This is a genomic window from Kitasatospora sp. NPDC042419 (genome assembly GCF_056437345.1).
The window spans coordinates 283,566-339,119 of sequence record NZ_JBWKAW010000002.1 but is presented as its reverse complement, the minus strand read 5'-3'; the positions used below and the strand labels follow the sequence as shown (position 1 = coordinate 339,119).

57 protein-coding genes (2 of these 57 running past the window's edge) are annotated in these 55,554 nt (G+C 72.3%); 25 read left to right on the top strand and 32 right to left on the bottom strand.

The features are described 5' to 3' along the window. A protein-coding gene (locus tag AC067J_RS05275) for an endonuclease domain-containing protein (protein WP_478296623.1) crosses the window boundary here: on the top strand, positions 1–610 show its 3' portion. It extends 404 nt beyond the left edge of the window; only the last 610 of its 1,014 coding nucleotides appear in the window; its start codon lies beyond the left edge, outside the window; its stop codon occupies positions 608–610. A gap of 119 nt (positions 611–729) precedes the next feature. Here the strand turns inward: AC067J_RS05275 and AC067J_RS05270 are convergent, their stop codons facing one another. The 3 genes from AC067J_RS05270 to AC067J_RS05260 form a co-directional block, all read right to left on the bottom strand. Further along, positions 730–1,935: a Shedu anti-phage system protein SduA domain-containing protein gene (locus tag AC067J_RS05270; protein WP_478296622.1), complete on the bottom strand. Its 1,206-nt coding sequence runs from the start codon at positions 1,933–1,935 to the stop codon at positions 730–732. A 136-nt stretch (positions 1,936–2,071) separates the two neighbouring features. After that, positions 2,072–3,250, bottom strand: a complete 1,179-nt coding sequence (locus AC067J_RS05265; protein ID WP_402722428.1) for a helix-turn-helix domain-containing protein — start codon at positions 3,248–3,250, stop codon at positions 2,072–2,074. Then, on the bottom strand, positions 3,237–4,058 hold the full coding sequence (locus AC067J_RS05260; RefSeq protein ID WP_402722429.1) for a hypothetical protein: 822 nt from the start codon (positions 4,056–4,058) through the stop codon (positions 3,237–3,239). The genes AC067J_RS05265 and AC067J_RS05260 overlap by 14 nt, the downstream gene beginning before the upstream one ends. A 334-nt stretch (positions 4,059–4,392) precedes the next feature. Here AC067J_RS05260 and AC067J_RS05255 point away from each other — a divergent pair, with 334 nt between their 5' ends. Then, positions 4,393–5,355 (top strand): hypothetical protein, encoded by a 963-nt coding sequence (locus AC067J_RS05255; RefSeq protein ID WP_478296621.1) that lies wholly within the window; start codon positions 4,393–4,395, stop codon positions 5,353–5,355. 31 nt (positions 5,356–5,386) lie between these two features. Here the strand turns inward: AC067J_RS05255 and AC067J_RS05250 are convergent, their stop codons facing one another. Further along, a complete protein-coding gene (locus AC067J_RS05250; RefSeq protein ID WP_478296620.1) occupies positions 5,387–6,733 on the bottom strand; it encodes a transcriptional regulator in 1,347 nt (448 codons plus the stop codon). Positions 6,734–6,891: 158 nt separating this feature from the next. On the opposite strand from AC067J_RS05250, the gene AC067J_RS05245 reads away from it, so the two are divergent. The 8 genes from AC067J_RS05245 to AC067J_RS05210 all read left to right on the top strand — a co-directional run bounded on the left by AC067J_RS05245 (position 6,892) and on the right by AC067J_RS05210 (position 14,329). Beyond that, a complete protein-coding gene (locus AC067J_RS05245; protein ID WP_478296619.1) occupies positions 6,892–7,098 on the top strand; it encodes a hypothetical protein in 207 nt (68 codons plus the stop codon). Positions 7,099–7,192: 94 nt separating this feature from the next. Continuing rightward, positions 7,193–8,179 (top strand): UDP-glucuronic acid decarboxylase family protein, encoded by a 987-nt coding sequence (locus AC067J_RS05240; protein ID WP_478296936.1) that lies wholly within the window; start codon positions 7,193–7,195, stop codon positions 8,177–8,179. Next, positions 8,176–9,054: a glycosyltransferase family 8 protein gene (locus tag AC067J_RS05235; protein ID WP_478296618.1), complete on the top strand. Its 879-nt coding sequence runs from the start codon at positions 8,176–8,178 to the stop codon at positions 9,052–9,054. Before AC067J_RS05240 ends, AC067J_RS05235 begins: the two co-directional genes overlap by 4 nt. After that, a complete protein-coding gene (locus AC067J_RS05230; RefSeq protein ID WP_478296617.1) occupies positions 9,051–10,541 on the top strand; it encodes a glycosyltransferase family protein in 1,491 nt (496 codons plus the stop codon). The genes AC067J_RS05235 and AC067J_RS05230 overlap by 4 nt, the downstream gene beginning before the upstream one ends. Positions 10,542–10,555: 14 nt before the next feature. After that, on the top strand, positions 10,556–11,173 hold the full coding sequence (locus AC067J_RS05225) for an AAA family ATPase (protein ID WP_478296616.1): 618 nt from the start codon (positions 10,556–10,558) through the stop codon (positions 11,171–11,173). Next, entirely contained in the window at positions 11,170–12,138 is a 969-nt protein-coding gene (locus AC067J_RS05220) for a Gfo/Idh/MocA family protein (RefSeq protein ID WP_478296615.1), read from the top strand. Before AC067J_RS05225 ends, AC067J_RS05220 begins: the two co-directional genes overlap by 4 nt. Beyond that, positions 12,125–13,093: a phosphotransferase family protein gene (locus tag AC067J_RS05215; protein WP_478296614.1), complete on the top strand. Its 969-nt coding sequence runs from the start codon at positions 12,125–12,127 to the stop codon at positions 13,091–13,093. Before AC067J_RS05220 ends, AC067J_RS05215 begins: the two co-directional genes overlap by 14 nt. Positions 13,094–13,120: 27 nt before the next feature. Continuing rightward, positions 13,121–14,329, top strand: coding sequence for a DegT/DnrJ/EryC1/StrS family aminotransferase (locus AC067J_RS05210; RefSeq protein WP_478296613.1), 1,209 nt, complete (start codon positions 13,121–13,123; stop codon positions 14,327–14,329). Here the strand turns inward: AC067J_RS05210 and AC067J_RS05205 are convergent. The 4 genes from AC067J_RS05205 to AC067J_RS05190 form a co-directional block, all read right to left on the bottom strand. Beyond that, positions 14,319–15,380 carry a phosphotransferase gene (locus AC067J_RS05205; RefSeq protein WP_478296612.1) on the bottom strand — a complete coding sequence of 354 codons (1,062 nt, stop codon included), beginning with the start codon at positions 15,378–15,380 and terminating at the stop codon, positions 14,319–14,321. The two genes, AC067J_RS05210 and AC067J_RS05205, sit on opposite strands and share 11 nt — an antisense overlap. Positions 15,381–15,569: 189 nt before the next feature. Further along, complete coding sequence (locus AC067J_RS05200; protein WP_266270072.1) at positions 15,570–16,187, bottom strand: hypothetical protein; 618 nt, start codon at positions 16,185–16,187, stop codon at positions 15,570–15,572. Positions 16,188–16,241: 54 nt separating this feature from the next. After that, positions 16,242–16,877 carry a hypothetical protein gene (locus tag AC067J_RS05195; RefSeq protein ID WP_478296611.1) on the bottom strand — a complete coding sequence of 212 codons (636 nt, stop codon included), beginning with the start codon at positions 16,875–16,877 and terminating at the stop codon, positions 16,242–16,244. Positions 16,878–17,099: 222 nt separating this feature from the next. Further along, positions 17,100–17,831 (bottom strand): hypothetical protein, encoded by a 732-nt coding sequence (locus tag AC067J_RS05190; protein ID WP_478296610.1) that lies wholly within the window; start codon positions 17,829–17,831, stop codon positions 17,100–17,102. A 516-nt stretch (positions 17,832–18,347) separates the two neighbouring features. Here AC067J_RS05190 and AC067J_RS05185 point away from each other — a divergent pair. Beyond that, positions 18,348–19,850, top strand: coding sequence for a hypothetical protein (locus AC067J_RS05185; RefSeq protein ID WP_478296609.1), 1,503 nt, complete (start codon positions 18,348–18,350; stop codon positions 19,848–19,850). Then, positions 19,847–20,245, top strand: a complete 399-nt coding sequence (locus AC067J_RS05180; protein ID WP_478296608.1) for a hypothetical protein — start codon at positions 19,847–19,849, stop codon at positions 20,243–20,245. The genes AC067J_RS05185 and AC067J_RS05180 overlap by 4 nt, the downstream gene beginning before the upstream one ends. Before the next feature lie 457 nt (positions 20,246–20,702). Here the strand turns inward: AC067J_RS05180 and AC067J_RS05175 are convergent, their stop codons facing one another. The 6 genes from AC067J_RS05175 to AC067J_RS05150 form a co-directional block, all read right to left on the bottom strand. Next, entirely contained in the window at positions 20,703–22,499 is a 1,797-nt protein-coding gene (locus AC067J_RS05175) for an LCP family protein (protein WP_478296607.1), read from the bottom strand. Between the two features lie 430 nt (positions 22,500–22,929). Next, positions 22,930–24,369 carry a DHA2 family efflux MFS transporter permease subunit gene (locus AC067J_RS05170; protein WP_478296606.1) on the bottom strand — a complete coding sequence of 480 codons (1,440 nt, stop codon included), beginning with the start codon at positions 24,367–24,369 and terminating at the stop codon, positions 22,930–22,932. Between the two features lie 127 nt (positions 24,370–24,496). Continuing rightward, positions 24,497–24,985: a MarR family winged helix-turn-helix transcriptional regulator gene (locus AC067J_RS05165; RefSeq protein WP_478296605.1), complete on the bottom strand. Its 489-nt coding sequence runs from the start codon at positions 24,983–24,985 to the stop codon at positions 24,497–24,499. 144 nt (positions 24,986–25,129) lie between these two features. After that, positions 25,130–26,413, bottom strand: coding sequence for a hypothetical protein (locus tag AC067J_RS05160; RefSeq protein ID WP_478296604.1), 1,284 nt, complete (start codon positions 26,411–26,413; stop codon positions 25,130–25,132). A 201-nt stretch (positions 26,414–26,614) separates the two neighbouring features. Then, positions 26,615–28,300 (bottom strand): RICIN domain-containing protein, encoded by a 1,686-nt coding sequence (locus AC067J_RS05155; RefSeq protein ID WP_478296603.1) that lies wholly within the window; start codon positions 28,298–28,300, stop codon positions 26,615–26,617. Between the two features lie 331 nt (positions 28,301–28,631). Beyond that, on the bottom strand, positions 28,632–28,871 hold the full coding sequence (locus tag AC067J_RS05150; RefSeq protein WP_478296602.1) for a chaplin: 240 nt from the start codon (positions 28,869–28,871) through the stop codon (positions 28,632–28,634). A 230-nt stretch (positions 28,872–29,101) separates the two neighbouring features. On the opposite strand from AC067J_RS05150, the gene AC067J_RS05145 reads away from it, so the two are divergent. The 4 genes from AC067J_RS05145 (at position 29,102) to AC067J_RS05130 (ending at position 30,788) form a co-directional block, all read left to right on the top strand. Then, the gene (locus AC067J_RS05145) at positions 29,102–29,353 is read left to right on the top strand and encodes a chaplin (protein ID WP_478296601.1); all 252 of its coding nucleotides are present in this window, start codon (positions 29,102–29,104) and stop codon (positions 29,351–29,353) included. A gap of 315 nt (positions 29,354–29,668) precedes the next feature. Then, positions 29,669–29,911 carry a chaplin gene (locus AC067J_RS05140; RefSeq protein WP_478296600.1) on the top strand — a complete coding sequence of 81 codons (243 nt, stop codon included), beginning with the start codon at positions 29,669–29,671 and terminating at the stop codon, positions 29,909–29,911. Positions 29,912–30,021: 110 nt separating this feature from the next. Next, positions 30,022–30,297: a chaplin gene (locus AC067J_RS05135; RefSeq protein ID WP_478296599.1), complete on the top strand. Its 276-nt coding sequence runs from the start codon at positions 30,022–30,024 to the stop codon at positions 30,295–30,297. A gap of 119 nt (positions 30,298–30,416) precedes the next feature. After that, complete coding sequence (locus AC067J_RS05130) at positions 30,417–30,788, top strand: hypothetical protein (RefSeq protein ID WP_478296598.1); 372 nt, start codon at positions 30,417–30,419, stop codon at positions 30,786–30,788. Positions 30,789–30,881: 93 nt separating this feature from the next. On the opposite strand, the gene AC067J_RS05125 is transcribed toward AC067J_RS05130, so the two are convergent. Then, positions 30,882–31,541, bottom strand: coding sequence for a hypothetical protein (locus tag AC067J_RS05125; protein ID WP_478296597.1), 660 nt, complete (start codon positions 31,539–31,541; stop codon positions 30,882–30,884). A 302-nt stretch (positions 31,542–31,843) separates the two neighbouring features. Between AC067J_RS05125 and AC067J_RS05120 the strand changes: the two genes are divergently transcribed. The 3 genes from AC067J_RS05120 (at position 31,844) to AC067J_RS05110 (ending at position 33,136) form a co-directional block, all read left to right on the top strand. After that, entirely contained in the window at positions 31,844–32,188 is a 345-nt protein-coding gene (locus AC067J_RS05120; protein WP_327678144.1) for a rodlet layer protein, read from the top strand. Positions 32,189–32,271: 83 nt separating this feature from the next. After that, positions 32,272–32,616, top strand: a complete 345-nt coding sequence (locus AC067J_RS05115; RefSeq protein WP_478296596.1) for a rodlet layer protein — start codon at positions 32,272–32,274, stop codon at positions 32,614–32,616. A gap of 253 nt (positions 32,617–32,869) precedes the next feature. Then, the gene (locus tag AC067J_RS05110; protein ID WP_478296595.1) at positions 32,870–33,136 is read left to right on the top strand and encodes a hypothetical protein; all 267 of its coding nucleotides are present in this window, start codon (positions 32,870–32,872) and stop codon (positions 33,134–33,136) included. A gap of 56 nt (positions 33,137–33,192) precedes the next feature. On the opposite strand, the gene hemB is transcribed toward AC067J_RS05110, so the two are convergent. From hemB to AC067J_RS05075, 7 genes are all read right to left on the bottom strand, one after another. Then, positions 33,193–34,173, bottom strand: a complete 981-nt coding sequence (hemB, locus tag AC067J_RS05105; RefSeq protein ID WP_478296594.1) for a porphobilinogen synthase — start codon at positions 34,171–34,173, stop codon at positions 33,193–33,195. A 63-nt stretch (positions 34,174–34,236) separates the two neighbouring features. Then, a complete protein-coding gene (locus AC067J_RS05100) occupies positions 34,237–35,907 on the bottom strand; it encodes a bifunctional uroporphyrinogen-III C-methyltransferase/uroporphyrinogen-III synthase (RefSeq protein WP_478296593.1) in 1,671 nt (556 codons plus the stop codon). Then, complete coding sequence (gene hemC / locus AC067J_RS05095; protein WP_478296592.1) at positions 35,904–36,914, bottom strand: hydroxymethylbilane synthase; 1,011 nt, start codon at positions 36,912–36,914, stop codon at positions 35,904–35,906. Before hemC ends, AC067J_RS05100 begins: the two co-directional genes overlap by 4 nt. A 41-nt stretch (positions 36,915–36,955) precedes the next feature. Next, positions 36,956–38,293 carry a glutamyl-tRNA reductase gene (locus tag AC067J_RS05090; protein WP_478296591.1) on the bottom strand — a complete coding sequence of 446 codons (1,338 nt, stop codon included), beginning with the start codon at positions 38,291–38,293 and terminating at the stop codon, positions 36,956–36,958. Then, the gene (locus AC067J_RS05085) at positions 38,290–39,186 is read right to left on the bottom strand and encodes a redox-sensing transcriptional repressor Rex (protein WP_478296590.1); all 897 of its coding nucleotides are present in this window, start codon (positions 39,184–39,186) and stop codon (positions 38,290–38,292) included. Before AC067J_RS05085 ends, AC067J_RS05090 begins: the two co-directional genes overlap by 4 nt. Positions 39,187–39,287: 101 nt before the next feature. Beyond that, on the bottom strand, positions 39,288–39,986 hold the full coding sequence (locus AC067J_RS05080; protein ID WP_478296589.1) for a 3'-5' exonuclease: 699 nt from the start codon (positions 39,984–39,986) through the stop codon (positions 39,288–39,290). Between the two features lie 287 nt (positions 39,987–40,273). After that, complete coding sequence (locus tag AC067J_RS05075) at positions 40,274–40,552, bottom strand: glutaredoxin family protein (RefSeq protein WP_478296588.1); 279 nt, start codon at positions 40,550–40,552, stop codon at positions 40,274–40,276. A 198-nt stretch (positions 40,553–40,750) separates the two neighbouring features. Here AC067J_RS05075 and AC067J_RS05070 point away from each other — a divergent pair, with 198 nt between their 5' ends. The 3 genes from AC067J_RS05070 (at position 40,751) to AC067J_RS05060 (ending at position 44,898) form a co-directional block, all read left to right on the top strand. Further along, positions 40,751–41,851 (top strand): HAD family hydrolase, encoded by a 1,101-nt coding sequence (locus AC067J_RS05070; protein WP_478296587.1) that lies wholly within the window; start codon positions 40,751–40,753, stop codon positions 41,849–41,851. A gap of 643 nt (positions 41,852–42,494) precedes the next feature. Beyond that, entirely contained in the window at positions 42,495–43,268 is a 774-nt protein-coding gene (locus AC067J_RS05065; RefSeq protein ID WP_478296935.1) for an ECF subfamily RNA polymerase sigma factor, BldN family, read from the top strand. 277 nt (positions 43,269–43,545) lie between these two features. Further along, the gene (locus AC067J_RS05060; protein WP_478296586.1) at positions 43,546–44,898 is read left to right on the top strand and encodes a DUF5667 domain-containing protein; all 1,353 of its coding nucleotides are present in this window, start codon (positions 43,546–43,548) and stop codon (positions 44,896–44,898) included. Positions 44,899–44,996: 98 nt separating this feature from the next. Here the strand turns inward: AC067J_RS05060 and AC067J_RS05055 are convergent, their stop codons facing one another. The 6 genes from AC067J_RS05055 to AC067J_RS05030 all read right to left on the bottom strand — a co-directional run bounded on the left by AC067J_RS05055 (position 44,997) and on the right by AC067J_RS05030 (position 49,791). Then, the gene (locus AC067J_RS05055; protein ID WP_478296585.1) at positions 44,997–46,010 is read right to left on the bottom strand and encodes a lysophospholipid acyltransferase family protein; all 1,014 of its coding nucleotides are present in this window, start codon (positions 46,008–46,010) and stop codon (positions 44,997–44,999) included. A gap of 6 nt (positions 46,011–46,016) precedes the next feature. Then, entirely contained in the window at positions 46,017–47,138 is a 1,122-nt protein-coding gene (locus AC067J_RS05050) for an NAD-dependent epimerase/dehydratase family protein (protein ID WP_478296584.1), read from the bottom strand. Positions 47,139–47,367: 229 nt separating this feature from the next. After that, entirely contained in the window at positions 47,368–47,466 is a 99-nt protein-coding gene (locus AC067J_RS05045) for a 30S ribosomal protein bS22 (protein WP_003948845.1), read from the bottom strand. Positions 47,467–47,655: 189 nt separating this feature from the next. Further along, complete coding sequence (locus AC067J_RS05040; protein WP_045937940.1) at positions 47,656–47,865, bottom strand: helix-turn-helix domain-containing protein; 210 nt, start codon at positions 47,863–47,865, stop codon at positions 47,656–47,658. A gap of 275 nt (positions 47,866–48,140) precedes the next feature. Continuing rightward, positions 48,141–49,337, bottom strand: a complete 1,197-nt coding sequence (locus tag AC067J_RS05035; RefSeq protein ID WP_478296583.1) for an acetoin utilization protein AcuC — start codon at positions 49,335–49,337, stop codon at positions 48,141–48,143. A 70-nt stretch (positions 49,338–49,407) separates the two neighbouring features. Beyond that, a complete protein-coding gene (locus AC067J_RS05030; protein WP_478296582.1) occupies positions 49,408–49,791 on the bottom strand; it encodes an HGxxPAAW family protein in 384 nt (127 codons plus the stop codon). A gap of 91 nt (positions 49,792–49,882) precedes the next feature. Between AC067J_RS05030 and AC067J_RS05025 the strand changes: the two genes are divergently transcribed. Beyond that, positions 49,883–50,371, top strand: coding sequence for a MarR family winged helix-turn-helix transcriptional regulator (locus AC067J_RS05025; RefSeq protein WP_478296581.1), 489 nt, complete (start codon positions 49,883–49,885; stop codon positions 50,369–50,371). Here the strand turns inward: AC067J_RS05025 and AC067J_RS05020 are convergent. From AC067J_RS05020 to proC, 3 genes are all read right to left on the bottom strand, one after another. Next, entirely contained in the window at positions 50,368–51,663 is a 1,296-nt protein-coding gene (locus AC067J_RS05020) for an MFS transporter (protein WP_478296580.1), read from the bottom strand. The genes AC067J_RS05025 and AC067J_RS05020 overlap by 4 nt on opposite strands. Before the next feature lie 102 nt (positions 51,664–51,765). After that, entirely contained in the window at positions 51,766–52,416 is a 651-nt protein-coding gene (locus AC067J_RS05015) for an HAD family hydrolase (protein WP_478296579.1), read from the bottom strand. A 31-nt stretch (positions 52,417–52,447) separates the two neighbouring features. After that, positions 52,448–53,275, bottom strand: a complete 828-nt coding sequence (proC, locus tag AC067J_RS05010; protein ID WP_478296578.1) for a pyrroline-5-carboxylate reductase — start codon at positions 53,273–53,275, stop codon at positions 52,448–52,450. Between the two features lie 269 nt (positions 53,276–53,544). On the opposite strand from proC, the gene AC067J_RS05005 reads away from it, so the two are divergent. Continuing rightward, positions 53,545–53,979 carry a hypothetical protein gene (locus tag AC067J_RS05005; protein WP_478296577.1) on the top strand — a complete coding sequence of 145 codons (435 nt, stop codon included), beginning with the start codon at positions 53,545–53,547 and terminating at the stop codon, positions 53,977–53,979. Positions 53,980–54,104: 125 nt separating this feature from the next. After that, entirely contained in the window at positions 54,105–55,424 is a 1,320-nt protein-coding gene (locus AC067J_RS05000; protein ID WP_478296576.1) for an SCO2583/SCO2584 N-terminal domain-containing protein, read from the top strand. Positions 55,425–55,483: 59 nt separating this feature from the next. Here the strand turns inward: AC067J_RS05000 and AC067J_RS04995 are convergent, their stop codons facing one another. Beyond that, positions 55,484–55,554 carry the 3' portion of a hypothetical protein gene (locus AC067J_RS04995; RefSeq protein ID WP_478296575.1) on the bottom strand. Its footprint extends 475 nt past the window's final position, so 71 of the gene's 546 nt are visible here — the last part of the coding sequence; its start codon lies beyond the right edge, outside the window; its stop codon occupies positions 55,484–55,486.

The following is a 55,554-nucleotide window of genomic DNA, read 5'->3' as shown; positions in this document are numbered from 1 at the left end:
TTTCGTCAACCATGCTGACCCACGTGCCATCGTCGAGCCTGCCACGGACGGGTGCGCTAACGGGCACGCGTTCGGCGACGATAATGTCCCGTACGTGAACCCGAACACCGGGGCCCGTAGCTGCCGACGCTGCACGCGCGACTCGAAACTGCGCGCACGCGGGATCGACCCGGATTCGGTGCCGTACAAGCCCTATCGGAGGGATAACACACACTGCCGGAACAGTCATGAGTACGCCCTGTACGGCTACAAGGACCGCGGGGAGGGACGCGTGTGCAACGAATGCGTCCGGATCAAGAGCGCAAAGAGCAACCTGAAGCAGAACTACGGCCTGACATTTGAGGACATCGACCGGATGCTCAAGGACCAGGACGGCGCTTGCGCGACGTGTCTGACTCCTTTCACGGAGGTCGATTCTGACGATTCCCGGATGGGCGACGCTAACGTCGACCACTGCCACACTCAAGGACACAACCGCGGGCTGCTCTGCATGGACTGCAACATCGCCCTCGGCAAGGTCAAGGACGACACGGGCACTCTCAGCAGGATGATCGACTATCTGCGGGCGCGATCATCGACTCGCCAGACGGAGCACTCACTCGCCAACTGAAGCGCTCGGTTACAAGCCGCTTCCGAAACGCCCCGCACACGTTCACCCGAAGGGCGGCTCAGGTTCGCTGGAGCCGCCCTTCGTGGCTGTGAAACGGAGAGTGGATGAGGCGGCCGATTTCAAGCGAGCCGAAGGCGCTGGTCTGGGGCGTCTCGGCGCAGAGGGTCGGGGGACTCGTTGATGCGCATCAGCCAGTCATAGGTGCGCACCTGGATGTGTGAGCGCCGGGCATGGAGTTCTCGGATCTCGCCGGCCGCGTCGTCGTAGGTCTCGCGGGCCATGATGATCAAGCCGGGGACCTCGGCCGTGATACCTGGCAGGCCCAGTCCGTCGGCGTCACGCGCGGAGCGGGCGTAGTGCAGGTTGGTGGACAGCCACCTACGCCAGTCCTCGATCTGGTCGACCGCGTGCCGCAGGGTGGTCGTCGCCCGCTTGTTGCCGGGGTTGGTCAGGCGGCTGACCGGGCTCTCCAGTTCGACCAGCGTCCACCTAACTCCGAGCGATGTCTGACCGGCGATCATGAAGTCGGCCATGTAGTGGTTCCCAAGCTGGACCTGGGGCCGGACCCAGGTGTCGTGGTTGCCCACCACGGTACCGGCCAGCAACGCTGGGTGCTTCTCCAGGAGCCGCTGCATCGCGGCCTCGTCGTCGGCTGTCTCCAGTGCGTCGCGCAGCGCCTCGACCGCCGCCGGGGTTGCTGGAAAGTTGATCCGCCAGCGGTCCAGCTGCGCCTCCTCGGCCCGGGTGATCCGGGTCGGGTTGCTCTGGATCGCTGCGGCGTATTCGCGGGCCAGGCGGAGCTGATCGAGATAGCCTTCCTCGCCGGGGCGGGTAATATGGATGGCCCGGTGCGGGGCGGTGCCGAGCCCGTGGCCGCCTCGGAAGTGCAGCCGGCCGTTGGCGCCGACTGATGAAATCTCGCCGTACAGATCCGGGCCGCTGCGCCGGTCGCGGGCGGCAACAACGTCATCGACTGCGGGCTCCAGTCGGCGCAGGGCGGCGGCGGACTCGCGGTCACGGGCGACGCGCAACCAAGCATTGAGCACCTCCCGGCACCCGAGGTCGTCCATGTCGGGAACCGCAAGGTCGGTGCGGGCCGCGAGATCGAGGAGGACCTCGTACTCGTTGTCGCCGAAGTCCCCAGCAAGCGCGAGCCCCAGAGGCATCCTTAGCAGGATGCGCAGCTCGGCGGCGGCGACCGGCGCGGGCGTAGACTGCCCCAGCGCGATGCCCAGGGCCCGGGCGACGGTGATCTGCTCGTCCGTCGGCGCCGCGCACTTACGTTCGAGACTTTCGGCCACAACCTGCCACCTGAGCTCCGGCACTATCCCCTCCTTGCGAAACGACGCCGGCCCACCGCGGCCATCATCGGCGACATCGTGTTGTGGATTCCTCAAGTGAACAGCCGGTAGGAAAGCAAGCATTGAGCCGATCCCCTACCGGCCAGCCACGGCTCTGGTATCAAGCGTGATTACTGATCAGGCGAAGCACTGGGCGTTCATTCCGCACTCCCAGGAGCTCACATACGCGTTCAGGCTTCCAAGCGAGCTCACGGGCGAGCTTCTCGACCGTGAGGCCATCCTCCTCGGCCGCGAGTTCGAAGGCCTGGCGTAGGAGGGCAGGCTGTTCGCCGGAGAAGCCGTTGACCGACTCGGACGCGAACCCCGGCTGCCCTTCGAGCGCACGCAAGCGCTGGTAGGCGCGACTGGTCGTCGCGTCTGAGGTCAGTCCGAGTTCGCGGCATCGGTAGATCAACGAGTGTATGGAGACACCCCAGGTGCGCCGCAGTTCGGCCAGACGTGCAAGATCCATGCGACGCGGGAGGAGCGGCAGGATGCTGGACTGGGGAGTAAGGAACTCGGCCGCGAAGGCGTCAGCTTCCTTCTCCTGCCGACTGTCGCCGGTGGCGTCTCCGTGAAGGACCAGATGGCCCAGCTCGTGCGCGGCGGTGAAGCGGTGCCGATAGACGTCATCAGCACGATTGGACGTCAGAACGGCGAGGGGTCGGACTGTCCGGGAGGAGAAGGCATCGACGGTTGTGGCCGAGGTGTCTCCCGCCGGCGGCATGACGACGATGATGCCGTGGGACTCCATCCGTCTTACGAGGTGGGTGACCGGACCATCCCCCAGACCCCAACGGCGCCGTAGCTCCCGCGCCGCCGCTGCGGGCTCAGCTGGTAGCTCTTCACCGGGATGGACCTCTCCTCCGGCAAAACCGGGCAGGTCCACGACCGGCAGCTGTACCCGCCGTTCCAGGGCGTAGGTCAGTTCCCAGACCTGCTCAGCGAAGGCCAGCGCCCGCTCACGCTGAGCCTTTGGAGTGCTGCGAAGGCTCCGAAAATGAGCCATCGAGGCATCGAGACGGCTGCTCGGTCGGCCGGCCAAGAAGAACGAGAGCGGCACGCCGAGGATGTCTGCAAGGCCAGGGACCAGTTCTGGTCTGGGCTTGGAGACGCCCGTCTCGTACTGGCCGACGGCGGCCGGCGTGACACCAAGCCGCTCGGCTACGTCCTTCTTGGTCATCTCCGCCAGTCGGCGGGCCTGCGTGAGTCGGGCTGGATCGAAACCGTCAACGACGGCACGCGGGGTGATCCCTCGTTCTTCCAGTCCCGGGATGAGGTCTTGCCTAGTTCGTCGCATCGTTTTCGTTGATCTGAGGCTTCGCTGGTTCCGCTTCGGTCAGTGGCGTCACGTTGAGCGTTCGATCTACGTTCGAACGGGACGACAGGGTAAGAGTAGGCGTCTCGCCCTGGTCGAAGCCGGTGTGCTCCAGAATTGCAGGTCCGGACTGAGCCGGGATGGACGACAGCCGCTTTCCGTGGACGGTGACGGCCTCCGGAAGTGGCAGCGCTTCCGGTCCAGCGATCCAGTCCAACATGCCATCGGCGCCGTGAGCGGCGACGCCCCAGTGCGCCTCCAGCAGCTCCGAGGAGTTGCAGGCAAAGGGGACCAGAACCAGGCACGTGTCCGGGGGCACGGTGGTGAGACCGCCATGCAGTTCGACGGCCGGCTCCTCGGGCGGTGTGGCGAACTCGAAGTCGAAGGCGCCCTGGATGCTTGTCGGAGCCGCCGGGACCGGGGCGAAGGTGAACAGCTCTCGAACCATCCCAGAGTTGCTGGGTACCCGTGCGGTCAGGATGTCGGACCGGGTCCTCGCGTAGAGGAACGGATAGATCAGGCCGCGTCCGACCAGCACCAGGTCGAACGGGAAGCGGTACGGCTTCACTGGCTTGGCCCCCGGCAGTTCCCTGAGCTCCTCGTAGACCCGCTCGAACTGGCCGGACCAGCGTGCAGACCCGAACGGGTGCTTCGTCCGGACGTCCGCCTGCTCCTGGCCGGCCTGCGCATTGGCCTGCATGTTCCGGAGGGCCTGGCCCAAGCCGGTACGGACGGCGAGCGCCTGCTCGCCGAACAGCTCGGTCATCCAGGGAGAGAGCAGCACGTCCATGCGTCAGAGCTCCTTGAGGTCAGCACTTTCCATCGAAGCGCATCACAGCCAAGCGCACTTTAGTTGATATCAGAGAACTTGCACAAGCGCTTCAGTAGGCAAGGTGACGGACGGTGTCGCGGGCGGCTCACTCTGGCACTCGCGGTGGCAGAAACTGACACATGGCGATCGCCGATGCGCCGGCCGCGACCGGCTGGCATGTGATGGTGATCGCTCGCCGATCGCGTCGATCTTCGAACGGCGCGTGTGCTACGTTCCGTGATCCAACCGAAAACAGGCGACCCCGGCAGCGCGCCAACGCTCCGGGGTCCGGCAACAGGAGCTCTAACTCCCGATGCGTGTCCATCGTAGCGCCCACGTGCGCAACTTCACCGTGCTGCCCAACACCGTCCTGCAGTACCGGCGGCTCTCCTACACCGCCCGCGGCCTGCTCGCGGACCTCCTCTCCCGCCCCGACGGCTGGCGCGAGGACGGCCGGCACATGGCCGACACCAGCCCCCAGGGACGCGGTGCCATCCGCAAGGCCCTGAAGGAGCTGGCCGAGGCGGGCTTCTACAAGGTCGAGAAGATCCGCATGCCCGACGGCACGATCCGCACCGAGACCCACGTCTACGACACCCCGCAGCTCACGGTACTGCCGGGTGCCACCCGCCCGGTCTCCGGTGAAGCGACCACCGGCGGTCCTGACGCCCTTCCAAAGGACCTGGTGAAAGAACCCTCCCTCCCCACCGAGCAGACCGACGAACCGGTCCTCGCCGACGAGCCGCAGGCGAGGACGGGAGGGCGGGAGGAAGACCACGAGGAGGAGACCGGCGAGCAGCCCGTGGCGGTGCCGGACGAGCAGGTCCGCGAGGCCGTCGCCACGCTGTTCCGGGTGATCCGCCCCGAGCCCCGCCTGCGGCTCGGCCAGGCCGAAGCCGAGGAACTCGCACCCCTCGTCGCGCAGTGGCTGGAGCACGGCGCGACCCAGGCCGACCTCGCCCAGGCCCTACTGCCCGGCCTGCCCGTCCCAGTGCACTCAGCGGTCGCGGTGCTCCGCTACCGCCTGGAGCGCAAGATGGCTCCCGTCCAGCCCGCTGTGCGGCCCGCAGCATCCCGGTACGCCGAGTGCGCCCAGTGCCACGATCCGGTACCCGAGCCGGGAATCTGCCGAGCGTGCGCAGGTCTCGGCGCGCGAACGGTAGCCGTCGGCACGGGCGAGGCAGTCACCCGCAGCGGCGCGGCGCGCGCCAGGAACGCCCTGCGCACCGCCAGGACCACTGGCCTGCACCTGGGCAGCTTTGCGGCAGCCCAGTAGCGCGGCCCCAACGTCACCGATCTGGCAACCGTCAGGCCGCCATGGCAGGCAGCGCGCGCAGGCGCTCGCGGAACTCGGCGACGGCGGGCTCGGCAGCGTGCGGCTTGAGGTAGCCGTCGAACTTGGTGAGGCGGCTGACCGCGCGGACCGAGTGGACCTTGGTTTCGAGGAGGCCGAGGCCGCGGTTGGCGGCGTCGAGGGCGCCGTCGAGGTCCTTGCCGGCGAGGCGGGCGGTAGCGAGGCGGCCGGAGCGGACTGCCTGGTCACGGGGGACGGCGTGGTCGATGGAGGAGGCGAGTGCGCTGGTGGCGCGTTCGACCTGACCGGCGCGGAGCATGATCTTGCCCTCGGTGGAGCTGAGCTGGGCGCCCCCGTACCAGGAGAGCCAGGTCGGGAGCTGGTCGCCGCCGCTCCTGGACCAGAGGTCGTGGGCGCGGTTGAGGGCGGAGCCGGCCTTCTGGTGCTGGCCGTCGCGGGAGAGGCTCTCGGCGTGGTGGAGTTCGAGGTAGCTGCGGATACTGGGCTGCATCGTCGAGGGGGTGTTCGCGAGCGCGGTCTCGACCTGGGCGACGCGCTCGGCGGGGTTGCCGGCGTCGGAGAGGTGGACACCCATCTCGGCGAGGAGGAAGGCGCCGAGGGCGTCGTCGCCGACGGTCTTCGCGGCGCGGAGGGCACCGAGGTAGTGCTGCTGGCCGGCTGAGCGCAGGCCGCTGTCGTAGGCCATCCAACCGGCGATGTAGTTGACCTGGGCGGCCAGCCCGTACAGGCGGGCCTCGACAGCTTCGGTGTGACGGCCCTGCTTGAGCAGGGTGGTGATGATCGCGAGGTCGCCGCGGGCCTGCTCGATGAGGCGGGCGCCGCCCATCTGGGCATCCAGCGTCTGGAGGGTAGCGACACGGGCTTCGAGGGTGTCGACCATGGAGTCGGTCACCTGGTCGCCGTTCAGGGCGGAGGCGAAGGCGGGCGAGGCCGAGGCCCAGCTCGCGGCGACGGTGGCCATGGCGGCCCCGGTGATGGTGAGAAAGCCACGCCGATCCATACGACCACTCCTGACCAGTTCCACCAGTACGTCCACGGTACCGGCCTTCGTCCACGGCGCCGTGACGCCGGTCACCTCCCACACAGGAAGCCATCCCGGCCACGGATTGGCAACCAGAGTACGGGGATTGACGCCCAGGAGATCGGCCAGCACGTACTGCGCGTCCGGCTCCGGCTCCTGGCCCTGCTCCCACTTCCAGACCAGGGTCCGGTTGGTCGCCAGGTGGATCTTCAGTGCAGCACCGCGGTCGCGCATCATGCCCGCGAACTGGTTCTTTCCCCACCCGCGCGACTGCAGCAGGTAGGTGAGCGGGTGGACCGCCAGTGTGCCTTCGATCATCTCAACCCCCGGCTTTTCAGGCCCTGTTGGTGAGCGTACTGCTACCCGCCGCAGCCGGGGTGCTCTCGGAGAGAAACCCCCTGGAAACGTTCCGTCACGCTCCGTCTGGCCGTGACGCTGGACCGGCCGTCGTCCGAGGAGAGCGGAGGGAAGGGCCCATGGAGAGAGCCGCGAGCGCACAGCGAGGCCGCCATCGAGGCGCGCACCACGACCCGCTGGGAGTCAGGTTCACGGTGCTGTGGGGGCTCGGTCACGTCGCGGCGCTGGTGCTGCTCGGGACCGTCGCCGAGGACGAGCTCGGCGCCGAGCAGCAGTTCGCGGCGCCGCCGGCACGCGCCGTCCCGGATCGGGAGCCGACCGCCTGAGGAGCCACGGCTCCGTGCTCAGCCCGCCACCCGCCAGCGAGTTGGAGGAGAAAGCACCGTGTCTTACCCGCAAGAACCACTGTCGCCCACGGCAGTGACCAGCGCCTTCGCCCGCCGTACCGCCGTCGTCACCGGGGCCGCCGGGTTCATCGGTTCGCACCTGTGCGAGCGCCTGCTCGACCTGGGTGCGGAGGTGATCGGCGTCGACAACCTGCTGACCGGCCGCCTCGACAACCTGTCGGGCCTGCGCTCGGCCGGCGGCTTCCGCTTCCAAGCCGACGATGTCACTCAGCCGTTCAGCGTGGTCGGGCCAGTGGACTTCGTCTTCCACCTGGCATCGCCCGCATCGCCGCTCGACTACGCCCGCCACCCGCTTGCCACCCTGAAGGTCGGCGCGCTGGGCACACTCAACGCCCTGGAGCTGGCCGAGGCCAAGCACGCCCGGTTCCTGCTCGCCTCGACGTCCGAGGTTTACGGCGACCCGCTCGTGCACCCGCAGCCGGAGCAGTACTGGGGCAACGTGAACCCGGTCGGGCCCCGCAGCGTCTACGACGAGGCCAAGCGGTACGCCGAGGCCCTGACCTCCTGCTTCCAGCGCTCCGGCACCGCCCGCACCCGCATCGTGCGAATCTTCAACACCTACGGCCCGAGGATGCGCGCCGACGACGGCCGCGCCGTGCCCGCCTTCATCCAGCAGGCGCTGGCGGGCGAGCCGATCACCGTGGCCGGCGACGGCAGCCAGACCCGCTCCCTGTGCTTCGTGGCCGACACCGTTGAGGGCCTGCTCGCCGCCGCCACCGCGGAGCACGTCGACCCGGTGAACCTGGGCAACCCGCACGAGATCACCATGCTCCAGCTCGCCGAGAAGATCCGGGCGCTGGCCGGCTCCTCGTCCGCGATCACCTTCGTCCCGCTGCCCGCCGACGACCCGAAGCGCCGCTGCCCCGACATCGCCTCGGCCCGCGCCCACCTCAGCTGGGAGCCCACCACCCACCTGAGCGACGGCCTGCGCCGGACCCTCGACTGGGCCGAGCAGCACTTCCCCCGCCAGGCCGCCACCACCGGAAGGAGCACCTCGTGAATGCCGTCTCCCACCCGCTGCCCGCGATCGTCTGCGGAGTCGACGACGGATACGCCCGCCCGCTGCGGACGCTGATGCACTCGATCGCCGCCGCGCACCCGGGCGCTGTCGACGAGCTCCGCCTGATCGTCCTCGACCAGCAGATCAGCGACGCCAACCGGCGGGCGATCCTGCGGGACGCCGACCGCACGGGCCTGCGGACCGAGCTGCGGCCGGCGCCCATGACCGACCCGCGCTACCCGGTTTCCGACTGGGTGAGCGGCGCGGTGTACGTGCGCCTGGCCATCCCGGAGGTCATCCCCGACGAGCTTCAGGTGCTCTACCTGGACGCCGACACCCTGGTGCTCGGGGACCTGCGCCCGCTGCTGCGGCAGTCCCTCGGCGGGCGCCCGATCGGTGCGGTGCGAGACCCGCAGAACCCGGTCATCGGCCGGGGCATCCAGCTGCCGGGCTGGGAGAAGCTCGGCGTCCCGTACGGCCGGGACTACTTCAACAGCGGCGTCATGCTCATCGACCTCGAACGCTGCCAGCGGCTCGGCGTCTTCGAGCGATCGCGGCAGTTCCTGTCCGAGCACCCGGACAAGGTCCGGTTCTGGGACCAGGACGCGCTGAACTGGGCCGTCGACGGCAACTGGCACCGGCTGGAGCGGCGTTGGAACACCTTCGCCATGTCCCCGCAGGCTAGCCAGCCCGGGTTCGTCCACTACGCCGAGGCCGACAGCCCGCTCGCCCAGCTCCTGGAGGACGAGCAGACCGCCGCCCTGGTTCACTTCGCCGGCCCCGACAAGCCCTGGCAGGACGGCTACCCGGACAGCCGGCTCCGGGATACCTACCGGCTGTTCCACGACTACGCCGACGCGGGAGGAGCCGAGTGAACGGCAGGAAGCCGTTCTGGCGGCGCCCGTCCTGGTGGATCGCCGCCGCCGTGGCCGCGCGAAACGTGAACGGGCTACGGCAGGTCCGCCGGACACTGGCCCGGGTTGACCAGCCGGTCCCGCCCTCGGAGGCGGAGCCGACGGTGCTGCACATCGTTATGCCGGTGCTGCGCGAGCAGCAGCACATCACCGGCGCGTTGGCGTGGTTCGTACCGCTCCTGCGCGACTTCCCGGGTTCGACGCTGACCCTGGCGTCCACGGCGCGCGAGGAACGCGAACGTGCACACCTCGTCGGCCGGCTCGCCGGGGCGACGGCGACTGACCTCAGGTTGCAGCGCTTCCCGCAGCTGACCGACGACGAGCTGGCCGCCTTGGCCGAAGCCCTCGCCAAGACGGGCGAGCGTGCACTCACCCTGGCGACGGCCACCGAGGCCCTGCTGCCCTTCCCCATGACGGCGGACGTCATCGCGAGCGAGATCGCGCGTCTCCGGGAGCCGGTGGTCCGGCACGTCCACTACGAGGGCGACGGGCGGAAGGCCGCGCAGGTGAACGCCGCAGTCGAACAGCTCGCGGCCGACTCCGCGGACGAGTACGTCGCCGTCTACGACGTGGACTCCCGCCCCAGCCCGGAGCTGCTGCAACGCACCGCCGAGTTCCTGTTTCGCCACCGGGCTGAGCACGGCGAGTTGCCTCCCGTCGTCCAGCAGTCCGCCCGCTTCGCCACCCAGGGCGCCGCCGGCACCTGGTGGGAACGAGCCCTGTGCCGAGGCGCTGCCCGAGCGCAGACGCTCTGGACCCTCCGCCGCGAGATCCCCAACCTCCGCCGGTACGCCGACTCCGCCCGCCGAGCGCGAGGAGGTCTGGGCCTGGCCCAGACCGTCGGCCACGGCCTGCTCATCCGAGCCGACGTCTTCCGGCAGGTCGGCGGGCTGCCCGACTTCACCGTCCTCGACGACGTCGCCTTCGGCTACCGGCTCACCCTGGACGGCGTCCCGGTCGACAGCCTCCCCTTCACCACCGCCGTACCGGCGGCCGAGTACCTGCCGGAGCTGCTGCCCCAGGGCGAGCGCTGGTTCCAGAGCTACCTCGACTACCCGCAGTGCGCCACCCGCTGGCACGCCCAGGGCCACGGCAGCCGCCTCGACCACGCCGCGGCGCTCACCATCGGCGCCTACCGGGGCATGGCCTGGCTGCTGGTCTCGCCCGCCACCGTCGGCTGCTTGGCGCTCGCACTGGGACCGCGCACGAGCCCGCCGGTCCGGGCAGCGGCCACGGCCGCGCTCTGGGCGGCCACCATCGCACCGGTCCGGCAACTCGCCAAGGCCGAAGGCCGCCCGCTGGCCGTGCGGGAGACCGCCGTGCAGAGCGCGGAGACGATGGCCGGGCTCCTGCTCAAGAGCATCGGCCCGATGACCGCGCTCGGACGCTGGGCCGTCACCGGCAGCAGGCACTCGGTACTCGCCCCCAAGAGCAACCGCCGTTCCTAGGACAGGGAGACACCGTGATCCTCGGCATCGAGGGCGTCAGCTGCGTCGGCAAGACCACGCTCGCCGCCATGCTCACCCCTCACCTCAACCGGCCCGCCGTCATCCCCTGCTATTTCCACGCCAGCCCCACCCCCGCCCGGCTGCTGGCCCCCGAACCCTTCACCCCGGACCACCAACTCGCTAACATCGCCCAGTTCCTCGACGTCGAAGACCTCCGGCTCGCCCGAGCCCGACAGGCCCTCGCCGAGGGCCGGGACGTGATCCTCGACCGCACTGTGGACACCCTCCTCGCCCACGCTCATGCCGTCGGCCGGATGAACGGCTTCGACTGCGACGACCAGGCCCAGCACGCCGTTACCAGCCGGGCTGTGGCGATGCCCGACCTGACGGTCGTCCTCACCGCAGACCCGGACGTGCTCACCCGCCGGGCCCGCCTGCGCAAGGGCATGCCGGCGATCTTCTACGACCGACACTTCAGCGAGCACTTCAACGCCTACTTCGACCACGCGCTCGCCCCCGCCGTCGTCCGGCTCGACACCACTACCGGCTCGCCCGACGAACTCGCCACGCGCGCCCTCGGCCACCTCCGTCGCCACTGGGCCGGCGAACACCCGATCCGGGAGGCACGATGAAGGCCGCGCTGATCGGCTGCGGCGCCATCGCCGGCCGCTGGGTCCGCTCCCTGCTCGCGGACGGCCGCATCGAGATCGCCGTCCTCGTCGACCCCGACCAGCAGGCGGCACGCGCTCTCGCGGACCGGTACGAACTGAGCCCCGTGTTCGCCACGACGCTCGACGAAACGCTCACACTGGCCCCGGTCGGCGTCGTCGTCAACCTCACCCCGCCTGACCGCCACTACCGCGTCAGCTGCGGAGCCCTCGCCCACGGCCTTCACGTCCTGACCGAGAAGCCCCTGGCCCTGAGCCTGCCCGACGCCCTCGACCTCGTCCACCTCGCCCGCGAGCGCGGCCTGCTCCTGGCCGTCATGCAGAACCGAGGCACCGACCCCGGCTTCCTCGCCTTCTGCGAGACGGTCCACCTCAGCGCCGAGCCGCCCTTCGCCATCACCACCGACACCCTCGTCACCCTTCCCAGCCCGGGCTTCCGCAGCAGCCAGCACCTGCCCGTCACCACCGACCTCGCGGTGCACGCCTTCGACCAGGTCCGCGCCCTGATCACTGCGCCGCCGGCCGAGGTCACCTGCATCGAGACGCCGATCGGCTTCCTCGCCCCGCACAGCGCGATCGCCACGATCACCGTGCGGTTCGCCGACGGCTCCCTGTTCACCTACCGGGGCGGGTACATCGCGGACCCGCTCCTGCGAACCGACGCCAACGGCGACTGGCGCGTGGAGGCTCACGACTTCGCCAGCCGCTGGGCACCTGACCCCACCAGCAGCCGCAAGCCCGCCGAACCCGGCCCGCCGGCGTACCAGCGCTGCATCACCGCCATGGTGGACGCCCTCCACCAACCCGGCACCGCCCCCGTCCCGGCCGTCGGCAACCTCGGCTCCATCGCCCTGCTGGACGCCGCCCTCCGGTCGGCCGCCAGCCGCCGCCCCGTCCCGGTGCCGGAGGTGCCCGATGTCCACCCCTGACACCGTGATCAACCGCCCGCACCCCCTGCTGCTCGACGCGCTCACCGAAGCGGGCTTCGACGCCACCGGCGCGCGCTTCACGACCATGCGGTCGGGAACCGACAGCCTCCCCTTCGCCGCCACCACCCGTGACGGCGACGAACTGGTCGTCAAGGTCCGCCGTGCGGGAAGCCGCTCGCGCTACCCGACCGCCGCCTGGGCCTCCGCCCGGATGCGCGAAGCGGGAATCCCCGCCGCCCGCGTCCTTTGGTACAGCAGAGAGGCCTGCGTCGAGACCCGATGCCCCGGCCAGCCGATCGAAGCGGAGCCGCCGCGACCGCAGGACCTGGACGCCGCCGTCCGAGCCGGCGAAATCCTCCGCCGCCTGCACACCATCGAGGTCAGCAGCTTCGGTCAGCTCGACGGGCAGGGCGTCGGCCAACACTCCACCGTCCAGGGATGGTTCCTCGCCCTACCGGACCGCCGAGCCCCCAGCCTGAACGGCCTTCACCTGCCCGGGCTGCTGAACCGCGCCCGCTTCGTCCTCGAAGCCGGAGCCGACCGCCTCCCGCCGACGACACCCAAACTCCTGCACGGAGACTGGGTCGGCCGCCACCTGTTCACCGACGGCCACCGCATCACCGGAGTCGTCGACCTGGAGAGCGCCCGCGGCGGCGACCCGCTGGCCGAACTCGCCGGATGGTCCCTGCGCGAACCCGCGCCGATGACGGAAGCCCTCCTCGTCGGCTACTTCGACGGACCGTTGCCTGCCGAGAGCCTGCTGCCGCTCGTCCTGTTCCGCCTGCGCATCGCGGTCTCGCTCCTGCACGTTCACGTTGCCTTCGACGACCAGGACATGGTGCGGCTGCGGGCCGCCCAGATCCAGGCCGACCTCGACGACCTCGACCGCGGCCACCTCGCCGCCGTCCCCCGCATCACCCCCCACGAGCACTCCGCCGGACGCCGCCGCCCGTAGGCAGCCGAACCCGACTGGAAGGACGCCATGAACGACCCCAAGGTCACCATCCCGTTCCCCCGTGAGCCCAAGTACGGGCAGGCAGAGAAGGACGCCGTCCTCAAGCTTCTCGACGACGGGCACCTCTCCGAGATCAACCGAGGCCCGGCCACCAACGCCCTCGAAGCGGCCTTCGCCCGCCTCACCGGCACCCGCCACGCGCTGTCGTTCAACTCCGGCACCGCCTCTCTGCACGCCGCGCTCCACGCCGTCGGCGCCAACCCCGAAGCCGGCGTCGCCGTCTCCCCGATGACCTGGATCTCCGCCATCACCGCCGTATTCCAGGCCGGCAGCTACCCCGTCTTCTGTGACATCGAGCCGGACAGCCCCAACATCGCCGCCACGGCGGTCGCCCAGGTCGCCGACGAGTGCTCCGCCGTCCTCGCCACCCACACCTGGGGCATCCCCGCTCGCATGGATCAGCTCGCCAAGGCCACCAACCTGCCGATCGTCGAGGACTGCTCGCACGCCCATGGCGCCACCTACCAGGGCCGGGCTGTCGGCTCCTGGGGAGCCGCTGGGTGCTTCAGCCTCCAGGAGTCCAAGTCCGTCTCCGGCGGCGAAGGCGGCGTCCTGACCACCTCCGACCGGGAGGTCTACGAGCGTGCACTCACCCTCGGCCACCACCCCGCCCGGCTGACCGACGAACTCACCCTCCCTGAACTGAAGCCGCTCGCCGACACCGGAGCCGCCTACAAGTACCGGATGCCCGCCCTCTCCGCCGTCATCGCCCGCCGGCAGCTCCGCTCCCTGCCCGGCCGAATGCTCGCCGCCGAACAGAACCTGACCACCCTCCGCCAGGCCCTGGAGGAACACGACGCGCCCGTCGCCTGGCCGGAGATCGGCGAACTCTCCGTCCGCGGCTGGTACGGAACCCCGCTGACGATCAACCTTCGCGTGCCCGCCCCGAAGACGCTCCACGAGAAGTGTCGGGCCGCCGGCATCCCCCTCCGCTCCCAGTACGAGGACTGGACCCAGACCCCGCTGCTGCAGCGTCTCGACCTGGCCGCCCGATACTGGCCCCACCTCGCCGACAGCCCCTACCAGCCGCCGACCCGGGACGCCCTGCCGAACTACTACAGGGCCCTGCGCCAGATGATCGTCCTCAAGGTGCCGCAGGTCCCCGCCCCGGACTACATGGAGCAGGTGGCCGAAGCCCTCGCGGCCGTCCTGTCCCGCACCGTGCTCACGGCATAGCCGCGAACGCCTCCTGCACGTCCCCGCGCCGCTCCGTCCACCAGGCGAGGAAGCGCTCGGCGGGCAGGAACAGGTGGTCGCAGGAGTGATCGTCGCGGTCGTAGTGGAAGACCAACTGCCAGTAGTCCGACATGCGCTTCCACCACAGCCGCTCCACCGCGTCCGCCAGCGCCGGCACCGGGAGCGAGATCACCGACCGGTAACCGGCCACGAACGCGGATGTCCGCTCCAGGTCGAGGAAGCCGTCCTCACCGCCGAACTGCACCGTGGCGGTGCGGGCGACCTCCTCACCGAACGGCCGGACCCGAATCCGGTCCCAGTCGATCACCCCGGCGATCACGCCGTCGCGCCACAGCACGTTGCGGTGCTGCACGTCACCGTGCGTCCAGCCCACCGGACCGACCGCCACCTCACCGGCCGGGCGCTCGTGCCCGTACTTCTCCAACAGCACCTTGCGCTCGGCCACGGCCGCGGCTGCCTCTCCATCGAACGCTGTCCGACGCTCCAGCCCCGCGATCAGGGTGAGGAACCGGTCCGCCTCTTGGTATGCCTCGGCGGGTGTGGTCACCGCGACGGCCACCTGCTCCGGCCCGGGCGGCAGCAGTCCGTCCAGCCGCTCCTCGTTCAAGCTCCGGTGGATTCGACCAAGGAGAACGCCGAGGTCAGCAGCCTGTCTGATCGAAAGCGTCGTCCCTGGCAGATGGCTCCCCTCCATCCACGGGCTCAAGCAGTACCCGCGGCCGGCGACCTCGACCACTGCATCCCCCGCCGAGGAGACCCTCGCCCTGCCCACCGGCAGCCCATCGTCGGCCAGCCCCGACAGCACAGCCAGGTTCCGCTGCGCCAGGGGCAACGGCACATCCATGATCCGCTTCAACGCGAACGAGCCCTCGGCCGTATCCAGCCGCCAGTTCCCATTCATCAAGCCGTCCGGCAGGAAGCGGCACTCGCGGACCTCACCCAGCCCGAAAGCCTCGCCGAGAACTGTCAGATCCTCTGCGATCTCGCTGTAGCGCGTGCCACTAGGGGCTTCGTACGTCGCTTCCGTCACCCCAAGCAGGCTAGCCGAGCCGAGGGATCGAAGCGGTCGGTTCAGGAGGTTTCAGCCGCCCTCGTCGTGGTTCGGACTACAAGTCCCACCAAGTCGCCGGGTAGGCCTCTTCGTCCGGTAACGCCGCTGAGCGCCAAGGTCAACGGCACTGCCAGTTGTCGCCGGACGCAGATCTGGTGATCGTCGTGGTCATTCTCCGCTCGCTTGGGAGGGGAGCTCGGTGACCACAGTCCACGGCCGGTGTCCGTCGCGGTGGCACTCCGCTCGCAGACGTACAGGCTGCGTTGCGTTGCGGGTGTGCCAGCCCAACGGGTCACCCTCGAACCAGCTCGGAGCTGGCGTGTACTCCATGAGGCGGATCAGTTGCTCACCGCGCTCCAGGCCATCGAGCACGATTTCCCGGCCCGGCTCCATGACGCCGTTGACATCCGGCCGGAAGCGATAGGGCCCCCAGATCATCCGGGCCAGTTCCTGAGGCCGGTGATCAGGATCTGCAGCGAGCGCCGCGTGGTCAATGCCGGCCTCGTCCCGCACCGACAGGATGATCCGATCAAGACGATCGAGACCGACCGGCCCCACCAACTCGATCCGCAGCGCCCTGGGAGAGCCCGAGGAACCATCCAAGGTGAACCGCAGTTCGGGCGTGAGGTCCCGATGCCAGCGATCCCGTTCGATCCTCGTCATCTCCTGAGCCGCCGTTGCGGACGCCGAAGCGGCAGTGGCCGCCTGCCGCGTCGCCCACACCGTCAGACCGACAGCCGCGAGGGCCGCTATCGCGCTGACCGCAGTCCAGAACGTCTCGTCCATGGCGCCGGACGATACTCGTGTCCGGGGTGAGCGGCCATCACCTTCTTCGAGCGCTCAGTGGGCGAGTCCGTCAATCAGCTTGCCGAGGTTGCGCACGGCCCGGGCGGACGCACCCTGGGCTGCCAGCGCACCCAGGACGACGTCTCGTTCCAGCGCCCCCACGCTCTGCAGGCTCTGCAGGATGCGTTGGGCCTGCTCCTTGCCGAATTGGTCGCCGAAGCCGTTGTTCTTGTAGAAGTTCAGTCGCTCGATGGCCTTCGCCACCTCGGGACCGAGCTCTGCTGGCTGCTCATCGGGCCTGGTCAGATCAACCGCACCCAGCTGATTGGCCCAGCCGCGGAGCGGAAAGCCGCCGATACTCTCCACGACGGCGAGCGACGACCCGCGAGCGAGTCCCACGGCGAAGTTGAGAGTCTTCTCGTCCGGAACGTAGGCCAGGACAGGCCCGACGCCACTGCCCACACGACTCCGCGCTGCGCGTGGCGTCGTGACGGTGTGTTCGGCCGCGAAGGTGCGCAACGACGGAATCTGCTGCTCCACGCCGAAAGCGTTCACCACAAGCACACCGGCGGCGTCCTGCTCGGCGCACTCTCGCCGGACCCACGCCACAGCAAGGTCCGCAGCCAGTTCCCAATCCCGCTCGGGATCGTCGTCCGGCACCCAGGCCGCCCGCACGATGCTGTTCGCCATGGTCGAGTCCTCCCCCGCAAACAGATCGCCGACACGCGATCTGACCGATCACGTTAGCGGCCACCTCCGACGCGTCGGAGGTGGCCGCTGTCGGCCGGATCCGGCAGACCTGGACGCCGCAGGGTGAGCCAGAGACCAGCAAGTTCGGCCCGTTCGGTCGGGATGCCCGGCAGTTGTTCTGTCAGGCGGCGCTTGTGGTCATTGGTGTGGGTGGCCAAATACTCAAGCCGAGATTCCCTGAGCAGCCGCGCTCCTGATTTCGGCCTCCGCAAGCTGCGCGGCGAGGATCCTGAGTTTCGGGAGGTATGCCTCGATGTCGTCGATCACCCGGCGGAGGTCGGCAGCGTTGAGATCCGTCCAGTTGTCGAGGAGCATCCCACAGGACGGTTCGCCATCGAAGGTTGCCAGGTAAGCACTGAGATAGGGCCCAACTCGGCCGGAGTTGAGGCGGTCGACCGCCTCAAGGGTGATCTCGGTTCCCTCACAGTCCGAGTGCGGTGCAACACCCTTCACGCACCACGGATGAGCACGGCAGCCATCGACGACGGCTCGAGGGGGTCCGACAGCACCGAGACGCTCGGCCTCTTCATCGATCCGGCTGGCCTGGTCGCGCAGCTGTGCGGCGAATCCGCGAGCCTCGGCCTGGTTCATTTCCAGGTCAGCGCCGTAGCCCCACCCTTCGATGACCGGTTCGCAGCCCTCCTCTGCGAGCCAGGTGCGGCGGACGGTGAAGACCGGTTTTCCGAAGGGACCGTGGATCGTGTGCTCGGGACCGTGGTGATCGAACTGGTTGCACGGAGCCCCATAGCTGGCCGGGGCCGAGTGATCGATGACGCAACCGGGCATCCCGGTGCACCGCTGAGCACCCGACGCAGTAACCCTCAGCCCGGAGGTCCGGCCCGGTAGCACGGCGGGCTGCTCAGGGAGATGGATGGGGAAGGCATTGTCCGGCATATCGCTCCTTAGGTAGCGGGAATCGACCTGTTTCCGACTCTCGCAGCGACCGCCGAGCAACTGGATCTAGATTGGGAAACCGTGCTGACGCACGTCGCCCGGCAGGTAGGTTGCCTGGGCTGCAGGTTCTGTTCCCGGTGGGTATTGCACAGCGCCGGCTCCGATCCATCTGCCAGACAGTCGAGGCGGCCGGGACGCCAGACGCAGGTAGCTGACCAGTCCGGCGGCCACTTGTTCCCTGTCGATCCACTGCTGCAACCGCACGAGCACGGACTGTTTCCTCGTTCGGCGGCTACGACCCACCAGTGCTTGGTACGGTCATCCCGCGATATTTTCTGTGATCATCTGGCTTCGGGGGGTGACCGGATGGCGTCAGGGGGATGGTCGGCAACAACCACTTCCGCCGGACGATTCGGCGAGTCAGGGGCGGGGGACGGCGCCGACCAGCTGAGCGACGGACCAGGTGTCCCGGTCGGATCAGCATCCATGTACACGTTTGCTCCGGGACTTTCGGAGGTGACCCGCAGGCTCTCGGCGATTGCCTACGTGCGGCACGACCACCTGACCGGTTTCGCCACCCGCCTATTGGCGAAGATCAGCGGAGGTCGGGGGAAGGGCAGCACTGGTGGTGAGGACGAGGGAGAACCGCAGGTACTGGTCGGCGAGGACTACGTCAGCTGGGTCCGTCGACGCGTTGTGGTCGGCCGACCCCTGCCGTCCTTCGGATACGACGAGTCCCTGGTACTGGGCCACTGTCTTCGCGCGCAGCGCCTCCGCTACCTGAGACGGCCCTTGATCGCGCTTCTGGCGACCCCCGGAATCGGCCTCGGCCTGCTGCGCTTGGTGTCAGTGGAATGGGCCGCCGGGCTTGTAGCCATCGGCATGTGGCTGGCCTTCTACCTCGACCGACTCGCCGCTCAACAGCTGCTCTACCGGATGAGGCCATCGGAGTTCATGGCGGGCCGCAGCCCACGGCCCGCCGGAACGGCGCACTTCATGGGCAGACGTCTCCAGTCCTGGGCCCTGCCCTACAGCCGGGAGTGGCGAGGCAAGCCCGTTCCGAAGGAGCACTTCATCGGGGCTGGGCGCTTGATCTGGTCCACCGCGTCGATCGGCATCGATGTCGAGCCGGCGCCGAAGCGTCCACCGAAGGAGCCTGAGCAGGCCGAGGGGACCGAGACGATCCTCATCCCGGTGCAGATGGAGAAGCTGGTCGAATCGGGCCAGCAAAGCACCGCCAATGCCTTCAGGAACTTCACGGTGGAGGAGCTCCACGACTTCGTGGCCGCCCGCCTCGTCGACCCCGCTCCGTCACACGCACCGGGGCACCCGTTCGCCAACATCGAGGTGCTGGGCGTTGCCGCTGTCTCCGCCAAACGGTGGGATGGACTCGACGACCCGACCTGGCAGAGCATGGAGTTCCTCGCCGCCGGGCGCCCCGATGGAGGGCCAGGGCCTTACGTAGCCCGGCGCTATCTGTGGGCGCGCATCGTCTCGTGGGGTGGAGAGATGGCCGCCTCGATCCTGGTCAACTTCGCCTACGAGAGCGGCTTCCTCAGGGTCACCGTTCGCCCGCATCTCATGGCCCCGCTCAACAGCGCACTCGCGGCATGGGCAAGCCCGCTCTCGCCACTGTCGTGGCGGTGGCAGCGGACCGCCTGGCTCCAAGCCCTGTTCGACCTGCTGAAGGCTGCGAACCGCCTCATCTCCACACGTATCGCGCCGCTGAAGCCCACGCTGGACCAAGGTGGCCCGGTGAGCCTCCGCGAGGTCTACTCGACCCGGTACATCGACGAGATGCACATGTACGAGGACGCTCGCCGTTACGTGCAGATGATGCAGCGCAGGGTCTTCGACACGGTCGAGGCGTTCCTCGGAAATCACCACATCGACACCCGCTCCTACCAAGCGCAGGCCATGGCCATCTACAACTTCGGCGTCATGGCTGGCGGCGACATCACCGGCAACATCCAGAACGCCCCCGGTGCCGCCGGCACCTTCCAGAGCCAGGAGGCATGATGCCCTTCCGCCGTGAACCCCGCCAAAACCCATCTCCCGCCCACGGCGGCATCAGCGCGGGGGGCAACATCACCGGCAACATCCAGAATGCGCCGGGCGCACAGAACACCACCCAGAGCCAGCACGTGGCCGCCACCGACGACGGAGCAGTCGACGAAGCACGGCAGCAGTTGCAGCAGCTGCGCGAAGCCGTCGAGCGGCACGCCACACAGCTGGCACAGCCGCAAGCCTGCCTCGAAGAGATCTCCGCTGTGGAGCAACGCCTTCACCTGGCTGGAGAGGATCCTGTCGGACTGCGGGTCCTCATGAGCTCGGTGTACCAGCACTGCGGCGGTGTACCTGGTCTGGTCGCCATCGCGGCTCTGGCACAGCAGACGGTCGCCGCGCTGGCTTGAGCCGATGCAGGACGTCGGCACTCGCACCACAGTGCACGTCTACGAGCTCCGACAAGCGCGGCGCAAGGCACTGAAAGCCAGCGCGAAACGAGGGCACATCCAGGGCACATGGGGGTGAAAAACGCCGCTGACCAGCGTCAACTACTGAAGGTAGTTTCCGCTGGTCAGCGGCGTTTTAGCGACGAAACCGCAGGTCACGGACTCGCAGGGGCCAATAGCTGCACGAGTGGCAGGACTTCGCCAACCGCCTCCACGACGCGGGCCACCAGCTGTACTGCCTGGTCTGGCCCTGAGCTCCGTCCGGCCCTGACGCCCGTGGGCCCTCGTACCCGCGGGCCCTGGTACCCGCGGGCCCTGATGCCTGCGGGCCGGCCCCGGCCTCGGGGCCCGGCTCCGCCCCCCCCGGAACGCACGGATCCGGCCCTGACGTGATGTCGGGGCCGGACCTGTCGGCGGGTCAGCCGCCGGAGCCGTAGGTGGTGTTGGCGCAGATGTCGTCGTCGGCCGAGCGGGCCTCCTCGGTGACCGAGGTGGGCAGCGGGGCGGGCTCGGCGGGAGCGGTCGCACTGGCGGGGGCTCCCGAGACGGCGGCGCCGCCGTTGGCGTCGGCGTAGTCCTTGCCGAGCACGAGGCTGATCCCCGCCGCCGAACTGGTCGTCAGGGTGGCCCCGGGGAAGAGCGCGGCGACCTTCTCGGCGTTGGCCTTCTGCCCGGCGCCGTACTCGATCGTGGTGGTCGCCTTGTTGGTGGACTTCGCCGTCATGGTGCCGGTGACGGTGAACTTCGCCGCCTTGAGGGCCTCGCTCGCCTTGCCCGCCAGGCCGTTGACGGTTGTTCCGTTGTACACCGCCACCTTGACCGGGGTCGTCACGGCCGCGGTCGTGGGCGGGGCGGTGGTGGTCGGCACGGCCGGCGCCGGGGCGGCCGGGGTCTCCGGCGCCGCGGGCGCGTCGGGCTGCTGCCCGGTGGCGTCCTTGCCGTCGAGGGTGTGGTCGGCCCGGATGGCCTCCCACAGCTTGTCGGCGTCGGGCTTCACCAGGTCGAGGTTGGCGCCGTGGTAGCGCCACGGCGGGGTGACGAACTTGAGGTCGTGCAGGTCGATGCCCTTGAGCGAGAGGGCGAGGGACATCAGCTTGTCGACCGAGTTCAGGCCCTCGTCGACGCGGAGCGACTTGGTGGCGGCGTCGGCCAGCGGCAGCAGGGTGGTGGGGTCGAGCCCCTGCTTCTTCACGGTGCTGATCATCGAGCTCATGAAGGCCTGCTGACGCTTCATCCGGCCGATGTCGGAGCCGTCGCCGATGCCGTGCCGCAGCCGGACGTAGTCGAGGGCCTTCTGGCCGTCCACCTTCTGCTTGCCGGACGGCAGGACCTGCGCGCCCTTCTTGTTGAGGTTCGGGTTGATGTCGCCCTCGTAGATGGCCTTGGGGAGGCAGACCTCGACGCCCCCGACGGCCTTGGTCATCGAGGCGAAGCCCGCGAAGTCCACGACGATGGTGTGGTCCACCCGGATCCCGGTGAGCTTCTCCACCGTGTTCTGGGTGCAGGCCGGGTTGCCGTCCGGCGAGCCGCCCACCTCGAACGCGGCGTTGAAGAGGACCTCGTCGCCCTTCTGCTCCTTGGTCCACTTCCCGTTGGGCTGCTTGCACGGGGGGATCACGGCCAGGGTGTTGCGCGGGATCGAGACGCCGATGGCGTTCTTGTGGTCGGCGTAGACGTGCAGGAGGATCGTGGTGTCCGAACGGGCGCCCTCGGCGTTGCCGCCGCCGAGGTCGGAGTTCCCCCCGCCGCGGCTGTCGGAGCCGATCAGCAGGATGTTCACCGGCTTGTTGCCGTTGGCGTCCGCGGTGGCCTCCGGCGGGCGGTCCTTGCTGACCGCGTCCTGGTCGAAGGTCTTGATGTTCCCGCTGAGCTTGAAGTAGATCGCGCCACCGGTGCCGGCTATGAGCACCAGGGCGCCGACCGCCGTCCAGCCGACGATCTTCTTGACGTTCCGCTCGGGCTTCTTGCCGCGTCCGCCGGACCTGCGGTGCCCGGAGCCCCCGCCCTGACCGCCGTCGCCGCCCTGGCCACCGCGGCCGCCGCGGCCCTGCGCGGCCTTCCGGGCCTCGGCCCGTCCGCCGGGGCGGGGGGCCGGGATCGAGCCCGTGGCGCCGTCCTTGGCAACGGGAGCCGCGGGTGCCCGGGTGCCGGAGCCGGTGGGGCCGCCCGTGGAACCCGCCGAGCCGGTCGAGCCCTCCGAACGCGGCCGGGCCACGCTGGGCTGACTCCTGTCTCGGCGACCCGACATCCCCGCACCTCTCACGGCTGTGCCATCGAACGAACGGCTGCCAGGGAACGCCCCCCTGGTGCCAGGTGGAGCATACAAGCCGACCGGAAACCGCCTTCGGCCGCGCCGGGTGAGGGGCGCCGTCCGGGGCCGTACGCGGGTGTACCGGGCCGCACCGGGGCCGAGCCCGGGGCCGCACCGGTGGCGTACGGCCCCGGGTTCCGGCCTCCGCGGCGTTCCGCGGCGCGGAGGCCGGCCCGGCCCGGCCCGGCAAGGCTCGACCCGGCAAGGCTCGACCCGGCAGGGCTCCACCCGGCAGGCCCGGGCCGCTCGCCGGGAGCGGTCCGGGCCTGCCGGGTGGAGCCCGCCGTGGAACCCGCCGCGGCCGCGGTCCGGCCGAGCGCCCCCGGCCGGGCGGTCACTTCGCCGGGCGCAGCACCACCGCCGTGAGCGCGAAGGCCAGCACGAGCAGCCCGGTGGCCACCGCGAAGGCGAGCCGGAAGCCGTCGGTGAGGGCCTCGGCGGCGGGGTGGCCGGCGGCGGTGAGGTCGGCGGCCCGGGAGCTCGCGAGGGTGGAGAGCACCGCCACCCCGAGCGCCGCGCCGACCTGCTGGGTGGTGTTGAAGAGCCCGGACGCCGTCCCCGCGTCGGCCTCCCCCGCGCCGGACATGCCCAGCGTGGTGAGGCCCGAGAGCACCAGCCCGCCGCCGCCGACGAGCAGCATGGTCGGCAGCAGGTGGACGGCGTAGCCGGCGTCGACGGGCAGCCGGACCAGCAGGCCGAGTGCCGCGACCAGCAGGGCCAGGCCGGCCAGCAGGACGTTGCGCTCGCCGAACCGGGCGTTCAGCCGGGCGGAGAGCAGCAGCGAGACGGCGCCGACCGCGACGGCCGCCGGGAGCATCGCGAGACCGGTGGCGGCGGCGCCGTAGCCGAGCACGTTCTGCAGGTAGAGGGCGACCAGGATCTGGAAGCCGAACAGCCCGGAGACGGCCAGCACCTGCACCGCGTTGGCGCCGGAGACGGCCCGCGAGCGGAACATCCGCAGCGGCAGCAGCGGGTGGGCGGCGCGGGCCTGGCGGACCAGGAAGCCGGCCAGCAGGGCGGCGGAGAGCGCACCGAGGCCGAGGGTGCGCGCGGAGGCCCAGCCGTGCTCGGCGGTGCCGACGATGGTGAAGATGCCGAGCATCAGCGCCGCGGTGATCAGCACGGCCCCGAGGGCGTCGGCCCCGGCCCGCAGTCCGGGGCCCCGGTCGGCGGCCAGGACGCGGCCGGCCAGCACCGCGGCGGCCAGGCCGAGCGGCAGGTTGATCAGGAAGATCCAGTGCCAGTCCAGGGCCTCGGTGAGGACGCCGCCGAGCACCTGTCCGATCGAGGCGCCGGCCGCGCCGACGAAGCTGAACGCGCCGATGGCGCGGCCGCGCTCGCCCGGCTCGGGGAAGAGGGTGACGATCATGCCGAGGCTGACCGAGGAGGCCAGCGCGCCGCCGACGCCCTGGAGGAAGCGGGCGGCGATCAGCATCCCCTGGTCGGTGGCGAGTGCGCAGAGCAGCGAGGCCGCGGTGAAGAGGAGGAGGCCGGCGACGAACACCTTCTTGCGGCCGACGAGGTCCCCGAGCCGGCCGGCGAGCAGCAGCAGCCCGCCGAAGGCGATCAGGTAGGCGTTGACGGTCCAGGTGAGGTCGGCGGAGGTGAAGCCGAGGTCCTGCTGGATGGCCGGCAGGGCGACGGTGACGATCGAGCCGTCCAGGATGATCATCAGCATTCCCGCGCAGAGCACCGCCAGGGCGAGCGCGCGGGAGCGGGCGGGTGCGGCTGACGCCTTGTCGGCGGTCTGCCGCACGGGGGCGTGCGTGGTCATGGCGGGTCTCCCGGTTCGTCGAGTACCGGGAGAGACGCTAGCAGATTGTTTTGTTCGGGACTATCTTTCTCGGGAAAGTCCCTGGAGGGATCGTCCTCTTTGTGACTTCCTCGCCCTTCGGCTCCCGTCAGCTCCGGGAACGGCGCGCCCGGCGGACCGTGCGGTCGCTCTCCACCGGCTCCGCCAGCGCGCCGCCCACCAGCCGGGTCAGCGCCGCGACGAAGACCGTCCGCTCGTCCCCCGGGAGCGACTCCAGCACCTCCCGGTGCACCCGGTCCGCGATCGCCGTGCCCTGCACGACGGCCCGCTCGCCCGCCTCGGTGACCGAGATGATCCGGGCCCGGCGGTCGGTGGCGGACGGGCGGCGCTCGGCCAGCCCGGCCTTCTCCAGCTCGTCCACCGTCACCACCATGGTGGTCTTGTCCAGGTCAGCGAGCTCGGCCAGCTGGATCTGGGTGCGCTCGGTCTCCATCGCGTGGAAGAGCACGCAGTACGCGCGCGGCGTGATGCCGAGCTCGGTGAAGGCGGCCGCCATCCTGGTCGCCAGGACGTGGCTGGCGTGATCCAGCAGGCCGGAGATGTCGCGGATCTGGCGCACGGGCGGGCTCGTCGTCATGCTTCCGAGGTTAGCAACGCCGTCCGCTGGCGGATGATCCCGTGCGGGAGCGATGGCGGGGCGACGGCGGGGCGGGGGCTGGAGCGACGGCGGGGCTGGAGCGACGGCGGGGCGGAGCCGCGGCTCCGCCCGGACGCGCCCTCCCTACGGGATGCCGAGCTCGAACAGCGCGTACCCGGCGTACCAGCCGGCCGCCACCGCGGGCATGGCGAACAGGCCCGCCACCGTCGTCGGCCGCAGCCGGCGCAGCGCGATCGCCAGGCCGATGAACAGCGGGAAGGCCGGCAGCAGGTAGCGCGAGATGTTGCCGTAGATCTGGTTGCTGCTCAGCGCGGTGAACAGGGTGAGCAGCGTGTAGACCACCAGCACCAGCGGCGGCCGCAGCCTCAGCAGGAGCACCAGCAGCCCCGGCAGGGCGATCAGCAGGGCCACCGCGATCAGGTCCGGCGCGGGGTTGGACTGCCAGAACGTCCAGTGCCCGGTGACCACGTCCAGGGTGGTGCGGGCGGTCGAGGCGCCCCAGTCGAAGTACCGGTTCCAGGCCCCGCGCTGCAGCTTGAAGTAGCCGGTCCAGTCGCCCATCCGGTAGCCGACCCAGGCGACGTACCAGAGCAGGCCCCACGGGGTGATCATCATCGCGGTCAGCGGGCGGGCCACCCCGTCGGTGCGCCGGACCAGCGCCACCAGGGCGGTGATCGAGACCGCCGCGATCAGCGCCGCGGCGGTCGGCCGGTTGAGCCCGGCCACCAGGGCGAGCGTCCCGGCGGTCAGCCAGCGGTGGGTCATCACGCAGTAGCAGGCCCAGGCGGACAGGGCGACGAAGAGCGAGTCCGAGTAGACCGCCCACTCCACTCCCGAGCCCGGGAAGAGCCCCCAGATCACCGCCGCGATCACACCCGCCCGGAACCCGCCGAGCCGCTCGGCGATCGCGAAGATCCCGGCCGCCGCGACGAACGAGGCGAGCACCGATACGACGATGCCCGAGCCGTACGGGCCCAGCCCGGTGACCGCCCCGACCATGCGCATCAGCCAGGGGTAGAGCGGGAAGAACGCGGCCGAGTTCTCGTAGTAGGTGGCCAGCGGGTAGCCGTGCAGCGGGATCAGCTGCGGGTCGTAGCCGTTCTCGGCGATCCGCTGGTACCAGATGCCGTCCCAGGTGCCCAGTACGTCCCACGGCTGGGCACCGCCGCCGCGCCCCGGGTCCTTCTTCAGGAAGTCCTCGGTGTGCGAGAGCAGCAGGAGGAAGACGGTCAGCCCGGTCGCCTTCACCACCGCGTACGCGCCGAGCGCGGGCGCGAACCGGTCGACCGCGGCGGCGAACCGCCCCTGCTCCGGCTCCGTGCCGACCGTCCGCTCCGCCGTCTCCGGGGAGGCCGGCGGCATTCCCGCGCCACCGCCCGACGACTCGGTGCTCGATGCCGTGCTCATCAGCTCTGGACTCCCCGCCCCACTCGCGACCGGCGCGCCGACCGACACAGCGACGCCGGGCGAGCCTACGACACCACCCTTCCCCGCCCCACCCCAACCTTCCGTGTCCGTCCCTCCCTCCCCGGAGGGCCGGACCGGACGGCGGCGCGACGGGGCCGCCGCCGCCCCGGGCAGCGGGGCGGCGACGGCCTGGAGGGGCGGTCAGTCGTGCAGGTGGGCGATGCCGAGCTTGGTGAGCCGCCAGAGCTGGGCGGGGGCGCCGGTGTCGGCGGCGAGCTCGACGAGCGGGTTGCCCCTGGCGTCGAGCCGGCCGGAGGCGGTGACGACCTTGCCCTGGTCCTGGGAGTCGGCGAGCTTCCAGAGGCCGTCGCCGGCCGGCTTCACGAACCAGTGCTGGTTGCCGCCGCCGTTGCACCGCCACTGCTGGATCCGGGTGCCGGGGGCGGTGGAGCCGCCGTCGGCGTCCAGGCACATGGCGCGGTTGCCGCTGAAGCCGAGCTCGTGGCTGCCGCCGGCCCCGACCTCCAGGACGAAGGACTGGTTGAGGCCGCCGGTGGCCGGATGGGTGATGGCGGCCCGGCCGTTGGTGGCGTCCCCGTACGTCCCGCCGCCGCTGAGGTCCAGCACCCGGCCGTCGGCCGCGTTGGTGAGCTGGTACCAGGCGCCGTCCTCGGGCACGTCGGCGATCGGCCTGCCGGGGGTGAGCGGTTCGATCGAGGTGGTGTTCCGCTGGTCGAGCGTGCAGTAGGCCTGGGCGAGGTCGGTCCGGGCGTAGAACCGGCCGAGGCAGACGCCCTCGCCCCGGTAGCCGGCCACCCGCAGGTGGTACGACTGGCGGACCATGTTCATGCACAGGCCGGGGATGCCGATCTGCTGGTCGCAGCCGTTGCGGACCCACTCGGAGAGGTTGATGACGTCCCCGTTGGTGTACTCGTACGGGGAACTGGTCCACCCCGCGCAGACCTCGTGCCCGAAGGCGACCCGCCGCTGGTCGAGGTAGCGGACGCCGGGCACCTGTTCGACCGCGCCGCGCAGTGCGTCGCTGAAGAGCGGCACCACCCAGTTGTGGCCCCAGGCCAGGTCCTCGGGGAAGGCCGGGCAGCCGTCGGCGATCTTGCCGAGGTAGTCGTTGCGCCGGATGTCCGGGGTGATCGGGTTGAAGTACGACTGGTAGACCAGCTGGTACGAGTCGTCGGCGTAGCCGGCCCTCCGCATGGTCTGCCGGATGTTCTGCAGTGCGGCGACCACCTTGAACCGGACGTTCTGCGCCCGCCGGGTGATCTCGGCGCTGCCGATGGTGTCGCGACAGCCCTGGTCCTTGGGGATCGGGAAGTACTGCGCGAGGCAGTGCATCATGATCCCGCTGAAGTCGAAGTCGTCGTTGGCGCCGATGGTGACGACGACCAGCTTCACGTCGTACCGGGCGGCCACGCCGGCGAGTTGGACGTCCTGCTTGGCCTCGCCGAAGTCGCCGCTGCCGGGGCCGGTGATCCTCGCCAGCTCGGGGTCGCTGACCAGGTCGCCGGTCTGGGCACCGGAGCAGGCGAGGTCGATCGGGGTGACGCCGGGGATGTCGGTGACGAAGATCTCCGACTTGGGGTGCCGGTGGCAGTAGTTGGTGGGGCTGTCGGTCTCGGGGAAGTAGCCGTCACCGGTGTCGGTGCCGGCGCCCTCCCCGGAGATGGCGCTGTCGCCCAGGGCGACGATCGCGGCCGGGCGGGTGGCGGCGGCCGTGGGGGCGGCCGGGGCGTTGTCGGCGAGGGCGGCGGGGGTTCCGGCCAGGCCGAGGGTGGCGACGAGGGCGCCCGTCGCCAGCAGCGCACCGTAGGGGGAGCGGCGCGCGACCGTCCTGTTCCGCCGCGCACCTGCCCATCGTGACCTGATCACACGCGACTCCTTGCGGGTGGGGGCCGCCCGACCGGGGGGTGCCGGACGGTTCGGAGCGTGGGAGCTTCGGAGCGAAGAAAGGTGAGCAGGTCTCATATTCTAGGTACTGACAAGTAATGCAACAAGGCTCGTGACAGCACCGGCAGTTGACGCCGCGCCGACGGAGCCGACGGAGCCGCCGGAGCCGCCGGAGCCGTCCGGACCGGACGGCAGGACCGGACGGGCCGCGCGCGACGGACCGGCCGGCCCCGGGCACGCCGAGAGCCGCCGCCCCGCACCCCAGGAGGGAAGCGCGGGAACGGCGGCTCGCAGCGGCCGGACCGGACGCAGGTCAGCCGTTGTTGACGCAGGTGTTGCCGAACGCGGGGTTCAGCAGGCCGATGATGTCGATGGTGTTGCCGCACAGGTTGACCGGGACGTGAACCGGAACCTGCAGCTGGTTGCCGGAGATGACACCGGGGGAACCCGCGGCAACACCCTCCGCACCGGAGCTGGCCATCGCGGTGCCGGCACCGGCCGCCACGATGCCGACCACAGCGGCGCCGACGGCGGCCGTCTTCTTGATGCTCATAAGAGCCTCCTGACTGTTCGACAGAGATGCACGGGGAGTGCGACATCTCCAACGAGACCCGGTCGAGCCGGTTGCGAGGGCACCCTCACTGTCACCCATCCGGAGGAACGGACCGGCTCACCAGGCATTCGGGTGATCACCACATCCGACCGTTTCCCCCCGGGCGCTGCCTCGTTCTCCCTGGCGGAACACGCTCCACCCCGCCCTCTACGACGAATCGAGTCCTGCACATGCGCAAGCTCGCCAACGGCGTCCTCGGCACCGCGGCCACCGTCGCCCTGCTGGCCGCCGGTGCCGGCGCTGCCGCCGCCCACCACGCCCACGGCGCGTCCGCCGAGGGCGTCGCGGCCGACTCGCCCGGTGTGGCTTCGGGCAACCAGCTCCAGGTCCCGGTGCACATCCCGGTCAACCTGTGCGGCAACTCGATCGACGTGGTCGGCGTGCTCAACCCGGCGTTCGGCAACACCTGCGTCAACGCCTGATCCCGGGCGGCACCGCCGCCCGGCCCGCCCCGCCGGGCGGCATCTCGACTCCGGGAGATCCGACGCCGGTCCAAGCCCGTCCGGAATTCCTCCTGGTCGCGCGTCTGCACGAATTCTTCCCGGCCGTGCGGGAATTGTTCGCGGCGCGCGGTGAAGCGGCGGCCGACCATCGCCCGAGCCATGGGCGACACGCGTCACCTGGGCCGCCCGAGTGACAATCACGGCATTCCCAGAAGCCAACGGGCAAGGATTTCACCTCGCCCGGCTCCCGACTATTTCCACTGACGGTCGGGCAGAAAACGGAGGAAGAACCACATGCGTAACCTCAAGAAGGCCGCCGCCCTGTCCCTCGCCACCGCCGGTCTGGTGGTCGGTGCGGCGGGCGGCGCGTTCGCCAGCTCCGGTGCCCAGGGCGTCGCCGCCGGCTCCCCGGGTGTGCTCTCCGGCAACCAGATCCAGATCCCGGTGCACATCCCGGTCAACGTCTGCGGCAACTCCATCGGGATCATCAGCATCCTGAACCCGGCGTTCGGCAACACCTGCATCAACCACGGCTGACCGGTCGGTCGCCGCACCGGCGACCACCGCGTCACCGCATCCGTGCCGCACCCCGCCACCGGCGGGGTGCGGCCCGCTCCACCCGTGTGTGATCGAGGAGATCAACCCCCATGCAGAACGTGAAGAAGGCCGCCGTCCTCTCCGCCGCCGCCGCCGGCCTGGTGATGGGTGCGGCGGGCGCCGCCTCCGCCAGCTCCGGCGCGGAGGGCGTCGCCGCCGGCTCGCCCGGTGTCGTCTCCGGCAACCAGCTCCAGGTCCCGGTGCACATCCCGGTCAACCTGTGCGGCAACTCCGTCAACGTCGTCGGCCTGCTGAACCCGGCGTTCGGCAACACCTGCATCAACGCCGAGGCGGACCACCACCACCACGTCGAGGACGACTGCTGATCCCGATCGGCACGCGTTCCGGCCGCACTGCCCCCCGGCCCACCGGCCGGGGGGCGGTTCGGCGTATCCGGGCGCGGTCCGGCCGCCCCGGGACCCACTCCCCCGAAGGGTGATTCCGCATGGTTTCGAAGAAGAGCGGGGCCGGCCTCGCCGCCGCCCTGGGTGCCGCGATGCTGCTCGGCGGCGGTGCGGGTGCCGCGCACGCGGCCCCGGCCGAAGGCGGCGCGGCGCTGGCCAAGACCGACCTCGCCCAGGCGCTCGGCGGCACGACCACCGGCCTCGGCTACGGCGTCGCGCCGGTCAAGGACCTGCGCCTGGACCCGTGGGCCAACTCCTCGGCCGACGTGCTGAACAACGGCGCGACCGTCCGGCCGGAGAACACCGGCCTGGCACCGATCGGCACCGAGACGCTCACCGGCCCGCTCAGCGCGGGCGGCGGGCCGCGCGACCTGCCGGTGGTCGGCCAGCTGCTCGGCGCACTGCCCGGCTGAGCCGGCACACCCCGCGGCCGTACGCGCGAGAGCCCGGCACCCCCTTCGGAGCGGGGTGCCGGGCTCTCGCGCGTGCTGCGGCGCGGGGTGCGGCTACAGCTGGGCGAGGCCGGCCAGGCCGGTCTCCTGCACCACACCGGTGGCCGTCGCGGTCGTGGTGGTCGCCAGGCCGCCCACCGAGTCGGTCACCGAGATCCGCTCGTCCTCGTTGCCGAGGGTGGCCTTGGCCCCCGGGACGGCCTGGACCGCACCGGTGACCAGCCGCGGGTCGATCTCGTCCACCTTGACCCGGCCGCCGGCGAGCTGGCCGGTGCCGTCCTGGACGACCGAGAGCGGCTTGCCCAGACCCAGCCCGGGGGTGTCGGCGTGCAGCGGCGCGGACGGGGCGTCCAGCAGCAGCTCGCCGAGGTCCGCGCCCTCGTCGACCAGCGGCAGCGGCAGCTCGGCCTTGGCGGTCGGGCCCACCTTGCCGGTGCCGAGGGCGGGCACGATCCGCTCGGGGATCAGCGCGTCACCGGTGGTGTGCGCGGGCACCGGGGGCATCACCAGCGAGGTCGGGATGCCGCCCGAGATCCGGCTGCCCAGCGGCGCCACCGGCACGTCCACCGGGACCTGCTGGGTCGCCAGCTGGTCCTCCAGCGCCCCGACCTGCTCGGGGCTGACCGGGGCGGCGGCGGACGCCGCCCCCTGGGAGGCGAGTACGCCCGCACCGACCGCCAGCAGCATCGCGCCGGCCCGCTTGGAGAACCTCATGCTTTTCACCGTTCTGCCTGTTCGTACTGGAGACCTCTGGGGGAAGGGCTGCGCGGGCGCAGCCCAAAGCAATCTGTCTCAACGAGCCACTCGGATCCCGGATTGCGGCCGTTAACCGATTCGGGCTAATAATCCGACCGGAAAGCGCTCCCGGTCGCGCCTCCCGGACTCTTTTCAAAAATCCCCGTAACCTTCCGTGCCGTCATTCTTTGATCTGAACGTCAGTGACCGCAGACCGGGTCTGAGCGTTGTACGCGTTGTACGCACGGAAACTCAAGAGCATTTCAGAGAGGGATCTCCCCATGATCCAGAAGTCCTTCGCCGCCGCCGGCCTGGCCGCCGCCGCGCTGGCCGCCGCCGCGGCGCCGGCCTCGGCCATCGGCGACTCGGACGGCTCCGCCGGGTCCTTCCAGGGCAACGGCGGCACCAACTTCACCGGCACCGTCGGCGACCACAGCCCGAACTTCCACTTCCTGGACAACGCGAACGTCTGCCTGCCGGAGATCCACAACATCGCCGTCGGCGTGCTCGGCGTGGCCGTCCCGGTCGAGGTCCCGATCGCCAACAGCGGTGGCAAGCAGTACTGCACCCAGGGCCAGGGCACCCAGACCAAGGGCGACTCGGGCGTCTCCCACCTGATCGGCTGACCCGCTCGCCCCCACCTGCGTCACCCCCTCCTGAACCACCCTTCGAATCGCTCCCCGATTCATCCCCCGAGAGGAACACCGAAATGATCAAGAAGTCCCTCGCCGCCGCCGGCCTCGCCGCCGCCGCCATCGCGATGTCCGCCGGCTCGGCCTCCGCCATCGCCGACTCGGACGGCTCGGCCGTCTCGGTCCAGGGCAACGGCGGCACCAACCAGACCGGCACCCACGGCGACCACAGCCCGAACTTCCACACCCTCGACAACGCGAACATCTGCCTGCCGGAGATCCACAACGTCGCCGTCGGCGTGCTCGGCGTGGCCGTCCCGGTCGAGGTGCCGATCCTCAACAGCACCCCGAAGCAGATCTGCAACGTCGGCCAGAACACCCAGTCCTCGGGCGACGCGGGTGTCTCGCACCTGATCGGCTGATCCAGCGACACGGCGCGGCGGAGGGCCCGGGGACGTCTGGTCCCCGGGCCCTCCGGGCGTCCGGGAGGACGTCCGGCCGGCCCGCACTCCGGGTGCGGGCCGGCCGGGTGACAGGCCGTCGGCACGGCGCGTGGGGCGCCGGCGCGGACGGCAGCGTGTGTTCACGTGTCAGAGCCGGCACCCGGACACGGACCGGAGCACACGTCAGAGGCAGAGCGTTCCGACCGGACGCTCCGGAAGAGAGGGCAGATCCATGAAGAGCAAGCTGGGCAAGGTCGCACTGACCGCCTTCGGCGCGCTGGCGCTGGCCGGGGTCGCCACCCCGGCCTCCGCGCACGTCGGCCTGGTCGGCGGCGGCGAGTTCGTCGCCTCCGCCCACCCGGTGTTCGCGGCCGGCGAGTGGTGGGGCCTCGCCCACACCTCGAACATCCACACCGGCGCGCACGGCTGGGGAGCCGCCACCTCCACCGACGCCGTCGGCGGCGTGGAGGGCTTCGCCCACGTCGGCGGCTGGGAGTAGCAGGCGAAAGGCCGGGCCCCTCCGCGAGGAGGGGCCCGGCCTTCGCACGTCCGCCGCTACTTCAGCATCGCGGCGGCCTCGACCGCCCAGTAGGTGAGGATCTGCTCGGCGCCGGCCCGGCGCAGCGAGGTCAGCGTCTCCAGGATCATCCGCTCCCGGTCGATCCAGCCGTTCGCCGCGGCCGCCTCCACCATCGCGTACTCGCCCGACACCTGGTAGGCCGAGACCGGCACCGGCGAGGCGTCGGCGACCTGGCGCAGGATGTCCAGGTAGGCCATGCCCGGCTTCACCATCACCAGGTCGGCGCCCTCGGCGACGTCCAGCTCCAGCTCCCGCAGCGCCTCCCGCGCGTTGGCCGGGTCCTGCTGGTAGGACTTGCGGTCGCCCTTCAGCGAGGAGCCGACCGCCTCCCGGAACGGGCCGTAGAACGCCGAGGCGTACTTGGCGGTGTAGGCGAGGATGCCCACGTCCTGGTGGCCGGCCCCGTCCAGGGCCCGCCGGACCACCGCGATCTGGCCGTCCATCATCCCGGACGGGCCGACCAGGTGGACGCCGGCGTCCGCCTGCACCCGGGCCATCTCGGCGTAGCGCTCCAGCGTCGCGTCGTTGTCCACCGAGCCGTCGGCCGCCAGCACGCCGCAGTGGCCGTGGTCGGTGTACTCGTCCAGGCAGAGGTCGGACATGACCACCAGGGCGTCGCCGACCTCGCCGACCACGTCCCGGATCGCCTGCTGCAGGATGCCGTCCGGGTTGGTGCCCTCGCTGCCGACCGCGTCCTGCACCTCCGGCACGCCGAACAGCATGACGCCGCCCAGGCCCGCCTCGGCCGCCTCGACCGCGGCCTTCCGCAGGGTGTCCCGGGTGTGCTGGACCACCCCCGGCATCGACTTGACCGGCACCGGCTCGCGCACGCCCTCGCGGACGAACAGCGGCAGGATCAGCTCCGCGGGGTGCAGCCGGGTCTCGGCGACCAGACGGCGCATCGCCGGGGTCGACCGCAGACGGCGCGGGCGGACGTACGGGAATTCAGCGGACACGGCTTCTCTCTCCGAACGGTGGTGCGTGTGCCGGGGGCGGCGGGTGGGCCGCCCCCGGACCGTTTAGCGCGCGGCCTTGCGGCGCGAACCGGGACGGCGCTCACTGGGCCGGTAGACCGGCTCCCCGGCGGCGGTCGCGGTGTCGCGGCGCTTGGCCCCGAAGTCTGCCAGCGCCTGGGCCAGCGCGGCCGCCGACGGCGCCGGAGCCATCACGTCGACCCGCAGGCCGTGCTCCTCGGCGGTCTTCGCGGTGGCCGGGCCGATACAGGCGATGACCGTCACGTTGTGCGGCTTGCCCGCGATGCCGACCAGGTTCCGCACGGTCGAGGACGAGGTGAACAGCACCGCGTCGAAACCGCCGCCCTTGATCGCCTCACGGGTCTCGGCCGGCGGCGGCGAGGCGCGCACCGTCCGGTACGCCGTCACGTCGTCGACCTCCCAGCCCAGCTCGACCAGACCGGCCACCAGGGTCTCGGTGGCGATGTCGGCGCGCGGCAGCAGCACCCGGTCGATCGGGTCGAACACCGGGTCGTACGGCGGCCAGTCCTCCAGCAGGCCGGCGGCCGACTGCTCGCCGGACGGCACCAGGTCCGGCTTCACGCCGAAGTCGACCAGCGCCTGCGCGGTGGTCTCGCCGACCGCCGCGACCTTGATCCCGGCGAACGCCCGGGCGTCCAGGCCGTACTCCTCGAACTTCTCCCGCACCGCGCGCACCGCGTTCACCGAGGTGAAGGCGATCCACTCGTACCGGCCGGTGACCAGGCCCTTGATGGCCCGCTCCATCTGCTGCGGGGTGCGCGGCGGCTCGACCGCGATGGTCGGCACCTCCTGCGGCACCGCGCCGTACGAGCGGAGCTGCTCCGAGAGGCCGTGCGCCTGCTCCTTGGTGCGCGGCACCAGGACGTTCCAGCCGAACAGCGGCTTGGTCTCGAACCAGGAGTGCGAGGCGCGGTGCGCGACCTGCTCGCCGACCACGGCTATGACCGGGGTGGCCGGGTCGACCGGGGCCGACACCGGCGAGGGCAGCACCCGGGCCGCCTTCAGGTCCGCCGCGATGGTGGCCAGGGTGGCGGTGAAGGTGCGCTGGCGGGTGGTGGTGCCCGAGAGCGTCGCGCTCAGCGCCGACTCCGGCTTGCGGCCGTTGGAGACCAGCGCGTTGGCGGTGGCCGGCAGCTGGCCCAGGGTGGTCCGCACCACCAGGGTGGTCTCCGGCGCGCCCAGGTCCACCGGGGAGCCGGCCAGCAGCGCGGCGCCCTCCACGAACCGGACGTCGGTACCGGCCGCGCCGCGCAGCGGCACGCCCGCGTAGGCCGGGACGCCGACCGACTGGGCGACCCCGGGGATCACCTCGAAGGCGATCCCGGCGCCGGCGCAGCCGAGCATCTCCTCGGCGGCGCAGCCGTCCAGGCCCGGGTCCCCGTCGACGGTCCGCACCACGTGCTTGCCGGACCGCACGGCCTCGCCGACCAGCTCGGCCAGGTCGAACTCCGGCCCCTCCACGCCCGGGGTGTGCACCTGCACGCCGGACGGGCAGTGGCTGCGCACCGCGGCGGCGGTCAGCGGGTCGGCGACCAGGATGTCGGCCGAGGCCAGCACCTCGACCGCGCGCAGGGTCAGCAGGCCCGGGTCGCCGGGGCCCGCGCCCAGGAAGGTGCAGCGGCCGGCGGCGGGGACCACGCCCCCGAACGGGCTGTCGGCCGGGAACGGGCTGTCGGTGGCGGCGGTGGGGCTCATCGGGCTCGCTCCCCCATCAGGGCGGCCGCGCCCGCGTCGAGCAGCCGGGCGGCCAGCGCGCGGCCGAGGGCCGCCGCCTGCTGCTCGGCGGTCTCGTCGAGGACGATCGGACCGTTGGCGGACATCTTCAGCAGGGTGGCGCCGTCGGTGGTACCGACCACGCCCTCCAGCCGCAGTTCGTTCTCGTGACCGCGGACCGCCAGAGCGGCGACCGGTGCGGAGCAGCCGGCCTCCAGGGCGGCCAGCAGGGCGCGCTCGGCGGCCACCGCGACCCGGGTGGGGGCGTGGTCCAGGGCCGACAGCGCGACGGCCAGGTCCGTGGCGGCGGCCGTGCACTCGACGGCGAGCGCACCCTGGCCGGGGGCCGGGATCATCAGCTCGCGGTCGAGGTGCTCGGTGATCTCGGCGGCGCGGCCGAGCCGGTTCAGGCCGGCGGTGGCCAGCACCACCGCGTCCAGCTCGCCCGAGGTGACGAAGCCGATCCGGGTGTCCACGTTGCCGCGGATCGCCACCGTCTCCAGCTGCGCGCCGCGGGCCAGGGCCCAGGCGTTCAGCTGCGCCATCCGGCGCGGCGAACCGGTGCCGATCCGGGCGGTCCGGCCGGCGCCGGCCAGCTTCTCCACCAGCTCGTCCAGGGCCAGGCCCTCGCGCGCCACCAGGGCGTCGCGGAAGTCCTCGCGCTCGGGGACGGCGGCCAGCACCAGACCCTCGGGGGCGGCGGTGGGCAGGTCCTTGAGCGAGTGCACGGCGAAGTCGATCCGGCCCTCCAGCAGCGCGTCGCGCAGCGCGGAGACGAAGACGCCGGTGCCGCCGATCTGGGCCAGCGCCTCGCGCGAGGTGTCGCCGTAGGTGGTGATCTCCACCAGCTCGACGGGGCGCCCGGTGAGGCGGGTCACCTCGCGGGCGACCATGCCCGACTGGGCCATGGCGAGCGCGCTGCGCCGGGTGCCGAGCCGCAGGGGTGCGGTGGCGTCCGGAGACTGGTCGGTGAGCGGTTGACCGTTCATGAGGTGATCGTCCCGGTGGTACTCGTGGGATGGCTGACGGTTCATCTGGCGCCCCCGCCCGCAGGCTGCTGGGTGCCGATCGGGGTGCCCGAGACCGCGTGCACGGCGGCCGGGTCGAGGTCGAACAGCTCGCGCAGCGCGTCCGCGTAGGAGGCGCCGCCCGGCTCGGCGGCGAGCTGCTTCACCCGGACCGTCGGGGCGTGCAGCAGCTTGTCGACGACCCGCCGGACGGTCTGGGTGATCTCGGCGCGGGAGCGCTCGTCCAGCGCGGGCAGCCGGGAGTCCAGGCGGCCCAGCTCGGCGGCGACCACTTCGGAGGCCATCGCGCGCAGCGCCACCACGGTCGGGGCGATCCGGGCGGCCCGCTGGGCGGCGCCGAAGGCGGTGACCTCCTCGGCGACGATGCCGGAGACCGCGTCGACGTCGCCGGCGCCGGGGGTGGCGGCGTGCGCGTGCGAGAGGCTCTCCAGGTCGACCAGGAGCGCGCCGGGCAGCTCGTGCACGGCGTGGTCGACGTCGCGCGGCATGGCCAGGTCGAGGAAGGCGAGCGGGGTGTCGCCGTGCCGGGACGCGACCGCGGCGGCGACGTCCTCGGCCCCGACCACCACGCCGGCCGCGCCGGTGCAGGAGATCACCAGGTCGACGTCGGCCAGCGCCTCGGGCACCTTGGCCAGCTCCAGGGTGCGGGCGACGTCCGCGCCGAGGATCTCGACGAGCCGCTCGGCCCGCTCGGGCGTGCGGTTGGCGATCTGCAGGTCGGTGACGCCGGACCGGACCAGCGTGGCGGCGGCCAGCGAGCTCATCGAGCCCGCGCCGACCACCAGCGCCCGCTTGCCGGCGATCTCGCCGGCACCGGCCGCGACCTGCTCCAGGCCGAAGGTCACCAGCGACTGGCCGGCCTTGTCGATGCCGGTCTCGCTGTGCGCCCGCTTGCCGACCCGCAGGGCCTGCTGGAAGAGCTCGTTGAGGCCGCGCCCGGCGGTGTGCTCGTCCTGCGCCCGGGCCAGCGAGTCGCGCAGCTGGCCGAGGATCTGGCCCTCGCCGACCACCATCGAGTCCAGTCCGCAGGCCACCGAGAAGAGGTGGTGGACGGCGCGGTCCTCGTAGTGGACGTAGAGGTGGGAGGTGAGCTCCTCCAGGTCGACCCCGCTGTGGTGGGCGAGCAGCAGCGACAGCTCGGCGACACCGGCGTGGAACTTGTCCACGTCGGCGTACAGCTCGATCCGGTTGCAGGTGTTCAGCAGCGCGGCCTCGGCGACGGTCGCGGACGCGGCCGCGTCGTGCAGCAGCCGGGTCGGGACCTCACCGGTCAGGGCGGCGCGCTCCAGCACGCCGACCGGGGCGGTGCGGTGGCTCAGCCCTACGACGAGAAGACTCATGCCGGCATCACCGCGGAGAGGTCGCCCTCGCCGGGCTTGCCGGGCTTGGTCTTCGCGGCCGGGTCGCCGTCCTTGGCCGGCTCGGCGGCCGGACGGGCCTTGGTGCTGCCGCCGGCGGCCCGGCGCAGCTTGGCGGCCGCCGCCCGGACCGGGCCGGGGGCGCGGTCGAGCACGGACTCGGTGCGGTCCGGCTCGTCGCCGGCCTTGCGCTGCTCGTGGAAGGCGAGGATCTGCAGCTCGATGGAGAGGTCCACCTTGCGGACGTCCACGCCGTCCGGGACGGTCAGCACGGTCGGGGCGAAGTTCAGGATGCTGGTGACACCGGCCTCGACCAGCCGGTCGCAGACCTGCTGGGCGGCGCCGGGCGGGGTGGTGATGACGCCGATCGAGACGTGCTGGCTCTCCACGATGGACTCCAGTTCGTCCATGTGGCGCACCGGCAGGCCGGCGGCGCTGCTGCCGACCACCGCCGGGTCGGCGTCCAGCAGGGCCGCGACCCGGAAACCGCGGGACGCGAAGCCGCCGTAGTTGGCGAGCGCGTGGCCGAGGTTCCCGATGCCGACGATGACGACCGGCCAGTCCTGGGTCAGGCCCAGCTCGCGGGAGATCTGGTAGACGAGGTACTCGACGTCGTAGCCGACGCCGCGGGTCCCGTACGAGCCCAGGTAGGAGAAGTCCTTGCGCAGCTTGGCGGAGTTCACCCCGGCGGCCGCGGCCAGCTCCTCGGAGGAGACCGTCGGCACCGAACGCTCGGAGAGCGCGGTGAGCGCGCGCAGGTAGAGGGGCAGGCGCGCGACTGTCGCCTCCGGGATGCCCCGGGCACGCGAGGGTCGGCGCGCGGCGCCCTGCTCGGGCGTCTGCGAACTGCTCTGTGGTGATCGGCCGATTGCCACGGTGCTCCTGTGGGTGAAGCTGGGCTTTGGCAGCCAGGCTATGCGTTTGTGAACGTGTGCACAAAGATGGTGTCCGATTTGTCCCCGCACAGTGATGCGCATCACGCCGTCGCACCCATAGCACCGGACGCTTTCCGGACCGCCGCCGGGGGCGGTGCGGCAGGTGGCCGCGGGCCGTACGACGGCTCGCACGGAACCTCCCGGCGCACCGTCGGGACCGGCTCCCCGGACGGCCGGGACCGCGCCCTGCCCAGCCTCGGCCACGGCACCCGGGCCGCCTCCCGCAGCGGCTCCGCCCAGTCGCCGGGCGGGCAGGACGGCGCGCCCAGGCAGTACCGCAGCAGCCCGGCGGTGGCCCTGGCGTCCCCCAGTGCGGTGTGCGCCGCGAACCGGCCCAGACCGGCCGCCTCCACGCAGGCCGCCAGGCCGAACCCGAGGGCCTCCGGCAGGTGGGTCCTGGCCAGCCGCATCGTGCAGAGCAGCGGCACCGCCGGCAGCGGGACGCCGATCCGCGCGAACTCCCGATCCAGGAAGGCGTGGTCACAGGTGACGTGATGGCCGACCAGCACCCGGCCGGCCAGCAGCTCCAGCAGCTTCGGCGCGATCTCGCGGAACCGCGGGGCGCCCTCGACGTCCTCCTGCGCTATCCGGTGCACATGGGTCGGGCCCACCGGGCCGAGCGGGTCCAGCAGCGTGCAGAACTCGCCCTCCGGGCGGAGCCGCTCGTCCAGCAGCACCACGGCCACCTCGACCACCCGGTGCCGCCACGGGCTGCGGCCGGTCGCCTCCACGTCCACCACGGCGAAGCCCCCGGGCCCGGCCGACGGACCGGCGGGCTCCGCTAAGGGCGTCGCGGAGGGGGGCACCGCGGAGGGCGCCACGGGGGACGCCCCGGGGGGCGGACCGGGAAGCATGGCGGCACTCCTCGCGTGCTCAGCCCCCCATGGGCGCAGACGAGTTCGATCGTAAGCCGACCACCCGGGGCCGCCCCAAGCCGAACGCGGGGATTCTTCACAACGATTCGGCGAACCGCCCCCGCCGGACGGCGGGGGTCACCGGAGCCGCCCCGGGCGCGGCCCCCGGGCCTTCAGCCGCCCAGCGCGGTGCGCAGGCGCTTCTCGTCCACCCGCCAGAAGTCGTGCTGCCGGCCGTCGACCAGGGTCACCGGGATCTGCTCCCAGTAGCGCCGGTAGAGCTCCTCGTCCTGCGTGATGTCCTTCTCCTCGAAGGACGCGCCCAGCTCGCCCGTCACCCGGACGATCACCTCCCGGGCGTCGTCGCACAGGTGGCAGCCGGGCTTGGCGACCAGGGTCACGGTCCGCTCGGCCGGCTTCGGGTTCTTGTCGCGTCGCAGCAGTGGGCTCACCCCGCCATTGTGCGCCGCCCCTACGGAACGGCGGGCGGGCGGGGCGGCCGGCCCCCGGACGGCGGGGCCCCGGCGGGTGGGCGGGCCCGGCGGACCCGGCGGCCGACGCGGCGCGGGCAGGCGGGCCGCTCGGCTGTTCACCGGCCCGGCACGCCGCCGTCACGGCCGCTCCGCGACCCGCTGGCTATGCTCGGTGACATGGCCGTGCTCCGAAGGCTCCTCCAGACAAGGCGACCCACCACCGCGCGGATCGCCCTGGCGGGCGAAGCCGCGGCCGAGGCGGCGGAGGCCGCCCTGCGGGCCGCTCCGGAGCCGCCCGCCGCCGTGGGACCGGCCGCGGGAACCGCTGCCGGGACCGCCGCCGGAGCCACTGCCGAGGCCACCACCGGAACCGCTGCCGGAACCGCCGTCGAGGCCACCGCCGGACCGGCCGGGGAAGGCCCCGAGGAGGACGCCGGGCAGCCCGCCAAGCGCGGCAAGGCCCCCAAGGCGCCCGCCGAGAACCACACCCCCGAACCGGACGACCCCCGCGCCGCCGCCTTCTTCGACTGCGACAACACCATCCTGCGCGGCGCCGCCATCTTCTACCTCGGCGTCGGCCTCTACCGCCGCGGCTTCCTCACCCGCCGCGACATCGCCCGCTTCGCCTGGCAGCAGGCCTGGTTCCGGCTGCACGGCACCGAGGACCCGGACCACATGGCCGACGCCCAGCACACCGCGCTCGGCCTGGTGGCGGGCAAGCGGACCGCCGACCTGGAGGCCCTCTGCGAGGAGGTCTTCGACGAGGTCATCGCCGACAAGGTCTGGCCCGGCACCCGCGCGCTGGTCCAGATGCACCTGGACGCCGGCCAGCGGGTCTGGCTGGCCACCGCCGCCCCGGTGGAGGTGGCCCGGATCATCGCCGCCCGGCTCGGCATGACCGGCGCGCTCGGCACCGTCGCCGAGGCGCGCGACGGCGCGTACACCGGACGACTGGTCGGCGAACTGCTGCACGGCCCGGCCAAGGCGGCGGCGGTCCGCTCGCTCGCCCGCCGGGAGCGGCTCGACCTGGACCGCTGCGCCGCGTACAGCGACTCCGCCAACGACATCCCGATGCTCTCGCTGGTCGGCCACCCGTACGTGGTGAACCCGGACGGCGCGCTGCGGCGGCACGCCCGTTCCCAGGGGTGGCGGGTCCGGGACTTCCGGACCGGCCGCAAGGCGGCCCGGGTCGGCCTGCCGGCGGCGGCCGCGCTCGGGGTGGCGGGGGGCGCGGCGGCGGCCGGGGTGACCCTGTACCGCCGGCACCGGGCGGCCTGACCCCGCTCCGGCCCCGGGCCGGATCCGGGTGGGGACCCGCCCGGGCCCGCACCCGGATCCGGCGCCCCGCGGCCCGGCCCCGGCGGGGTGAGCCCTGTCAATTCGCGCGCTGACCAGGCCGCCCGTACGGGCGAACTCCGGCGCGCCGCGCACCGATTCGCGCGCTCCGACCGAACCCGACACCGGGTGACTGGTTCTGATCGTTCGTCAGACGGGGAAAGTCAGGGGTTATCCGCACCCAAGACAGGGAAACCGCCCGCCAGGCCGTCGAATTGGTCACCCAGTGCACTCGTTCGATCACGTTGGGCCGGATGATCGATGACATGTTCGGTCAGTGTCGGCCTTATATGTGTCCGATGCGGATCCCAAACGACCACTTCGACCACACGGTGTAGCTGTCATTGCACAAAGCGTTATTCTCTCCTGGATGCGCGTCACCCACCCGCCCCAGCACGACCGGGTGGTGCGGCCGTGCTCTCCGCGCAGGCGGAGGTGATCCGTCCACAGTTCTGCCTCTGGGAGTCCCGTGTACCCACCCGTCCGGAACGACGCGCCTGCACCCTCCCGCCCGTCGTCCGCGCCCCTGCGCTCCCGCACCAGCCTCCGCGGCCGCCCGGTCCCGCCCCGGCAGATCTCCACCGGCCTGGAGCTGCTGCGCAGCCTGCTCCGCAGCCAGCTCGCCGCCTCGCCCCAACTGGTGCCCGCCGGAGCCTCGTTCGGCCCCGGCCAACCGCAACCCGTCGGCGGCCCGCTGCTGCGCACCACCGCGGCCGGCTCGACCGGCACCGGCTCGCGCGGACGGACCGGGGCCGCCGGCACCGGCGGCCGCAGCCGGGCCCGCACCACCACCGGCCCCGGGTACGAGACCGAGCACAACCCGATCATGGAACTGGTCGAGCGGGCCCAGGCCGGCGAGAGCGAGGCCTTCGGCCGTCTCTACGACCACTACTCGGACACGGTCTACCGCTACATCTACTACCGGGTCGGCAGCCGGGCCACCGCGGAGGACCTCACCAGCGAGACGTTCCTGCGGGCGCTGCGCCGGATCGGCACCTTCACCTGGCAGGGCCGGGACTTCGGCGCCTGGCTGGTGACCATCGCCCGCAACCTGGTCGCCGACCACTTCAAGTCCAGCCGGTTCCGGCTGGAGGTCACCACCGGCGAGATGCTCGACTCCAACGAGTGCGAGCGCAGCCCGGAGGACTCCGTGCTGGAGTCGCTCTCCAACGCGGCCCTGCTGGAGGCGGTCCGCCGGCTCAACCCGCAGCAGCAGGAGTGCGTCACCCTGCGCTTCCTGCAGGGGCTCTCGGTCGCCGAGACGGCCCGGATCATGGGCAAGAACGAGGGCGCCATCAAGACCCTCCAGTACCGCGCGGTGCGCACCCTGGCCCGCCTGCTCCCGCCCGACGCGCGGTGAGCGGGGAGAAGGCCGGGGGCGGCCCCGGAGCGGCGGGGGAGATAGCCCGCGGGCCGTCATCCCCGGCGGCCGCCCGACACGTCCGGGTGAACGGTCGGTCCGATGATCAGCCGTGCGTAACCGACCGCCCGCACCGCTCGTTGGCCAGCGTGCAAGCCTCCACCAGGCGTACGGTCAAGTCGAATTGCGACCTCTCACCCGATGGAGTGGCTTTGGCTTGCCGGGGCAACCGTCCGGCAGGCCGGGGTGTCGACAACGACGAAGGGAGGTGTGGCCCGTGACGGCAAACGTGCTGGAGCACCGGCGGGCGAAGGCCTTCGCCGAGGCGCTGGAGGCCCACCAGGCGGAGCAACGCGGCGCCGACGGCAGGGAAACGGACAACACCGTTGCCGGCAGCGCCGGATCGGCCACGATGGCCGGGCTCATCGACATGGTCGGCGCGCTCGGCGCGCTGCCCGGCCCGGAGCTGGACCGTGAGGTCCGGACCGTCCAACGCGCCCGGCTGATGGCCGCGTTCGAGCAGGCCTTCGCCGGCGGACCGGGCGCCACGGTGCCCCGGCAGCGCCGCCACCGGGCGATCCGGACCGCACCGCGCGGCCGTTGGAGCCGCCGGTTCGCGATCGGCGGACTGGTCGCCGGACTCGCCGTCGGGAGCTTCGCCGGCGCCGCGGCCGCCAGCGGCAACGCGCTCCCCGGCGATCCGCTGTACGGGATGAAGCGCGGCCTGGAGGGGCTCCGGCTCAACCTCGCGGACTCCGACACCGAGCGCGGCGAGCTGCTGCTGGACAACGCGGCCACCCGGCTCGGCGAGGCCCGGTCCCTGATCGGCCGGACCGAATCCGGCGGATCACTCAGCCCGGGCACGGTCGACCAGGTCCGCAAGGCGCTCGACGACATGCACGCCGACGCCCTCCGGGGCCGCGACCTGCTGCGCGCCGTCTACCGCAACAACGGCTCGCTCGACCCGATGCGCACCCTGGCCGGCTTCGCCGAGGGCGAGGACGGCGCCTGGGCCGAGGTCCAGTCCAAGCTGCCCGTCCAGCTGATCCCGCAGGCCCATCTGGTGGACCAGCTCTTCGACGACATAAGCGAGGACGTCGCGCCCCTGCGCCTGGCCGATCCGCCCGCCAAGAGCGGTGCACCGGTCGGCGGCGGGGCGGGCGACGGCGCGCAGGCTCCGGCCGGCAGCGGTTCCGGCGGCCCGGCCGGCGCCACGGCCACCGGCGGGAACCCCGCGCCCGGCGGCGCCGCGCCCGCGCAGGGCGGCTCCACCGGCGGCCAACCCGGCGGCACGGCCGGCAGCGGCAGGCCCGGTGCCCCCGAGCGGGCCCCGTCCGCCGGGGCGACCGTCCCGGCGCCCCCGGCCGCTCCCGGCGCCCCGGTCGACATCCTGCCGAGCACCGCGCCCGGCAACGTCGTCCCGGCTCCGGTCGGCGGGCTGGTGGACAACCTCACCAGCGGGCTCACCGGCGCCAAGCCCTCGCCCAGCGCCGACCCGGCGCCGGACCAGGCGCCGGTGCAGCCGTCCGCCACGCCCAGCCCCACCGCCGACGGCGCCCCGCAGCAGGGCGTCGACGTGCCCCCGCTGATCCCGGGCCTGCTGCCCGGTCTGCGGATCCTCGGCGGCTGAGCGGCCGGCCGGGCGACCGCCGAGTGGTGGTGACGCGGCCGGGCCCCGGTGGACGGATCGTCCACCGGGGCCCGGCCGTGAGCGTGCGCGGGCGGCGCTCAGAAGAACACCGAGCGCCGCTGCACCAGCAGCTGGTAGAGGGTGTGCTGGATGGTCTCGCGGACCTCGTCGGCCAGGTCGAACACCAGCATCGGGTCGTCCGCCGCCTCCGCCGGGTGCCGGTCGGTCGCGATCGGCTCGCCGAACTGGATGATCCACTTGGTCGGCAGCGGCACCGCACCCAGCGGGCCCAGCCACGGGAAGGTCGGCGTGATCGGCACGTACGGCAGGCCCAGCAGCCGGGCCAGCGTCCTGAAGTTGCCGATCATCGGATAGGTCTCCTCGGCCCCGACGATCGAGCACGGGACGATCGGCACCTGCGCCCGCAGCGCGGACGAGACGAAGCCGCCGCGGCCGAACCGCTGCAACTTGTACCGCTCGGAGAACGGCTTGCCGACCCCCTTGAAGCCCTCCGGCCAGACCCCGACCAGCTCGCCGCGCTCCAGCAGCGCCTGGGCGTCCTCGTTGCAGGCCAGCGTGTGCCCGGCCTTGCGGGCCAGCTCGTTGATGCCGGGCAGGACGAACACCAGGTCGGCGGCGAGCATCCGCAGGTGCCGGTGGTGCGGGTGGTGGTCGTGTATGGCGACCTGGGTCATCAGGGCGTCCAGCGGGATCGTCCCGGAGTGGTTGGCGACGATCAGCGCGCCGCCCTCGGCCGGGATGTTCTCGACGCCGCGGACCTCGACCCGGAAGTACTTCTCGGCCAGCGGCCGCAGCAGCGTGAGCAGCACCTCCTCGGTCAGCTCACGGTCGAAGCCGAACTCGTCCACCTCGTAGTCGCCGGTGATCCGGCGCCGCAGGAAGGCCAGGCCGTCGGCGGCCCGGGCCTCCCAGCCCTTGCCGAACAGCCGGGTGGCGGCCGGGCCGAGCCGCCCGGCCAGCGCCCCGCCGACGGTGTCGGCGACCCGGTCGGCCAGGCCGGGCCCGGCGGTCGGCGGCTCGGTCCAGCTGGGGGCGGACTCGATCGGGATGACCTTCGCCTCGCCCGGCGCGTTCTCGGCGGCGGCACTCATGCGGGTTCAGCTCCTGGGTCGGTGCGGGCGGGCGGGACTGTCCGGGGCCGGCCGGCCGTGCCCCGGGCGCTCGGGGCCGAGCAGCGCGGCCACGCCGTCGGTCACGGCGGTCAGCCGCTCGGGCGGCAGCAGGCCGGGCGACTGCGCGGCGGCGAAGTCGGCGAACGCCTCCGGAGTGGTGAACGCCGGGCGGTAGCCGAAGGTCTCCCGCAGCCGCGCGGTGTCCACCACCCGGCCGTGCGTGAGCAGCCGCAGCTGCTCGGGCGAGACGTCCACCAGCCTGGTCTGCCGGGCCAGCCCGGCGAACCAGCTGATCGCGGGAAGCAGCAGCGGCAGGGTCGGCCGGCCCAGCCGGCGGGCGCACTGGGAGAGCAGCAGCACGCCCTCCCCCGCCACGTTGAAGGTACCGGTGTTGGCGGTGTCCGGCTCGGCGGCGAACGCGGCCCGGCAGAGCACCTCGACGACGTCGTCCTCGTGCACGAACTGCAGCCGGGGGTCGTAGCCGAGGACGGTCGGCAGCACCGGCAGCCCGAAGTACTCGCTCAGCGGGGTGTCGGCGTCCGGGCCGACGATGTTGGCGAACCGCAGCACCGTCACCGCGACGTCCGGACGGCGCCGGGCGAAGCCGCGGACGTAGCCCTCGACCTCCACCGCGTCCTTGGCGAAGCCCCCGCCCGGCAGGTTCCTGGGCTGGGTCCGCTCGGTGAACACCGCCGGGTCGCGCGGCGCCGACCCGTAGACGCCGGTCGTCGACTTCACCACCAGCCGGCGGACGTCCGGGGCCTTCTGGCAGGCGCCGAGCAGCTGCATGGTGCCGATGACGTTGGACTCCTTCACCGACGAGCGGTTGGTGGAGCCCAGTCCGGTCGCGCTGACCGCGAGGTGGACGACCGTGTCGACGCCGTGCTCGGCGATGACCCGGGCCACGGCGGGCCGGCGCAGGTCGAGCTGGTGGAAGCGGTACGGCGCGGCGGGCCCGTCCGGCTCCGCGAGCGCGCGCAGTGGCGGGCGCGGCGGCTCGACGTCCACGCCGACCACCAGGTCCACCCCGGGCCGGCGGCGCAGCTCGGCGGCGAAACGGGCCCCCAGGTGCCGGGCCACGCCGGTGACGAGCACGACCGTACCCACAGCGCTGCACCCCATTTCCCCGCCCGTTCCTCGGTCCGGGCGGCCTGCGTGCACCGTACCGCGCCGCCGTGGCGGGCCGTGAAACGACACCGCCCGCCCAGGCCGCGAAGGCCTGGACGGGCGGTGGAACGCCTGAACCCCGCCGGGGCGGGGGTACTTCTCGTTGCGTCGCTGGACCCACGTCCTGGGGTCATCCCCGCCGGAACGGGGAAGCTCACAAGCTCAGGCGTTACTTCTTGTTGCGACGCTGAACGCGCGTCCGCTTCAGAAGCTTGCGGTGCTTCTTCTTGGCCATACGCTTGCGACGCTTCTTGATGACAGAGCCCACGGAACAACCCTCGCTCACTGAGACTCTCGCCCGTGTGAGACGGAGTCCAAACGACTGACGGACGGCCTAGCCTACCGTCCACTCGCCCAGGGCCGTAATCGTGCTCCCCGGGACGGGCGAACTCGGGGGAAATCCGAGGCGAACGGGGGCGGGGCCCACGGGCTGTGGGCCCCGCTCCGCCGGCCTGCCCTACGCGCTCTCCAGCCGCACGTAGGACTCCTTGAGGTACTCGTGCACTGCCTGCTGGGGCACCCGGAACGACCGGCCGACCCGGATGGCCGGCAGCTCGCCGCTGTGCACCAACCGGTAGACCGTCATCTTGGAGACCCGCATGACCGCGGCCACCTCGGCCACGGTCAGGAAGACGACGTCCTGCAAGGGGCGTTCGCCGGAACTCATGACCATCACCCGACCCTTACCCGTGTGCAAGGCACCGGCTTCCCCTCCGGTGACTCCACCGGCACACGTGTATCCCCAGAGTAGTTATGGGTGGTACCAGTGGGAAGAGGGAGAAGCGCAGTCCTCGTACGGTGAGGGATAAGCCCGTTGCAGTACGTAGCCGATCGGCGGTCTGCACCAGCCGGCGTGCGCACGGCCCCGGCCCGGCACCGGGCCTTCACAACCGGGAGCGGGCGTTCAGCGCCACCGGCCGGTTCCGGCGCCGACGCCGCAGGTCAGGGCAGCAGCCCGTGGTGCGGCAGAACGGCCCGGCGGGCGGCCAGGATCGCCTGGTCGAGGCGGTCGGCCGGATCGTATCCCGTGTCGAAGTCGCGCCAGACCGGACGCGCCCCGTCGGTCATCCGCAGCGGGGCCGGACGGCGGGTGCGGCGGTAAACCTCGGCGCGCCAGGCTTCCGGGGTCTCGGTCGCCGGGTCCACGGGCCGGCCGGCGGCGGTGGCGACCAAGTGGGTCCACGTCCGCGGCACGACGTCGACGACCGCGTAGCCCCCGCCGCCGAGCGCGACCCAGCGGCCGTCGGCGTGCTCGTGGGCCAGCGCGTGCAGTTCCTCGGCGATCACCCGCTGCGCGTCCACGGTGACCGCGAGGTGGGCGAGCGGGTCCTCCAGGTGGGTGTCGGCGCCGTGCTGGGTGACCAGGACCTGCGGGCGGAAGGCGGCGAGCAGCTCGGGCACCAGGGCGTGGAAGGCGCGCAGCCAGCCGGAGTCGCCGGTGCCGGCCGGGAGCGGGAGGTTGGCGGCGGAGCCGGGTGCGCCGGGGCCGCCGGTCTCGGTGGTCCAGCCGGTCTGCGGGAAGAGCGTGGCCGGGTGCTCGTGCAGCGAGACGGTGAGCACCCGGGGGTCGTCCCAGAACGCCTCCTGGACCCCGTCGCCGTGGTGGACGTCGACGTCCACGTAGGCGACCCGTTCGGCCCCGAGTTCGAGCAGCCGGGCGATGGCGAGGGCCGGGTCGTTGTAGATGCAGAAGCCGGAGGCCTTGCCGGGCATGGCGTGGTGCAGGCCGCCGGCGAAGTTGACGGCGTGCGGGGTGTCGCCGCGCCAGACGGCCTCGGCGGCGGCGACCGACTGCCCGGCGATCAGCGCGGAGGCGGAGTGGACGGCGGGGAAGGCCCAGTTGTCGTCGGTGCCGAGGCCGTGCCGGGGGTCCTGCTCGTCGGGGTGGGCGGCGGCGTGCTTGACCGCCTCGACGTAGTCGGCGGTGTGCACCAGCCGGAGGGTGGACTCGCCGGCGGGCGGCGCGGACCGGACGGTGACGCCCGGACCGCCGTCGAGTCCGAGGGACTCCACCAGGCGCATGGTGAGCGCGAGCCGTTCCGGGTCCATCGGGTGGCCGGGGCCGAAGTCGTAGGCGGTGACCGCTTCGTCCCAGAAGAGGTGCAGGCCGCAGGGGGTGTCACGCTCGGCTTCGGGCATGGCCTCCACCGTAGCGGGTGGGGCCGGTGCGGCCGGGCAACGGGTCCTTGAACGCTGGTGGTACGGACGGTCAGGCGCGGGGGCGTCCGGTGGCCGCCGGGACGGGCGGTGCCGTCGGTACGGGCACGGGTGCCGGGGCGGTGGCCCGGGCGGGGCGGCGGCCGGCCAGGCGGCAGCCGAGGCAGTCGGGGTGGCCGCCGCGGGCGCCGGGGTCGGGGGTGCGCCAGTGCCGGCGCCCGGGCGGGCGCGGGCCGGTGGCCTTGCCCCAGCCGGCGAGGTGGAGCAGCCAGGCGGCGACCGCCCCGAGTGCGGTCAGCGCGGCGCCGGCCCAGAGCCCGGGGGCCGATCCCGCGGCGAACGCCACGCCCGCGACGGTGGAGCCGAGGACGGCGATCGCCGTCCCGGTCCAGCCGGCAACGGTGTGGCCCATGTCGTGATCACCGTGTGCGCCCATGTCTCCTCATTTGGTGTGATGGGTGCGTTCCGCATCCGCTCGGACGTTTTATCTCACGAGCTAAGTAACTTAGATACTAAGGAGATACCCTTTGGAGGGCAAGCCGCGCCCGCAGGCGACGGCCGCGCAGGCGCTCTACGCGATGGACCGGATGATCGCGCTCGCGCAGTTCGGCCAGCAGGACATCGCGTCGCGGCTCGGACTCAACGTCACCGACCTCACCTGCCTCGGCTTCGTGATGGAGGCCGCGCTGGCCGGCGAGCCGCTGGCCGCCGGCGACCTCGCCGAACGGGCGCAGCTGACCACCGGCGCGGTGACCGGCGTGCTCAACCGGCTGGAGAAGGCCGGGTACGCCCGCCGCGAGGCCGACCCGGGCGACCGCCGCCGGGTCCGCGTGGTGCTGGAGAGCACCGCGCAGGCCCGGATCATGGAGGTGTACGGCCCGTTCTACGAGCGGATCAACCACCTCTTCGCCGACTACACCGCGGACGAGGTCGCGGTGCTCACCGACTGGTTCACCCGCGCGAAGGGGTTGCTGCGGGAGTCCCTCGACGAGATCCGCGCGGGCGGCACGCCCTAGGGGCTACGAGGCGCGTCCTCGGGCCGGCTCGGGGACGCGCCGCGGGGCCCGGCCGGGCCCGGCACCCCCGCCGCGGCCGCCGCCCCCGGGGCCGTGGCAGCGAGGGTCTCCGAGGTCACCGGGGTCGGGGCGAAGCGGTCGGCGAGCGGCAGGACGGCGAGCACCAGGAGCATCGGGGCGAGCAGCGCCCAGCGGTACGAGCTCGCGTCCGCCAGCGCGCCGACCAGCGGCGAACCGACCAGGAAGCCCGCGTAGTTGAAGAGGTTGAGCCGTGCCACCGCGGCGTCCGAGTCGGCCGGGAAGAGCCGCCCGCCGGCCGCGAACACCTGCGGGATGATCGCGCAGATCCCCAGGCCGAGCACGGTGAACCCGGCGATCCCGGCCCAGGCCCCGGGCGCGGCGGCGGCCAGCGCGAAGCCGAGCGCGGCCAGCGCGGCCCCGGACCGGACCACCGGCACGGCACCCCAGCGCTGCACCGCGCGGTCGCCCAGCGCCCGGCCGAGCAGCATCGCGACCATGTAGCCGAGGTAGGAGAGCTTGGCGACGTCCTCCGGGCTGCCCAGGCCGTCGGTCAGGTACTTGACGCTGTAGTTGGAGACCGAGGCGTCGGCGATGTAGGCGAAGGCCATCGCCAGGCAGAGCGGCAGCAGCGGGCGCCACGGGACGGTGCGGGCGGCCGCCTCGGCGGCCTCGCGGACGGCGTCGCCGAGCTCGGCCGGCCCGGCGAGCCGACTGCCGGCCAGCACCGCGAGCGGGGCGATCACCCCGGCCGCCGTGCCGAACAGCACCGGCAGGCCGAGACCGACGTGCGCGCCGAGGCCGGCGACGGCGGCGCCGAGGATGCCCCCCAGGCTGAAGGCCGCGTGGAAGCCGAGCATCACCGAGCGGCCGTAGCGGTGCTGGAGGCCGACCCCGAGCATGTTCATGCTCGCGTCCAGCGCGCCGACCAGCAGGCCGAACGCGCCCAGCGCGAGGGCGAGCTGCCAGAGCGCGTCCCCCGAACCGGCGGCGGCGAGGGTGACGCAGACGGCCGGCTGGACGACCCGCAGCACGGCCCGCGCGCCGACCCGCCGGACCAGCCGCTCGGAGGCGATCGAACCCGCCCCGGCCAGCACCGGCACCGCGGCCAGGAACACCGGCAGCAGCGCGTCGCTCAGCCCGTACCGGTCCTGGAGCTCCGGGATGCAGGTGACCAGCAGGGCGAAGGTGACGCCCTGGAGCAGGAAGCCCGCGGCGAGCGCGGCGCGGCCGGCCCGGAGCCCCGGCGTGATCACGGCACTCTCGGAACGCACATGAACCTCGCTACCGGCCGGTACGACAGTGGTGGCGAGAGCGTAGGCCGTGACGGGCGATCGCGGGAGGGGTCGCGCAGAGGTTCCGGGCCGCGGGCGGCGTCAGAGCAGGCCGGGGACCTCCGCCAGGTCGGCGATCAGGCCGGTGGCGCCGGCGGCGGTCAGCTTCGCCGGGTCGGTGAGCGCGGTGTAGCCGTACACGTCCATGCCGGCCGCACGGGCGGCCAGCACGCCGTTGGGGCTGTCCTCCAGCACCAGGCAGGCGGCCGGGTCGGTGCCGAGGGTGCGGGCGGCGTGCAGGAACAGGTCGGGTGCGGGCTTGCCGACGCCGACGTCCTGCGCGCTGAAGATCCGCTCCTCGGGGAAGTACCCGCGCAGGCCGGTGACGTCCAGCGCGGTGCGGATCCACTCGTGGTGCGCGGAGGAGGCCAGGCAGTAGGGCACGGAGCGCTGCTGGAGCTCCTTCAGCAGCGTCTCCGCGCCCCGCACGGCGGCGAGTTCGGTACCGAAGGCGTCGAACACCCGGCCGTGGAACAGCTCGTCGAAGCCGTCCGGGAGCCGGGCGCCGTCGTACCGCTCGGCGATCACGTCGTGCACCCGGTGGGCGGCGGTGCCCATGAAGTCCCGGTAGGAGTCCTCGATCGTGGTCGGGTGGCCGAGCTCGGTGAGGTACTCGGCCAGCAGCCGGTTGGAGAGCGGCTCGCTGTCCACCAGGACGCCGTCGTTGTCGAAGATCACCAGTTCGTAGGCCATGCGTTCGAGCCTACCGGGCACCTCCCGTCGGCTACTTGCCGCCGGAGGCCAGCTCCCGGGAGCGGTCCCGGGCCGCCTCCAGGGCGCCCAGCAGGGCCGCCCGCACCCCGTGGTTCTCCAGCTCGCGGATGGCCGCGATGGTCGTGCCGGCGGGCGAGGTGACCGCCTCGCGCAGCTTCACCGGGTGCTCGCCGGAGTCCCGCAGCATGACGGAGGCTCCGATCGCCGACTGCACGATCAGGTCGTGCGCCACCTGGCGCGGCAGGCCCAGCAGGATGCCCGCGTCGGTCATCGCCTCGACCAGGAAGTAGAAGTACGCCGGGCCCGAGCCGGAGAGCGCGGTCGCCGCGTCCTGCTGGGACTCGGGCAGCCGCAGCGCCTTGCCGACCGAGCTGAAGATCTGCTCGGCCCGCTCCAGGTGCGCCTCGGTGGCGTGCGAGCCGCCGGAGATCACGCTCATCCCCTCGTCCACCAGGACGGGCGTGTTCGGCATCACCCGGACCACCGGGGTGCCCGCCGCGAGCCGGGCCTCGAACCACGCGGTCGGGATGCCGGCCGCCGCCGAGATCACCAGCCGGTCCGCGCCGACGTGCGGCGCCAGCTCGTCCAGCAGGGTCCCCATGTCCTGCGGCTTCACCGCCAGGATCAGGGTGTCCGCGAGCTTGGCCGCCTCGGTGTTGTCCACCACGCCGACCCCGTACCGGGCGGCCAGCTCCGCGGCCCGCTCCGGGCGGCGGGCGGTCACCAGGACGTCCGCCGGGTTCTTGCCGGCCCGCAGCAGACCGGAGAGCAGCGCCTCGCCGATCTTGCCCGTGCCGAGGAAGGCGATCTTCTGTCCGTGCTCCGTGCTGCCGGCCATGGTCACTCCTTGCTTCCGGTACCGCGGCCATCCTCGCACCGCGTACGGGCCCGCGGCGGGAGCGTCCACCCTGCGGAAGGCCGCGGGCCGGCGGGCGCGCACGGCGGTGGGCGGGCGGGCGGCCGGCCCGCGGCGGCGGTGGGACAGGGCTGGCGCGCGGGCGGGCGCACGGGCGGGGCGGTTCGCGGCCCCTAGGGCGAAACTCCGGGTTCTCCCCTATGGCCCGGGGCTGGGCATGGGCGCACCGTGGAGGTATGGCACACGGAGAGATGTCCCGACGTGAGAACCGGCAGGTCGCCGTCGCCGCGGCGACGGTAGGCCCGTGGCGGACCGCCGCGGGAGTCGGTGCGGTGGTGGGGGCGACGGCCCTGGGGATCGACGCGATCTCCGGGGACTGGTCGCTGAGCATGCTGGCCGACCCGGCCGGCTGGGGCCTGTTCTTCTTCTTCCTGGTCGGCACGGTCGGCGGCCAACTGCGCCGTGACACCACCGACCGGCGGCTGGCCCGGTGGGCGGCCGAGCACCCGTGGCAGTCGGCGCTGCCGGCGGCCGGCGGGCTGCTCCTGATGAACACGCTGGCGCAGCTGTTCCTCGGGGACGCGGGCGTGTTCGAGGCGTTCTTCCTCTCGCTGTTCCCGGCCGGCCTGCTGCTGGCCGTCGCGGGCGTGGTCGGGTCGGTGAAGCGGGCCCGCGGCAAGGGCTGAGCGGGGAGGCGCGGGGGGCGGAACGGGGGGACGAACCAGGCCGATTCCCGCGCTTCGCACCGGAGTTCACCGGACGGTGTGCCCCCGATCGGAGGATCGTCACACCCCGTCGGCATACTGGCCCGATGCCGATCGCCGAAGATCCAGAACCGCGCCCGCACGAGGCCGGGGACCAGGACGGGGTGTCCTCGTCCGGGGCGGACGGGAAGGACCCGTTCGCCGACCTCGTCCTCGACGAGGAGTTCGTCAGGGGTGCCTCCGTGAAGGAGCAGGCGGGCCGCACCCGGATGCTCGCCGCCCAGTGGAAGCACACCCCGCCGGTCGACCCGGGCGGCCGCCGCTCGGTGAACGACGGCCCCCGGCCCCGGAAGCGGTTCGGCCGCAAGCCGAAGCCGGTCGACCCCTGGGGCGGCCCCCGTCGGCGCCGCCGGGTGGAGTGGCGGGCGCCGCTGTTCGTGGTGCTCGCCGTCGCGCTGGTGCTCGCCGCCCTGAACATCGACGGCCTGCGGTCCTGGTACTCGACGCGGTTCGACTCCGACGGCGCCCCGGCCACCACCGGCGCCCCGCCGGCGGTCGATCCCGACCAGCCGACCGTCGACCACCCCTGGGCCGGATCCCCGGCGGAGGGCTGGCCGACCGGCATCGCCGGGTTCGAGCCCAAGGAGGCCCCGACGGCCGTCGGGGTCTTCAGCGCCGAGCAGGTCGCCGCCCAGGTCAAGCTGGTCAAGGAGTACCTGGCCGCGGCCAACCTGGATCCGAAGGCGGTGGCCGGCGGCCGCCCCGAGGCGGCGCTCGCCCTGCTCGACCCGGGCACCCGGGCCGCCGCCGAGAAGGCGCTCGCCAAGCCCTCCGCCAAGGCGGACCCCACCGGCTGGTTCAGCCGCTTCGACGGGCGCGACGCGATACCGGTCGGCGACACGTACCGGCTCCAGGGCTGGATCAGCGTCGAGGGCGACGGTGAGCGGGGCGTGCTGGTGCGCACCGACTTCGTCTACGTGTACCCGCTGCGCCCCGGCCCGGACGCCGCCAAGCGCGCCACCGCGCCGAAGCCCTCGGCGCCCCCGCGGCCTACGGGCAGCCCGGCACCGAACGGCCCCGGAGCGGGCGACGGCCCGGTGCGGCCGGTGGGTCTGCTCACCCCCGCGGCCGACGTGGCCGGGGACACCTGGACCGCCCGGACCGTCGTGCGGCGGGTGGACACCTTCCGCTTCTACGACCCGGCCGCGTTCGACGTCGAACCGGGGAAGATCTACTTCGAGGACGTCCAGTCCGAGGTCGGCAACAGCGAGTGCGACGTCTACGACGGCTACTACCACCCGCAGTTCGCCCAGTTCGCGCCGCTCGGCGACCCCGACCCGGGTGCGACCGGACCGGCCGCCGACCCGTACGACCAGACCCGCAAGCCGCGGTCCGACGACTCCTGCGGAACGGTCACCCGCAGCTGACGCCCGGCGGGCGGGGCTGTGCGGACGGGGCTGTGCGGGCCCCTGCGCCGGCGGCTGCGTCAGCTCCTGCGCTTGCCCCGGCCCGGCGCCCTGGTGCCGGGCCGGCCGCTGCGGCCGGCCTGCCGGCGCT

Coding starts and splice junctions, on each gene's coding strand:
- AC067J_RS05265 (WP_402722428.1), bottom strand. CDS start 3,250: ATGCGACGAACTAGGCAAGACCTCATCCCGGGACTGGAAGAACGAGGG.
- AC067J_RS05260 (WP_402722429.1), bottom strand. CDS start 4,058: ATGGACGTGCTGCTCTCTCCCTGGATGACCGAGCTGTTCGGCGAGCAG.
- AC067J_RS05255 (WP_478296621.1), top strand. CDS start 4,393: ATGCGTGTCCATCGTAGCGCCCACGTGCGCAACTTCACCGTGCTGCCC.
- AC067J_RS05250 (WP_478296620.1), bottom strand. CDS start 6,733: ATGATCGAAGGCACACTGGCGGTCCACCCGCTCACCTACCTGCTGCAG.
- AC067J_RS05245 (WP_478296619.1), top strand. CDS start 6,892: ATGGAGAGAGCCGCGAGCGCACAGCGAGGCCGCCATCGAGGCGCGCAC.
- AC067J_RS05220 (WP_478296615.1), top strand. CDS start 11,170: ATGAAGGCCGCGCTGATCGGCTGCGGCGCCATCGCCGGCCGCTGGGTC.
- AC067J_RS05215 (WP_478296614.1), top strand. CDS start 12,125: ATGTCCACCCCTGACACCGTGATCAACCGCCCGCACCCCCTGCTGCTC.
- AC067J_RS05210 (WP_478296613.1), top strand. CDS start 13,121: ATGAACGACCCCAAGGTCACCATCCCGTTCCCCCGTGAGCCCAAGTAC.
- AC067J_RS05200 (WP_266270072.1), bottom strand. CDS start 16,187: ATGGACGAGACGTTCTGGACTGCGGTCAGCGCGATAGCGGCCCTCGCG.
- AC067J_RS05195 (WP_478296611.1), bottom strand. CDS start 16,877: ATGGCGAACAGCATCGTGCGGGCGGCCTGGGTGCCGGACGACGATCCC.
- AC067J_RS05190 (WP_478296610.1), bottom strand. CDS start 17,831: ATGCCGGACAATGCCTTCCCCATCCATCTCCCTGAGCAGCCCGCCGTG.
- AC067J_RS05180 (WP_478296608.1), top strand. CDS start 19,847: ATGATGCCCTTCCGCCGTGAACCCCGCCAAAACCCATCTCCCGCCCAC.
- AC067J_RS05170 (WP_478296606.1), bottom strand. CDS start 24,369: ATGACCACGCACGCCCCCGTGCGGCAGACCGCCGACAAGGCGTCAGCC.
- AC067J_RS05165 (WP_478296605.1), bottom strand. CDS start 24,985: ATGACGACGAGCCCGCCCGTGCGCCAGATCCGCGACATCTCCGGCCTG.
- AC067J_RS05160 (WP_478296604.1), bottom strand. CDS start 26,413: ATGAGCACGGCATCGAGCACCGAGTCGTCGGGCGGTGGCGCGGGAATG.
- AC067J_RS05150 (WP_478296602.1), bottom strand. CDS start 28,871: ATGAGCATCAAGAAGACGGCCGCCGTCGGCGCCGCTGTGGTCGGCATC.
- AC067J_RS05145 (WP_478296601.1), top strand. CDS start 29,102: ATGCGCAAGCTCGCCAACGGCGTCCTCGGCACCGCGGCCACCGTCGCC.
- AC067J_RS05140 (WP_478296600.1), top strand. CDS start 29,669: ATGCGTAACCTCAAGAAGGCCGCCGCCCTGTCCCTCGCCACCGCCGGT.
- AC067J_RS05135 (WP_478296599.1), top strand. CDS start 30,022: ATGCAGAACGTGAAGAAGGCCGCCGTCCTCTCCGCCGCCGCCGCCGGC.
- AC067J_RS05130 (WP_478296598.1), top strand. CDS start 30,417: ATGGTTTCGAAGAAGAGCGGGGCCGGCCTCGCCGCCGCCCTGGGTGCC.
- AC067J_RS05125 (WP_478296597.1), bottom strand. CDS start 31,541: ATGAGGTTCTCCAAGCGGGCCGGCGCGATGCTGCTGGCGGTCGGTGCG.
- AC067J_RS05120 (WP_327678144.1), top strand. CDS start 31,844: ATGATCCAGAAGTCCTTCGCCGCCGCCGGCCTGGCCGCCGCCGCGCTG.
- AC067J_RS05115 (WP_478296596.1), top strand. CDS start 32,272: ATGATCAAGAAGTCCCTCGCCGCCGCCGGCCTCGCCGCCGCCGCCATC.
- AC067J_RS05110 (WP_478296595.1), top strand. CDS start 32,870: ATGAAGAGCAAGCTGGGCAAGGTCGCACTGACCGCCTTCGGCGCGCTG.
- AC067J_RS05100 (WP_478296593.1), bottom strand. CDS start 35,907: ATGAGCCCCACCGCCGCCACCGACAGCCCGTTCCCGGCCGACAGCCCG.
- hemC (WP_478296592.1), bottom strand. CDS start 36,914: ATGAACGGTCAACCGCTCACCGACCAGTCTCCGGACGCCACCGCACCC.
- AC067J_RS05090 (WP_478296591.1), bottom strand. CDS start 38,293: ATGAGTCTTCTCGTCGTAGGGCTGAGCCACCGCACCGCCCCGGTCGGC.
- AC067J_RS05070 (WP_478296587.1), top strand. CDS start 40,751: ATGGCCGTGCTCCGAAGGCTCCTCCAGACAAGGCGACCCACCACCGCG.
- AC067J_RS05055 (WP_478296585.1), bottom strand. CDS start 46,010: ATGAGTGCCGCCGCCGAGAACGCGCCGGGCGAGGCGAAGGTCATCCCG.
- AC067J_RS05040 (WP_045937940.1), bottom strand. CDS start 47,865: ATGAGTTCCGGCGAACGCCCCTTGCAGGACGTCGTCTTCCTGACCGTG.
- AC067J_RS05035 (WP_478296583.1), bottom strand. CDS start 49,337: ATGCCCGAAGCCGAGCGTGACACCCCCTGCGGCCTGCACCTCTTCTGG.
- AC067J_RS05030 (WP_478296582.1), bottom strand. CDS start 49,791: ATGGGCGCACACGGTGATCACGACATGGGCCACACCGTTGCCGGCTGG.
- AC067J_RS05015 (WP_478296579.1), bottom strand. CDS start 52,416: ATGGCCTACGAACTGGTGATCTTCGACAACGACGGCGTCCTGGTGGAC.
- proC (WP_478296578.1), bottom strand. CDS start 53,275: ATGGCCGGCAGCACGGAGCACGGACAGAAGATCGCCTTCCTCGGCACG.
- AC067J_RS05005 (WP_478296577.1), top strand. CDS start 53,545: ATGTCCCGACGTGAGAACCGGCAGGTCGCCGTCGCCGCGGCGACGGTA.
- AC067J_RS05000 (WP_478296576.1), top strand. CDS start 54,105: ATGCCGATCGCCGAAGATCCAGAACCGCGCCCGCACGAGGCCGGGGAC.